This window comes from Vibrio anguillarum, from assembly GCF_003390515.1.
In the GTDB taxonomy this organism is placed as follows: domain Bacteria; phylum Pseudomonadota; class Gammaproteobacteria; order Enterobacterales; family Vibrionaceae; genus Vibrio; species Vibrio anguillarum.
Window position 1 is genome coordinate 537114 of the sequence record NZ_CP031479.1, and the last position, 57671, is coordinate 594784.

The 57671-nt window shown below is 47.0% G+C and carries 50 protein-coding genes and 1 pseudogene (2 of these 51 cut by a window edge); 21 read left to right on the forward strand and 30 right to left on the reverse strand.

The window, feature by feature from the left end; all coding sequences use genetic code 11:
- Nucleotides 1-69 carry the final stretch of a WavE lipopolysaccharide synthesis family protein gene (locus DD616_RS06570; RefSeq protein WP_129532048.1) on the forward strand. Its footprint begins 861 nt before the window's first position, so 69 of the gene's 930 nt are visible here — the last part of the coding sequence; its start codon lies beyond the left edge, outside the window; its stop codon occupies nucleotides 67-69.
- 3 nt (nucleotides 70-72) lie between these two features.
- On the opposite strand, the gene DD616_RS06575 is transcribed toward DD616_RS06570, so the two are convergent.
- Nucleotides 73-1032 (reverse strand): WavE lipopolysaccharide synthesis family protein, encoded by a 960-nt coding sequence (locus DD616_RS06575; protein WP_161437790.1) that lies wholly within the window; start codon nucleotides 1030-1032, stop codon nucleotides 73-75.
- A gap of 16 nt (nucleotides 1033-1048) precedes the next feature.
- The gene (locus tag DD616_RS06580; protein WP_208872095.1) at nucleotides 1049-1741 is read right to left on the reverse strand and encodes a 3-deoxy-D-manno-octulosonic acid kinase; all 693 of its coding nucleotides are present in this window, start codon (nucleotides 1739-1741) and stop codon (nucleotides 1049-1051) included.
- Nucleotides 1742-1856: 115 nt separating this feature from the next.
- Between DD616_RS06580 and DD616_RS06585 the strand changes: the two genes are divergently transcribed.
- Nucleotides 1857-2927: a glycosyltransferase family 9 protein gene (locus DD616_RS06585; protein ID WP_208872096.1), complete on the forward strand. Its 1071-nt coding sequence runs from the start codon at nucleotides 1857-1859 to the stop codon at nucleotides 2925-2927.
- A complete protein-coding gene (locus DD616_RS06590) occupies nucleotides 2924-3709 on the forward strand; it encodes a glycosyltransferase family 2 protein (protein WP_208872097.1) in 786 nt (261 codons plus the stop codon). Before DD616_RS06585 ends, DD616_RS06590 begins: the two co-directional genes overlap by 4 nt.
- On the opposite strand, the gene DD616_RS06595 is transcribed toward DD616_RS06590, so the two are convergent.
- Nucleotides 3678-4712 carry a glycosyltransferase family 9 protein gene (locus tag DD616_RS06595; RefSeq protein ID WP_208872098.1) on the reverse strand — a complete coding sequence of 345 codons (1035 nt, stop codon included), beginning with the start codon at nucleotides 4710-4712 and terminating at the stop codon, nucleotides 3678-3680. The genes DD616_RS06590 and DD616_RS06595 overlap by 32 nt on opposite strands.
- A gap of 123 nt (nucleotides 4713-4835) precedes the next feature.
- On the opposite strand from DD616_RS06595, the gene coaD reads away from it, so the two are divergent.
- Nucleotides 4836-5327 carry a pantetheine-phosphate adenylyltransferase gene (gene coaD / locus DD616_RS06600; RefSeq protein WP_026028196.1) on the forward strand — a complete coding sequence of 164 codons (492 nt, stop codon included), beginning with the start codon at nucleotides 4836-4838 and terminating at the stop codon, nucleotides 5325-5327.
- 15 nt (nucleotides 5328-5342) lie between these two features.
- On the opposite strand, the gene mutM is transcribed toward coaD, so the two are convergent.
- The 5 genes from mutM to radC form a co-directional block, all read right to left on the reverse strand.
- Nucleotides 5343-6152: a bifunctional DNA-formamidopyrimidine glycosylase/DNA-(apurinic or apyrimidinic site) lyase gene (gene mutM / locus DD616_RS06605; protein ID WP_208872099.1), complete on the reverse strand. Its 810-nt coding sequence runs from the start codon at nucleotides 6150-6152 to the stop codon at nucleotides 5343-5345.
- A gap of 105 nt (nucleotides 6153-6257) precedes the next feature.
- A complete protein-coding gene (locus DD616_RS06610; RefSeq protein WP_017045921.1) occupies nucleotides 6258-6725 on the reverse strand; it encodes a hypothetical protein in 468 nt (155 codons plus the stop codon).
- A 135-nt stretch (nucleotides 6726-6860) separates the two neighbouring features.
- Nucleotides 6861-7028, reverse strand: a complete 168-nt coding sequence (rpmG, locus tag DD616_RS06615; protein WP_010318992.1) for a 50S ribosomal protein L33 — start codon at nucleotides 7026-7028, stop codon at nucleotides 6861-6863.
- Nucleotides 7029-7041: 13 nt separating this feature from the next.
- Nucleotides 7042-7278, reverse strand: a complete 237-nt coding sequence (gene rpmB, locus DD616_RS06620; RefSeq protein ID WP_004397476.1) for a 50S ribosomal protein L28 — start codon at nucleotides 7276-7278, stop codon at nucleotides 7042-7044.
- 277 nt (nucleotides 7279-7555) lie between these two features.
- The gene (radC, locus tag DD616_RS06625) at nucleotides 7556-8230 is read right to left on the reverse strand and encodes a RadC family protein (protein WP_208872100.1); all 675 of its coding nucleotides are present in this window, start codon (nucleotides 8228-8230) and stop codon (nucleotides 7556-7558) included.
- Nucleotides 8231-8451: 221 nt separating this feature from the next.
- On the opposite strand from radC, the gene coaBC reads away from it, so the two are divergent.
- The 4 genes from coaBC (at nucleotide 8452) to lpxM (ending at nucleotide 12469) form a co-directional block, all read left to right on the forward strand.
- Entirely contained in the window at nucleotides 8452-9666 is a 1215-nt protein-coding gene (gene coaBC, locus DD616_RS06630; protein ID WP_069573315.1) for a bifunctional phosphopantothenoylcysteine decarboxylase/phosphopantothenate--cysteine ligase CoaBC, read from the forward strand.
- A 208-nt stretch (nucleotides 9667-9874) separates the two neighbouring features.
- Nucleotides 9875-10465 carry a nucleoid occlusion factor SlmA gene (gene slmA / locus DD616_RS06635; protein ID WP_013855724.1) on the forward strand — a complete coding sequence of 197 codons (591 nt, stop codon included), beginning with the start codon at nucleotides 9875-9877 and terminating at the stop codon, nucleotides 10463-10465.
- A gap of 56 nt (nucleotides 10466-10521) precedes the next feature.
- Nucleotides 10522-11469 (forward strand): LpxL/LpxP family Kdo(2)-lipid IV(A) lauroyl/palmitoleoyl acyltransferase, encoded by a 948-nt coding sequence (lpxL, locus tag DD616_RS06640; RefSeq protein WP_105976943.1) that lies wholly within the window; start codon nucleotides 10522-10524, stop codon nucleotides 11467-11469.
- A 22-nt stretch (nucleotides 11470-11491) separates the two neighbouring features.
- Nucleotides 11492-12469: a lauroyl-Kdo(2)-lipid IV(A) myristoyltransferase gene (gene lpxM, locus DD616_RS06645; RefSeq protein ID WP_029189937.1), complete on the forward strand. Its 978-nt coding sequence runs from the start codon at nucleotides 11492-11494 to the stop codon at nucleotides 12467-12469.
- Nucleotides 12470-12570: 101 nt separating this feature from the next.
- Here lpxM and pyrE read toward each other — a convergent pair whose 3' ends face one another.
- Together pyrE and rph are read right to left on the reverse strand one after the other, a co-directional pair.
- Nucleotides 12571-13212: an orotate phosphoribosyltransferase gene (gene pyrE, locus DD616_RS06650; RefSeq protein ID WP_013855722.1), complete on the reverse strand. Its 642-nt coding sequence runs from the start codon at nucleotides 13210-13212 to the stop codon at nucleotides 12571-12573.
- Nucleotides 13213-13458: 246 nt separating this feature from the next.
- The gene (gene rph / locus DD616_RS06655) at nucleotides 13459-14175 is read right to left on the reverse strand and encodes a ribonuclease PH (protein ID WP_017042236.1); all 717 of its coding nucleotides are present in this window, start codon (nucleotides 14173-14175) and stop codon (nucleotides 13459-13461) included.
- 178 nt (nucleotides 14176-14353) lie between these two features.
- Between rph and DD616_RS06660 the strand changes: the two genes are divergently transcribed.
- Nucleotides 14354-15220, forward strand: coding sequence for a YicC/YloC family endoribonuclease (locus DD616_RS06660; protein ID WP_013855720.1), 867 nt, complete (start codon nucleotides 14354-14356; stop codon nucleotides 15218-15220).
- A 239-nt stretch (nucleotides 15221-15459) separates the two neighbouring features.
- On the opposite strand, the gene citG is transcribed toward DD616_RS06660, so the two are convergent.
- From citG to citC, 6 genes are read right to left on the reverse strand one after another with little or no spacing between them, the layout of a single operon-like run.
- The gene (gene citG, locus DD616_RS06665; RefSeq protein WP_017048259.1) at nucleotides 15460-16404 is read right to left on the reverse strand and encodes a triphosphoribosyl-dephospho-CoA synthase CitG; all 945 of its coding nucleotides are present in this window, start codon (nucleotides 16402-16404) and stop codon (nucleotides 15460-15462) included.
- Nucleotides 16382-16918, reverse strand: a complete 537-nt coding sequence (citX, locus tag DD616_RS06670) for a citrate lyase holo-[acyl-carrier protein] synthase (RefSeq protein ID WP_208872101.1) — start codon at nucleotides 16916-16918, stop codon at nucleotides 16382-16384. The genes citG and citX overlap by 23 nt, the downstream gene beginning before the upstream one ends.
- Nucleotides 16915-18444, reverse strand: a complete 1530-nt coding sequence (gene citF / locus DD616_RS06675; RefSeq protein ID WP_208872102.1) for a citrate lyase subunit alpha — start codon at nucleotides 18442-18444, stop codon at nucleotides 16915-16917. The genes citX and citF overlap by 4 nt, the downstream gene beginning before the upstream one ends.
- 10 nt (nucleotides 18445-18454) lie before the next feature.
- Nucleotides 18455-19330 carry a citrate (pro-3S)-lyase subunit beta gene (gene citE, locus DD616_RS06680; protein WP_164996738.1) on the reverse strand — a complete coding sequence of 292 codons (876 nt, stop codon included), beginning with the start codon at nucleotides 19328-19330 and terminating at the stop codon, nucleotides 18455-18457.
- Nucleotides 19327-19623 (reverse strand): citrate lyase acyl carrier protein, encoded by a 297-nt coding sequence (gene citD, locus DD616_RS06685; RefSeq protein WP_000684014.1) that lies wholly within the window; start codon nucleotides 19621-19623, stop codon nucleotides 19327-19329. The genes citE and citD overlap by 4 nt, the downstream gene beginning before the upstream one ends.
- A 51-nt stretch (nucleotides 19624-19674) precedes the next feature.
- Complete coding sequence (gene citC, locus DD616_RS06690; RefSeq protein WP_164996739.1) at nucleotides 19675-20730, reverse strand: [citrate (pro-3S)-lyase] ligase; 1056 nt, start codon at nucleotides 20728-20730, stop codon at nucleotides 19675-19677.
- Nucleotides 20731-21014: 284 nt separating this feature from the next.
- Between citC and citS the strand changes: the two genes are divergently transcribed.
- The 6 genes and pseudogenes from citS to DD616_RS06720 all read left to right on the forward strand — a co-directional run bounded on the left by citS (nucleotide 21015) and on the right by DD616_RS06720 (nucleotide 28329).
- On the forward strand, nucleotides 21015-22355 hold the full coding sequence (gene citS, locus DD616_RS06695; protein WP_017050620.1) for a citrate/sodium symporter CitS: 1341 nt from the start codon (nucleotides 21015-21017) through the stop codon (nucleotides 22353-22355).
- Nucleotides 22348-22717 (forward strand): annotated as a pseudogene (locus DD616_RS06700) (OadG family protein). Before citS ends, DD616_RS06700 begins: the two are co-directional and overlap by 8 nt.
- A 17-nt stretch (nucleotides 22718-22734) precedes the next feature.
- Entirely contained in the window at nucleotides 22735-24549 is a 1815-nt protein-coding gene (gene oadA, locus DD616_RS06705; protein WP_017050619.1) for a sodium-extruding oxaloacetate decarboxylase subunit alpha, read from the forward strand.
- A gap of 15 nt (nucleotides 24550-24564) precedes the next feature.
- Nucleotides 24565-25866, forward strand: coding sequence for a sodium ion-translocating decarboxylase subunit beta (locus DD616_RS06710; protein WP_017048250.1), 1302 nt, complete (start codon nucleotides 24565-24567; stop codon nucleotides 25864-25866).
- A gap of 70 nt (nucleotides 25867-25936) precedes the next feature.
- Nucleotides 25937-27643 (forward strand): ATP-binding protein, encoded by a 1707-nt coding sequence (locus tag DD616_RS06715; protein ID WP_088732984.1) that lies wholly within the window; start codon nucleotides 25937-25939, stop codon nucleotides 27641-27643.
- Between the two features lie 2 nt (nucleotides 27644-27645).
- Nucleotides 27646-28329: a response regulator gene (locus tag DD616_RS06720; protein WP_017048248.1), complete on the forward strand. Its 684-nt coding sequence runs from the start codon at nucleotides 27646-27648 to the stop codon at nucleotides 28327-28329.
- 13 nt (nucleotides 28330-28342) lie between these two features.
- Here DD616_RS06720 and DD616_RS06725 read toward each other — a convergent pair whose 3' ends face one another.
- The 3 genes from DD616_RS06725 to DD616_RS06735 form a co-directional block, all read right to left on the reverse strand.
- Nucleotides 28343-28615, reverse strand: coding sequence for a hypothetical protein (locus DD616_RS06725; RefSeq protein WP_017048247.1), 273 nt, complete (start codon nucleotides 28613-28615; stop codon nucleotides 28343-28345).
- 393 nt (nucleotides 28616-29008) lie between these two features.
- Nucleotides 29009-31897, reverse strand: a complete 2889-nt coding sequence (locus DD616_RS06730) for an Ig-like domain-containing protein (RefSeq protein ID WP_208872104.1) — start codon at nucleotides 31895-31897, stop codon at nucleotides 29009-29011.
- Between the two features lie 331 nt (nucleotides 31898-32228).
- Entirely contained in the window at nucleotides 32229-35027 is a 2799-nt protein-coding gene (locus DD616_RS06735) for a M16 family metallopeptidase (protein WP_208872105.1), read from the reverse strand.
- Nucleotides 35028-35315: 288 nt separating this feature from the next.
- Between DD616_RS06735 and DD616_RS06740 the strand changes: the two genes are divergently transcribed.
- Nucleotides 35316-35804 (forward strand): TIGR00645 family protein, encoded by a 489-nt coding sequence (locus DD616_RS06740; RefSeq protein WP_017045929.1) that lies wholly within the window; start codon nucleotides 35316-35318, stop codon nucleotides 35802-35804.
- Nucleotides 35805-35983: 179 nt separating this feature from the next.
- On the opposite strand, the gene fhuB is transcribed toward DD616_RS06740, so the two are convergent.
- From fhuB to DD616_RS06760, 4 genes are all read right to left on the reverse strand, one after another.
- Nucleotides 35984-37951 (reverse strand): Fe(3+)-hydroxamate ABC transporter permease FhuB, encoded by a 1968-nt coding sequence (gene fhuB, locus DD616_RS06745; RefSeq protein ID WP_208872106.1) that lies wholly within the window; start codon nucleotides 37949-37951, stop codon nucleotides 35984-35986.
- Nucleotides 37948-38874, reverse strand: a complete 927-nt coding sequence (locus DD616_RS06750; protein ID WP_208872107.1) for an iron-siderophore ABC transporter substrate-binding protein — start codon at nucleotides 38872-38874, stop codon at nucleotides 37948-37950. The genes fhuB and DD616_RS06750 overlap by 4 nt, the downstream gene beginning before the upstream one ends.
- Nucleotides 38865-39650 carry an ABC transporter ATP-binding protein gene (locus DD616_RS06755; protein ID WP_026028190.1) on the reverse strand — a complete coding sequence of 262 codons (786 nt, stop codon included), beginning with the start codon at nucleotides 39648-39650 and terminating at the stop codon, nucleotides 38865-38867. The genes DD616_RS06750 and DD616_RS06755 overlap by 10 nt, the downstream gene beginning before the upstream one ends.
- 105 nt (nucleotides 39651-39755) lie before the next feature.
- On the reverse strand, nucleotides 39756-41852 hold the full coding sequence (locus DD616_RS06760; RefSeq protein WP_208872108.1) for a TonB-dependent siderophore receptor: 2097 nt from the start codon (nucleotides 41850-41852) through the stop codon (nucleotides 39756-39758).
- Nucleotides 41853-41995: 143 nt separating this feature from the next.
- Here DD616_RS06760 and DD616_RS06765 point away from each other — a divergent pair, with 143 nt between their 5' ends.
- Nucleotides 41996-43828, forward strand: coding sequence for an ABC transporter ATP-binding protein (locus DD616_RS06765; RefSeq protein ID WP_017045934.1), 1833 nt, complete (start codon nucleotides 41996-41998; stop codon nucleotides 43826-43828).
- A gap of 148 nt (nucleotides 43829-43976) precedes the next feature.
- Here the strand turns inward: DD616_RS06765 and murP are convergent, their stop codons facing one another.
- Entirely contained in the window at nucleotides 43977-45425 is a 1449-nt protein-coding gene (murP, locus tag DD616_RS06770) for a PTS N-acetylmuramic acid transporter subunit IIBC (protein ID WP_208872109.1), read from the reverse strand.
- Between the two features lie 29 nt (nucleotides 45426-45454).
- The gene (murQ, locus tag DD616_RS06775; protein ID WP_017043039.1) at nucleotides 45455-46357 is read right to left on the reverse strand and encodes an N-acetylmuramic acid 6-phosphate etherase; all 903 of its coding nucleotides are present in this window, start codon (nucleotides 46355-46357) and stop codon (nucleotides 45455-45457) included.
- A 241-nt stretch (nucleotides 46358-46598) separates the two neighbouring features.
- Between murQ and DD616_RS06780 the strand changes: the two genes are divergently transcribed.
- On the forward strand, nucleotides 46599-47447 hold the full coding sequence (locus DD616_RS06780; protein WP_170901208.1) for a MurR/RpiR family transcriptional regulator: 849 nt from the start codon (nucleotides 46599-46601) through the stop codon (nucleotides 47445-47447).
- Between the two features lie 5 nt (nucleotides 47448-47452).
- Here the strand turns inward: DD616_RS06780 and DD616_RS06785 are convergent, their stop codons facing one another.
- The 3 genes from DD616_RS06785 to recQ all read right to left on the reverse strand — a co-directional run bounded on the left by DD616_RS06785 (nucleotide 47453) and on the right by recQ (nucleotide 50039).
- Nucleotides 47453-47815 carry a hypothetical protein gene (locus DD616_RS06785; RefSeq protein ID WP_181185529.1) on the reverse strand — a complete coding sequence of 121 codons (363 nt, stop codon included), beginning with the start codon at nucleotides 47813-47815 and terminating at the stop codon, nucleotides 47453-47455.
- A gap of 90 nt (nucleotides 47816-47905) precedes the next feature.
- Nucleotides 47906-48208, reverse strand: a complete 303-nt coding sequence (locus DD616_RS06790) for a DUF3630 family protein (RefSeq protein WP_013855693.1) — start codon at nucleotides 48206-48208, stop codon at nucleotides 47906-47908.
- Nucleotides 48201-50039 carry an ATP-dependent DNA helicase RecQ gene (gene recQ, locus DD616_RS06795; protein WP_064626057.1) on the reverse strand — a complete coding sequence of 613 codons (1839 nt, stop codon included), beginning with the start codon at nucleotides 50037-50039 and terminating at the stop codon, nucleotides 48201-48203. Before recQ ends, DD616_RS06790 begins: the two co-directional genes overlap by 8 nt.
- 251 nt (nucleotides 50040-50290) lie before the next feature.
- Between recQ and rarD the strand changes: the two genes are divergently transcribed.
- The 3 genes from rarD to DD616_RS06810 all read left to right on the forward strand — a co-directional run bounded on the left by rarD (nucleotide 50291) and on the right by DD616_RS06810 (nucleotide 52868).
- Nucleotides 50291-51208: an EamA family transporter RarD gene (rarD, locus tag DD616_RS06800; protein WP_013855691.1), complete on the forward strand. Its 918-nt coding sequence runs from the start codon at nucleotides 50291-50293 to the stop codon at nucleotides 51206-51208.
- A 120-nt stretch (nucleotides 51209-51328) separates the two neighbouring features.
- Nucleotides 51329-52135: an AraC family transcriptional regulator gene (locus DD616_RS06805; RefSeq protein WP_026028188.1), complete on the forward strand. Its 807-nt coding sequence runs from the start codon at nucleotides 51329-51331 to the stop codon at nucleotides 52133-52135.
- 73 nt (nucleotides 52136-52208) lie between these two features.
- Nucleotides 52209-52868 carry a LysE family translocator gene (locus DD616_RS06810; protein ID WP_105976520.1) on the forward strand — a complete coding sequence of 220 codons (660 nt, stop codon included), beginning with the start codon at nucleotides 52209-52211 and terminating at the stop codon, nucleotides 52866-52868.
- A 783-nt stretch (nucleotides 52869-53651) separates the two neighbouring features.
- Here the strand turns inward: DD616_RS06810 and uvrD are convergent.
- Together uvrD and prlC are read right to left on the reverse strand one after the other, a co-directional pair.
- Complete coding sequence (gene uvrD / locus DD616_RS06815; RefSeq protein WP_013855687.1) at nucleotides 53652-55826, reverse strand: DNA helicase II; 2175 nt, start codon at nucleotides 55824-55826, stop codon at nucleotides 53652-53654.
- A gap of 156 nt (nucleotides 55827-55982) precedes the next feature.
- On the reverse strand, nucleotides 55983-57671 hold the 3' portion of the coding sequence (prlC, locus tag DD616_RS06820; protein ID WP_094125857.1) for an oligopeptidase A. The gene runs 354 nt beyond the window's last position; only the last 1689 of its 2043 coding nucleotides appear in the window; its start codon lies beyond the right edge, outside the window; its stop codon occupies nucleotides 55983-55985.

The following is a 57671-nucleotide window of genomic DNA, read 5'->3' on the forward strand; positions in this document are numbered from 1 at the left end:
AAACGTCTGTACCGTTACTATAAAAATCAAGTTGGCCGTATACTTAAAAAGATCCATTCTTTGATTTAAATATCACTCTCTGACTTTAATAACAATAGGGGTTAACATTTTCCTTAATTTGAGTCTAACTCCTTTTTTCAAAGTCTTAATCATGAATGAAAAATACCAAAAAAATTTAAATTTCAATGGAGTACTTTTAGTTTTTAAAAATTCTTTTTCATATAACCACTTCCATCTTTGAAACGTAATAAAATCGTAGGGATAGCCATTTGACTGTTGAAGGCGTTTTGGTACCTCTAATCCAAGTTCATCTCCGTCAACAATGATAAGATTATTGATCATAAAATTATATGACTGTTGCCGCGCAAAATGGTCACCATGTTCATCTGTTAATTCATCAGGATATAGCTTCCTTGCGGCATGGCTCCAAATCTTCTGTTCTACATTGACGCTATCATTTGGATAATGTTTGTGCTGTTTTTTACCACTCAACGCTGATTGGAAATCATAATCACTATACATATGACAATCCCATACTTTAAGTAGATCTTCCACCTCACCAAATTGGAAAAAATCAGAGAAGAAAAAAGGTACATGTAACCCCCTCTCAAACTCCTTCGCAAAATAATTAGAACAAACAAGCCGATTATTCAGTATTGCATAATTATCTCTGCGTAAAGGGAATTGCTCAAACAGTTCTAACATCCTTGTTTTGTTTAATATATTGTCAGCTCTCAATTTCGCAGCAAATTTAGTTTTAACATGACGTAATCCAGAAACAGTTGACACAATTTGCCTATTTATATTGATAGGTATAGGATCGTTTTGTTTGCTATACACAAATACCGTAGAACCTGGATCTTTGTTATAAATAATGAGATCAGCTTCAATATCTTGTGTATTTTCTCCTTCCCAAGTGGATATGATAATTTGGCAGCCGGGGAAAATTGATCGTAAACGTTGAACAGATATTGAGGTAATAGACGGAGCAATAGGTCCTTGAATAACGAATGTAATCTGCTCGAATAGCATATTTTTACTCTTCATTTTAGCACTTAGAAATAATGTGAAAAGCTTCAGGAATCCAATGAATCCCTCGCTTACGGACCTCTTTCTCAAACGATCGCTTCAATCTATCTAAATTTCCTTTCTTCCAGCTCTCGCCTTGTTGCTGGCAACACTTATCAAAATCAATAATCCATACCTTCTCTTGGCCATCAATCAAGATGTTATGGATATTGAGATCGGTGTGATTGACTTGCGCATCATGCATTTTGCGAATTTCTAGGCCTATTTTTTCATACATTTCAGTCGGTAATGGACGTTCTTGTAAAATAGACACCAGATCGCGGGCATTCGGGATTTTCTCGCTGAGTAAATCTGCCTGATAACAAAAAGTGCGCTTTACTGCTCGCGCTGCAATCGGGCGTGGAACATTCACCCCAGCCTCTCTCAGTGTATTGAGTAATTCGAATTCTTGAAAACTGCGAGTTTTCTGCCAACCTGAAAAAAGGTAGTGGTCACTCACTAACTTACCGAATAATCCACCACGCTTATAGTGGCGTAGTGCTGCTTCTATTTTTTCAGCTTTTACAAACCATGTCGTTCCGCGTCCCGTTGCACTACCTGTGACGCTACCAGCCTGCTGCCAAAACTCAGGGTTAAAACAGTGGAGCGGATCTTCAACTAGCAAATGCTCGTCATACCAAATTGTTTGATTCTCTTTTTTCAGCGTTTTCATCGTTTCACTTTTTAATGACGAGATTGAATGTGCTTCATCATGCTTGTTTGGTATTTTACATTTATCGGCGCTATCTGCATAATTCTTACTAACTTTCTCTATACCGATGTCACTTATGGCTCTCTTTTCTTCTGCTCCACGCTCAATTTGTGTGTTGCGTCTGTCGGCGATTGGCGATGTGTGCAATGCAGTGGCCGCCGTGCAAGCAATTCAACACCAATGGCCTGAAACTCATATCACGTGGATCACTGGAAAACTGGAAGCGCAGTTACTCACTGATTTGCCTAATATAAACGTGGTTATATTCGACAAAAAACAGGGATGGAAAGCATATCAAAAACTGTGGGCAGAACTTAAAGGGCAATCCTTCGATGCGCTTTTGCATATGCAGTATGCCTTTCGTGCCAGTATTGCCACTCTGGGTATTAAAGCTAAATATAAACTCGGTTTTGATGCCGCCCGCAGCCAAGATTTCCAGCACCTATTTACTAATGTAAAAGTGGTATCGCCTCAAGCGCCTCATGTATTAGATGGCTTACTCGCGTTTGCTGAATGCCTTGGAGTCAGAGAGCTAGAACCTAAGTGGTCACTCACTTATTCAGATTCCGATCATCAATGGGCCAAGCAGCAACTTGCACATTCAAAGCGTAATTTAGTCGTGGTTCCTGCCGCGAGTAAGGCTTATAAAAATTGGACCGCTGAAGGCTATGTAGAAGTGATAACGCATGCTCAACAACTTGGTTGGCATATCATTTTAGCCGGTAGCCCTGCGCAAATTGAAGTTGATCTAGCAGCCGAAATAGCGAGTAAACTTACTCAGCCGGTACTCAATGTCGTTGGTAAAAGCCAGCTTAAAGAGATGTTGGCACTGCTCGACTTAGCCGATTTAGTGATAGCGCCAGATACAGGCCCAGCGCACATGGCCAATGCAATGAATACTCCCGTTATCGGTTTATACGCTCACCATAATCCGCAGCGCACAGGGCCTTATCAGTATCGTGATTATGTGGTGTCGGCTTATGATGAAGCACTGTTTGCCGAAACAGGAAAAACGAAAGAGCAAGTCAGTTGGCGTACTCGCGTCAAAGATGAACAAGCGATGCAGCGCATTCAAGCAAGCCATATTATCCAAATGTTTGATAAGATAACGGCTGATTTTCAGCTAAACCCAATATCCGAGGAATGAATGTGAGCAAACCTACTTTAGCCGTTGCGCTGATCGTTAAAAATGAAGCGCAACATCTGCAAGCTTGCTTGGAAACCGTTCACCAATGGGTAGATGAAATCGTCGTCTTAGATTCAGGTAGCAGTGATAATACCGAAGAGATTGCACGCCGTTATACTGACAAGTTTTTTGTCAATTCGCAGTGGCCTGGGTTTGGCTCACAGCGCCGCTTAGCGCAGTCGTATATCGAGTCTGATTATGTGTTGTGGCTAGATGCCGATGAACGCGTGACCAAAGAGTTAAAAGATAGCATTCAGCGAGCGGTCACCGCTAATAAAGCCAATACACTGTATCAATTTGCCCGTTTAAGTTGGGTTTTTGGCCGCTATATTCGCCACTGTGGTTGGTATCCTGATCGCGTGTTGCGCCTCTACCCAACTCAATTAACGCAATATAACGAGGCTTTGGTGCATGAAAAAGTCGAAGTCGCAGATGGCATGAAAGTCGAGAATCTTGCAGGTGATGCGATTCACTACACCTATAACGATATTCATCATTATTTAGTTAAATCCGCAGGTTATGCCAAGGCATGGGCAGAGCAACGAGAAAAACGTGGTAAAAAAAGCAGCATTAGCCAAGGTATTTTGCATGCGTTTGGCTGCTTTTTGAAAATGTACGTTTTAAAAGCAGGCTTTTTAGATGGTAAGCAAGGCTTCTTGCTTTCTTTATTATCGGCGCACTCAACCTTTGTTAAATACGCCGATTTATGGGTTAGAACCAGTACTGAGCCGCCCAAGGGTTAAGTTCAGCTAACACCGCATTAATATCAATGCGACTCATATCGGCCTGAGTTTCTTTGTCTTTTGCTTGTGGTGGACAAAAAGCGATATGGCGACCTTGTGAATTCAATGGTCGCCAACGCAGTGGCGTGGCTGAACGTTTGGCGGGGAAAAAGCCAACTGTGGGCACATCAATCGCAGCAGCGATATGCAAAGGCCCGGTTGAACCTGCAATAAAAATATCAGCGCAAGCAATCGATCGTGAGAAATCAACAAGTCCTTCATTTTTATCATACAGTACCGCTCGCCCGCCCTTTTCTTCAATCAAAGCTTTTAACTGCGCGGCTTTCGCCTCTTCTCCCGGCCCGGCAGTAAGGATAATTTCTTGCTTGCCATCAATCCCCATCACTAACTGCGTGTATTGCTCTAGCGACAAATTATTCGCTGAACCGCCGCTTCCGGCATGAACAAACACCCACGGTTTACTTATATCGAGATGAAGTTGCGCAGCCAGTTTGCTTTTTTGTTCAGCAAGCATCGCTTGGTCAAATTGCAAATAAGGTGCGCTCGGCTCGACAACCTCTTTGCCAATATCATGCAAAAAAGCGCGTACCAAATCTAAGTTATACTCATATTCTGGTTTGGCTGATTGAGAGCGTTTTTGCTTAATTCGTTTGTTGTAAAAAATTTGAGCGAATTTAGTCGCCGGCGCTAAACGATAAGGAATACGAGATTTCCAAACTAATAGTGCATTGTAAGTGGTCGAGAAGAGGTTGATCGAGGCATCAAAGTGTTGCTGTTTAATCGCTTGAATACATTGTTTTTTCTGCGCAGAGGACGCGTGTTCCGTTGGGTCGACCATCACCGCATCAATCCACGGGCAAAGCTCGGCCAGCGCGACGGTATAGCTAGGGACTAACGCGGTAATATGGCAATCTGGCAACGAGGCTTTTAGCATCGCAAAACTTGGCCAAGCCAGCATGAAATCACCAATTTTATCGTTACGGATCACCAACAAATTGTTCATCGTCTCTTCTCTCACTCGCTAAGTGTCACAGTTTAATGCGGGCTACATCATACCGAGTTCAATAGGTAATTTTGAGTCTTTTTGTTAATATCAGTGCCAGTTAACCAATATGAGCCTTCCAATGTGAGCCAAAAAAGAATTTCGCGTGTGATTTATCCCGGCACTTTTGACCCCATCACCAATGGTCATTTGGATCTGATCGAACGCGCCGCCAATATGTTTGATGAAGTGATCATCGCCGTCGCCGCCAGCCCAAGCAAAAACACCATGTTTACTCTGCAGGAACGGGTCGCCTTTGCCAGCGCCGTCACTCAACATTTAGAGAATGTCACTGCCAAAGGATTTGCTGGGTTAATGGTCGATTTTGCGCGTGATGAAAAAGCCAATGTGCTGATCCGCGGTTTGCGTACTACGGTTGACTTCGAGTATGAATTTGGTTTGACCAACATGTACCGCCGTTTGATGCCAGGGCTGGAAAGTGTGTTTCTTACGCCATCAGAGGAGCATGCGTTTATCTCCTCCACCATTGTGCGAGAAGTGGCGATTCATGGTGGAGAAGTTGATCAATTTGTTCCTGACATTGTCGCTAACGCCTTGCATGGCAAGAAAATATAGCCTTTAGGACGTACCTTATTTTTGGCAAGCAGAACAGAAAAAGGTGTTACGCTGACCAATTTTCAGCGCTTCAATCGCTTGCCCACACGCTGGGCAAGGCTGCTGCGCTTTGCCATACACATTAAGCTCTTGAGCAAAATAGCCCGGTTTGCCATCCGCTTGTGCAAAATCTTTTAAGGTTGTGCCACCTTGTTGAATCGCCGTTGCTAAGACTGATTTAATTTCTCGCACGAGGCAATTCCACTCAGGCAGTGTCAGCGAATGAGCGGGCCGAGTGGGGAGAATTCGCGCATTAAACAGTGATTCACTCGCGTAGATATTGCCTACGCCAACCACCACTTTATTTTCCATAATAAATTGCTTAACGGCGATACGTTTGTTGTTCGCTTTTTGCGCAATGTAATCTGCATCAAAATCATCGGTTAATGGCTCAGGACCGATATTACTCAACACCGAGTGGCTTGCTCCTTGTTCGCACCATAGCCAAGCGCCAAATCGACGTGGATCGTGGTAGCGCAGTACCTTGCCATTGGTTAATCGCAGATCAACGTGATCATGCTTACCTGCCGGAAAATCACACTCCAATACTCGCAATGAACCTGACATTCCCAAGTGAACAATCGCACTGCCAATATCGGTCTCTATCAGTAAATATTTGGCCCGGCGGGATATATTGCGGATCACTTGCCCTTCTAACTGTTTCAGCTCTTGAGGGATGGCCCAACGTAATTTGGGCGTGCGGAATGTCAGTTGTTGGATCGTTTGTCCAACTAGATGCGGGCTAATCCCCATTTTACTTACTTCAACTTCGGGTAACTCAGGCATGATACATCTCAATTCTTCATTCGTCGTTCGTCGTTCGTCGTTCGTCATTATAGGGTATTGGTTATTCGTTCTTGGTTTGTTCAACGCTCAAAGAGAAATAATGGCTCAGTTCGGAAAAAGAAAAGCTTCTTCTACCGAAAGTGCCACCCATTTCTCTTGCCAATTTTTCAATAACCAAAACTGGGGGGTTTGGTAGTAGGTGATCCTTTGCGGCTCTTCGCGATCCTGATACCACACCTCCACGGTTTGTGGGTTACGTAGTAGAGACGCAAGCGACTCGTAAGTGGCATCATCTACTTCTGTACCAACTAAACTCTGCCAGCGTTGTGCCAATATTTCAGGTGCAACTGAAATTGCTTTGCTTGATCGCCAACGATTTTGATTCAGTTCAAGTGACCAGTCAGTAAAATGCAGTGCTTGCAGCTCTGCATTTGGATTAATCACATAAGGATAAGGGCTAGCAGGCGGTTCAATAAGATAAGTTTTGATGACTGTGGGTAAATTCAAAATGGCAATAAAAGCAATAACAGCCAAGATAAGAATATTATTCCAACGGCGGCGATTGATACGCATAAGTGATCCCTAAGAGTTTATCTTTGAGTAACTTAGCACATTATAGTGAGAGCTGACATTGCAGGGTACAAATTCCAGATAATAAAAAACCCAGCCAAAGCTGGGTCTTTCAATGCTTACAAAGCGTAAAATCAATTACTTGATTTTGCCTTCTTTGTAAAGAACGTGCTGGCGAACTACTGGATCAAATTTCTTGATCTCAAATTTGCCTGGCATGTTGCGTTTGTTCTTGTCAGTTGTGTAGAAGTGACCAGTACCTGCAGAAGATATTAGTCGAATTTTCTCACGAATGCCTTTAGCCATTGCTCAATTCCTCTTAAACGTTTTCGCCACGTGCACGGATATCAACAAGAACAGCATCAATGCCTTTCTTATCGATGATACGCATGCCTTTAGCAGTTAGACGTAGTTTAACAAAACGTTTTTCGCTCTCTACCCAGAAACGATGAGTTTGTAGGTTCGGCAGAAAACGACGCTTAGTAGCATTTCGTGCGTGTGAACGGTTGTTACCCGTTATTGGACGCTTACCAGTTACTTGGCATACTCGGGACATGAATGTCTTCTCCAAATCGTTTCAGCTCGATATCAACCTTGGTGGCCGAACCTCGTTCTCGATGTATTAAGAAGTTTGAGGTTAAAAACCGTTATGGAAAATCCATACAAGGCTATCAAAGGTCGCGTATTATACTAACTTGACATGCATTGCTCAAGACCCGAACAGATCCTTTTTACGGATTTGGCGATCTTTTTTTAAGCAGAGCTGATTTAGGTTGATAATTTAGTGCGCGAATCATACCAGAATAATCTTAAGTCACAACCTAAAATGTGATTCAAATCCACCCTCTTTCTGCAAAAGAAATTACCTCGCCGTCGCCCACCACAAAATGGTCCAAAATACGGATGTCCACTAACGCAAGCGCATCAGTTAATCGACGTGTGATTCTGCGATCGGCTTGGCTAGGCTCAGCAACGCCTGACGGATGATTATGGGCCAATATTAATGCCGCCGCATTATGGTGAAGTGCTCTTTTAACTACCTCTCGAGGGTAAACGCTGGCCGCGTCAATCGTCCCCTCAAACAATACTTCATCGCTGATCACTCGGTGTTGATTATCCAAAAACAGAATATAGAAGGCTTCTCGATGGCGATCGCGTAGCACACTCGATAAATAAAGCTTGGTTTGCTCTGGGCTAGTCAAAGCGCCACCTCGTTTGAGCGTTTCGGCCAAATAGCGCTGCGTCATTTCAAGCACCGCCTGCAATTGAACGTATTTGGCTTCGCCCAACCCTTTATGGCGGCAAAACTCTTGCTGGTTGGCCGAAAAAAGCGCTCGAAGTGATCCAAACTCGCGCAGCAGCAGATCCGAGAGAGCAAGCACATTCATTCCTTGAGTGCCAGTACGAAGGAAAATCGCCAGCAGTTCAGCATCAGATAATGCCTGAGGACCGCGAGCAAGCAATTTTTCGCGTGGCATTGATTCTATGGGCAGTGATTTGAGGCTCATTAAGCACTCCTAGGGCTAAAGGTACTCAGACAACATAGAGAAATAGCCAAGCCTGCAACTTTGCTTCTCTTTATTTAGGCTTGATTCATGGTTTTTTGTAATTGATAAGTGATGAAAGACGCAGAAACACTCGCCCAATATGAAAGGATTGAGCGGATCATAAGGTCACTCGATGCGAGAGTTGTGCTAACATAATGCGCAGAATTTTTGAGGAAAAGACAATGCAAACACTGGCAGGAAAAAAGATTCTGCTCGGCATTAGCGGCGGTATTGCTGCGTATAAATGTGCTGAGCTAACGCGTCGCTTGATTGAACGAGGCGCTCAAGTACAAGTGGTGATGACCCACGCTGCAAAAGAGTTTATAACGCCACTGACCATGCAAGCCGTCTCTGGCAGGCCAGTTTCAGATAGCTTATTAGACCCAGCCGCCGAAGCGTCTATGGGCCATATTGAACTTGCCAAATGGGCAGACTTAGTCCTACTGGCCCCCGCGACAGCGGATCTCATCGCGCGCGTCGCCGCAGGGATGGGTAATGATTTACTCACCACTTTGATTTTAGCCACCAATGCGCCAGTGGCCGTCTCGCCGGCAATGAATCAGCAGATGTATCGCAATATCGCCACACAAGAGAATATTGCCACGCTTAAACGTCGAAGCATGATGATTTGGGGCCCTGCAGCTGGTGAACAGGCGTGTGGCGATGTTGGCCCAGGCCGCATGCTTGAGCCAATGCAATTGGTTGAGCGCTGCGAGTTTTTTTTCCAAACAGAGGTGGCAAACAACACACTGCTCGCCGGTAAGTCACTGTTGATTAGCGCAGGCCCAACCCGTGAAGCACTCGATCCAGTCCGCTATATCAGTAACCACAGTTCAGGCAAAATGGGGTATGCGATTGCGCAGGCCGCCGCTCAATTGGGCGCGAAAGTGACTCTGATCAGTGGCCCGGTCAATTTGCTCACACCGCCACAAGTACAACGTATTGATGTGGAAAGTGCCTGCGATATGCATCAGCAAGTGATGGCGCAAGCGCAATCACATGATGTGTTCATCAGTTGCGCCGCCGTAGCCGACTATCGCCCTGAGATCGTCGCCGATCAAAAGATCAAAAAAACCGATGCGAGCGATCACATGCTCATCACCATGGTCAAAAATCCCGACATCGTCGCCAGCGTAGCTGCACTGAAAGAAAACCGCCCGTTCACGGTAGGCTTTGCGGCTGAAACGCAGCAAGTTGAAAAATATGCCCGCGCTAAACTGCTCAACAAAAAACTGGATATGATCTGCGCCAATGATGTTTCTGTTGCGGGCCAAGGCTTTAATAGTAACGACAATGCGCTGACCGTTTATTGGCAAGGCGGAGAGCAAGCATTACCTTTGAGTTCAAAATCTGCATTAGCTCACGCGCTGATGCAACTGATCGCGAGTCAACTGTAGGCTACAAACAGACGTTCTAAGCTTCTTTTAGGGTTCATAGCGTTTATTGGGTGGTAAAATCACCACCCAGTTCAATCATTTTCATTTTTACGCTACGCAGTCCGAAAACTGTCCGTTAAACTACTGCGCTTAATGGACAATACCCAAACCATCTGAAGGGTATAAATATTTGCTCACAAGCATGTGGTAACTAAAAGGAAATCGGGTCATGGCCGTCAATAAGAAAATCAATCGTCGTGAAGAGATTCTACAAGCACTCGCTGAAATGCTGGAATCTAACGATGGTGCATCACGCATCACCACAGCAAAGCTAGCCAAACAAGTGGGCGTTTCTGAAGCGGCTTTGTACCGTCATTTTCCGAGTAAAGCACGGATGTTTGAAGGCTTGATTGAGTTTATTGAAGAGTCTTTAATGTCGCGGATTAATCGCATTTTGGATGAAGAGAAAGATACACTCAACCGCATCCGCTTAGTGCTACAGCTTATCTTGGCTTTTTCGGAACGTAACCCGGGCTTGACACGAATTTTATCCGGCCATGCTCTAATGTTTGAAAATGAGCGACTGCGTGAACGGATCAACCAACTGTTCGAACGCATAGAAACGTCACTACGTCAGATCCTTCGCGAACGTAAACTGCGTGAAGGTAAATCCTTCCCCGTCGACGAAAGCATTTTAGCAGCGCAACTGCTTGGCCAAGTGGAAGGAAGCCTAAATCGCTTTGTGCGATCTGACTTTAAATACCAACCGACGGCAAATTTTGAAGAGTATTGGGCATTATTAAGCGCTCAGATTCAGTAAAAACAAACCACCACCGTCGTGACAAAGAATCATCATCAGTGAAAGAATCAAGAGTAATGAGCAAAGAAAAATACGGTAAACCTGAGTTTTCCCTCTCGCTACTGCACCCTAAATATTGGGGCGTGTGGCTTAGCTTTGGGCTACTCGCTTTAGTGGTCAACCTGCTTCCTTATTCTGCGTTACTAAAAATAGGACGCAGCATGGGCGCGTTTGGAATGCGCTTTGCTAACAAGCGAGTACACATTGCCACGCGTAATCTACAGCTATCTTTTCCAGAGAAAAGTGCAGGTGAGATTGAGCATATTGTTAACGAAAACTTTAAAAACACCGGCATGGCACTGATAGAAACCGGAATTACTTGGTTTTGGCCGACTTGGCGTTTTGCTCGCCTACTTGATGTGAAAGATGTCAGCGCCCTTTTGCAACTCAAACAAGAAAAACGTGGCGCACTGCTGTGTTGCGTACATGCGTTAAATTTAGAAATTACGGCACGTGCTTTTGGTGTAATAGGCCTTGAAGGCTATGGCGTTTACCGCCCACACAGCAACCCTGCGTATGAATTTATCCAATACCGTGGTCGCACACGCAATGGCAATAAACTTATCTACCGCACCGACATTAAACAGATGATCCGCGTACTCAAAAAGGGCGAACGCCTATTTTATCTACCCGATCAAGATTACGGCCATAACAAATCGGTGTTTGTTCCCTTCTTTGCGGTCAAAGAAGCGTGTACCACCACAGGCACCAGTATTCTGGCTTATACTAGCCAATGTGCGATTGTCCCTGGTTCAGGGTTTCGAAACGCCAACGGAAAATATGAAATCATCGCCGATAAAACCATTGATGGCGACTATCCAAAAGATGACATGACCGCCGCCGCCGCTTACATGAATAAATACGTTGAAGAAGTGATTCTACGCGCACCAGAACAGTGGATGTGGCTGCATAAGCGTTTTAAATCTTTGCCAGATGAAACGTTAACTAACTCTCGCTATTTATAACTAGAAAAAGGTTTTGCTTTCAATGAGCAACAACGAAAACAGCACAGACAAACACTTGCACAACCCCACATTCCAATGGTCTTTTTTACACCCAAAACATTGGGGAACTTGGATTGGGATCTTCTTCGCCGCTCTGTTCGCCTTTATGCCACCCGTATGGCGAGATAGGCTAGCACGCAAATTATCCACCTTTGCGGTACGTAAAAACGGCCGTGTTGTACGCCGCACGCGAGTGAATCTGGAAAAATGCTTTCCTGAAAAATCCCCGCAAGAACGCCAGGCTATTTTGGAAGAAACCTTTGTCAAAGCAGCACAATACATGCTCGGTTATTCGGAGTTTTTGGTTCGTTCCACAAAACACAATCAGCAACGCGGCATCATGATTGGTGAAGAGAACTTATTGCCATTGTTAGATGCTGGCGAGAACGTGATCATCCTCGCCCCTCACGCTTGGGCGGTCGATTACCCTGCGGTAATGCTTGCTGCAAAAGGCTATAAAGTAACCACCATCATGAAGCCACAGCGCAATCCTATCGGTGATTGGTTAATGCACGTCCAACGCATGCAATATGGCGGGCGTATTTTTGCACGTGATGCTGGGGTAAAACCGTTTGTACGTTCAATTAAAGATGGATACTTAGGCTACTGGCTGCCCGATGAAGACTTTGGCCCGGCCAACTCGGTCTTTGTTCCATTCTTTGGCACTGAAAAAGCCACGTTAAAAGGTTTTGGTAAAATGGCGCGCCTATCAAAGGCGAAAGTCGTGCCAATTTTGCCTGCTTATAACGATAAAACCTGTAAGTACGAAGTGCATATTTTGCCTGCATTAGAAAACTTTCCAACGGGCGATGAAGAGCAAGATGCACGCGCTATGAATAAGGCGATTGAAGATTTAGTCACACCACGCCCAGAACAATACATGTGGAATTTATCACTGTTGAAAACGCAGCGTGATGGCTCGGAAATTTACGATAACTCGCACCATGGCGATCAAAGTTAATCGCTAGAATGACTAAACTCATAACAAACAAGCCCCGAGCGACAAACTCGGGGCTTTTACTTTTCAGTAAGTGGCTCTACGATTCGCAAATAAGTTGATGCTTAAATTCCGTACTGCGCACGATACGCTTTTACCGCCTCAAGGTGCTTAGCATCTGCCCCTTTCTCTTCAAGGTAAGTAACCAGATCGGTCAGGCTAACAATTGAGATGATCGCGCAACCAAAATCACGCTCGACTTCTTGAATTGCAGAAAGCTCTCCTTTGCCTTTTTCTTGGCGGTCAATTGCCACCAAGACACCAGCAAGATCCGCACCGTTAGCTTGAATGATTTCCATCGACTCACGAATGGCAGTACCAGCTGTAATGACATCATCCACCAGCATAATGCGCCCTTCTAATGCGCTACCGACCAAGTTACCGCCTTCACCGTGGTCTTTCGCTTCTTTACGGTTAAAGCAATACGGCGTATCAACATCATGATGATCAGCCAACGCTACTGCAGTTGTAGTCGCAATTGGGATCCCTTTGTACGCCGGTCCAAATAGCACATCAAACTCAATCCCAGAATCGACCAAAGCAGCGGCATAAAAACGCCCTAAGCGCGCTAAATCACGGCCAGTATTAAACAAGCCAGCGTTAAAGAAATAAGGGCTTTTTCGGCCAGACTTCAAAGTAAACTCGCCAAACTTCAAGACTTCTTTTTCTAGTGCAAATTCAATAAATTCACGCTGGTATGCTTTCATGATTTTCTCTCTCTTAACTCATACACTTTGGTTTATTTCGCTTTCTCAACAAGAACAACCCCCTCCTAGCCTCCCCCTAAAAGGGGGAGGTACTAAGATGATGAATTCCCTCCACTCAAGGGCGATATTAGGAACACTTCCTTCATTCCCTCTCCTTATAGGGGAGGGTTAGGGTGGGGTCATCACGTACAACAATACAATGAATAAAACGGGCAAAAAAATAGCCCCCAACTGGGAGCTACTTGATCAATCTAATAACGATGCTTTCTGCGCTTCAACAATATCAGCGATGCCTTTCTTGGCAACGGCCAGTAAATCCATCAGCTCTTCATGGCTAAACGGTTCACCCTCTGCGGTGCCTTGAATTTCAATCATCTTACCGTTTTCAGTCATCACCACATTCATATCAGTGTCGGCGGCAGAATCTTCCACGTATTCCAAATCACATAAAATGTTTTCACCCAAGATGCCAACTGAGACAGCAGCAACATGGCCTTTCATTGGATTCTTCTTCAATTTACCGCTAGCAACCAGATGAGCAAACGCATCCGCTAGTGCCACACTTGCGCCCGTAATTGATGCAGTGCGAGTACCGCCGTCCGCTTGAATAACGTCACAGTCAACCGTGATCATCACCTCTGGCATTGCCTCTAAATCCACCACAGCACGTAAGCTGCGAGCGATGAGACGTTGGATCTCCATGGTGCGGCCACCTTGCTTACCGTTGGTCGCTTCACGACGAGTCCGTGAATGGGTTGCACGTGGCAGCATGCCGTATTCGGCAGTAACCCAACCTTTACCCTGACCTTTCAACCAGCGAGGAACACCCTCTTCGACAGTGGCATTACACAATACTTTGGTATTACCAAATTCCACCAATACTGACCCTTCAGCATAAGCAGTGTAGTTGCGAGTGATTTTAATTGGGCGAATTTGATCGGCCGCGCGGTCATTTGGACGCATAGTGCATCTACCTTTTATCGGGTGAGACGGAATCGATTGGGGCGAGATTATAGCGGATTAGCCGCCTTGACGCTAGGTTGGTCACCCTTTGCATTGGCGTGAACCTAGTACACGCGTGAAGCTAGTGCTAACATATCTCTCGTTTGATATTTCATCTTCGTGAGCAAAGGACAAATCAATGATTTACAGCATGACCGCGTACGCGCGTAAAGAAGTTAAAGGTGATTGGGGTACCGCGGTATGGGAAATTCGCTCGGTAAACCAACGTTATCTTGAAACCTACTTCCGCCTGCCGGAACAATTTCGTGGTCTTGAGCCTGTACTGCGTGAACGCTTTCGCCAACGTTTAGCGCGCGGCAAAGTAGAATGTCACTTACGTTATGAAGCAAACCCTGCGGCTAAAAGTGAGCTGAATATCAATGAAGCACTCGCCAATCAAGTGATTAAAGCCGCCAACCAAGTAATGCACATGACGGGCGAGCTAAGCCGCATTAATCCGTTTCAAATAATGCAGTGGCCCGGCGTAATGGAAACGCCAGAACAAGACATGGACAGCATTAATAAAGCCTTATTAGCAGGCTTTGATGACGCAATCATTGAATTCATTGACGCACGTGGCCGTGAAGGTGACAACATGAAGGCGTTAATCGAACAACGCCTGACGGCGATCAGTGAAGAAGTGGTAAAAGTGCGCGCACGCATGCCAGAAATCCTGCAATGGCAACGTGAACGTCTATTAACTAAGTTTGAAGAAGCAAAGATTGAGCTTGATGCGACACGCGTCGAGCAAGAGCTGATTTTACTTGCACAAAAATCAGACGTTGCCGAAGAGTTAGACCGCCTCGATTCTCACGTCAAAGAAGCACGTAATGTGCTCAAAAAAGGCGGTTCATGCGGCCGTAAGCTCGATTTCATGATGCAAGAATTTAACCGCGAATCGAACACGTTAGCCTCGAAATCAATCAGCACCGACATCACGGCCTCTGGCGTAGAACTTAAGGTTCTGATTGAGCAAATGAGAGAGCAGATCCAAAACATCGAATAAGGGTTTTTGAGTCTCTCTAAGCTTACCAAGCCCCTGTAAATAGGGGCTTTTTTTCAGGAAATTACAGGTCTTTGCCTCTGTTTTCAACCAACTGGTGAGTAACTTTCCAGCACGAGAGAGAATACTATGACGAATTGTGCTTTACCCCAAAAGTCTCTTGATTTCAAATATCGATTCAACATTGCGTCCAGTTATGGCTGCTTTTTAAGAATTTCCGATCTTAAAGTTAACAATCAAAATTACTCGTGACGGACTTGAAACAATTGCGCTAACTCATTAATTAACCAAGTAGCGGCTAATAGATCTGCACTGCCGCCGGGGCTTAAGTGTTTTTCAATCATCGCGCTATCGAGCGCCGTAAGAGCTTGTTCAATTTCTTGATATAAAAAGCCGCCTTTGGCGAGCAGTTGCTGCGCTTGCGCTTGCACAAAATGCAGCCCTTCTAATCCACCGCGAGCAGCGAGGTTGCTGTCGTTATTGTTGGCCATCAACACCAATAAGGTATGCCACAAGGCTTGCTCGGTGCTGGCTCCTTTGGTTAAACAGGCTTGGTAGGCTGGCAGCGCATGTTGCATCACCATCGCAAGGCCAGAAGCGGCTTCACCGCGTGCGCCGGTTAAACCGTACCGACGATAAATTCGCTCGCCTGCCGTTTTGGGAGCCGATTCACGCTTCGCTTTTAGCTCATCAATAATCAAAAACTGGCAAGCTTGGCGAATGGTTTCGCCAATATGCTGCGCATCAATTTTGAGTTGATTGGCTTTGAGCCACCCCACAGAGCCGCAAATAAGCCCCAAGATAAAAATCATCCCTTTATGGGTGTTCACCCCTTGAGTGGCAGCAAACATGGCTTGCTCAGCTTCTATGCCAATCGGGCGCAAGGCGGTCAGCAACTGAGCGGCCGGATTTCCCGCGCTCTCCCAACCTGCACTGACAAAAGATTGCAGATAAGGCGCAATCGCCTCGGCACTGGCGATAAAAGTGTTGAGATCCATATCGCGGTGCGCGCCATTATTAGCAGTATCCACCAAACCCGGTTTAGGGGTGAGATGCACCTCTAACATCATGGCATGATAAGCCAGATGCCCCACTAAGCGAGGCAAGCTGAACGTTTTCGCGCCACTTGTGCCAGAGGCTTGGCTAGGCAGTTCAAGCAGAAGATCAAGCGCAGCAGGAATAGTCATGAACCATCTCCTCTATTTTAGCCAACAAAGCCTCAACAACGTGCTGCCGCGAGCGAGCACAGATCACCGCATCGCGTTCACACAGCAAGCAGCGCCGTCTTGGCAACTGCGCACCTTGGCGCGAAATAATATGTCCATCGACATCAATCACATCCAGATCCATCAGTCGCCCCAGCGGATGCTCGCGTTCAATCTTCATCATGGCTTTTTTCAACATGCTGGCTGAAGGAGCCTGAATCACCACAAAGGCTTCCGGCCCCGTTTTTTCCACCAACAGCTGACAAGCCACTTGCCGCCAGCCCGTTTGCTGACACAGTTCTTGAATGGCACGCATACCTGCATCCATCACGGTTTGGCTGGCAGCGTTGAGCTTAACCGCGCCCGGCATGTTAACCGTGAAAGAAACCAGAGGCAGTGAATAGCGTTTTAGCCACTCACCTTGTTGCCGAACCCGCACTTCTTTACGCAGAAGTAGCTGGTCCAGACTGACTGAAAGATCCGGATGGTGACTCATAGGCTTTTTACCTGCTTGATAACATCAATGATCGAACCGTCACGGTAGTGAACAAAGGCAACGGTTTTGTCTTCAAATTGCAACGGCTGGGGTTTACCCGTCAGCAACTCCGCACGCTGTTGCAACGCTTCAATCTCGACAACGGGCAGTTGCGCCGCGATGAAACGCGCTTTCAGTTCGGGACGATTCGGGTTTACCGCGATACCTTGATCCGTCACCAACACATCGATGGTGGCTCCTGGGGTGATGACGTTAGTGACCTTCTCGACCACGGTCGGAATGCGGCCACGCACCAAAGGCGCCACAATAATCGATAAGTTTGCCGCCGCCGCCGTGTCACAATGACCGCCGGATGCGCCGCGAATTACCCCATCAGAGCCGGTGATCACGTTAACGTTAAACTGGGTATCAATTTCCAGCGCACTCAAGATAACCACATCCAGCCTATCCACCGCCGCCCCCTTCGAGCTTGGGTTGGCGTATTCGTTAGCAGAGATTTCGAGATGATGTGGATTGCGCGCTAACGAGCCCGCCGCCACCGAATCGAAACACTGCACATCGAGCAAGTAATCAATCAGTCCCTGTTCATGCATTTCCACCATAGTCGCAGTGATACCACCGAGAGCGAAAGAAGCGCGAATGTTTTGGCGCAACATCTTCTCTTTCAAAAAGCGCGCAACCGCGAGCGATGCACCGCCCGAACCGGTCTGCATTGAAAAACCATCATAGAAATAGCCTGAATGCTCGATGACTTCTGCAGCGCGTTTGGCAATCAGAAGCTCGCGTGGGTTGGTGGTCATGCGCGTGGCATCCCCACCGATTTTGCTTGGGTCGCCCACTTCCGCCACCTGCACAACCGCATCGACGCGGTCTTGAGTAATCGATGCAGGGAAATTCGGGAAACCGACGATGGCTTCAGTCAGCATCACCACTTTTTCAGCGTGTTCGGCATCGACTTTGGCATAGCCGAGTGAGCCGCAATTGGATTTGCCTTTAAAACCGTTGGCGTTGCCAAACTCATCGCAACAAGGTACGCCAATAAACGCCATGTCGATGTAGATCTCACCGCTTTGGATCAAATGCACACGACCACCGTGCGAGTGAATATGCACGGGCTCATCAAGCAAGCCATTAGAAATACTATCAGCCAGCGCACCACGAATCCCTGAGGTGTAAATCTTGCTCACTACGCCGTTTTTGATGTGTTCAATCAAAGGCGAATGACAAGAGGTGAGCGAGCTTGAGGCAAGCGTGAGGTTTTTAATCCCCAATTCGGCAATCACGTCCATCACTAGATTGACGGTTTTATCGCCGCCACGAAACGCATGATGGAAAGAGATGGTCATGCCATCTTTTAAGCCAAGATCGACAATCGCTTCGCGGATCGAGCTTTTCACTTTGCGGCTTTTTTTCGCTGACTCATCCAGTAAATGCGGCGTGATCGCATGCGCTTGGGTGTAAGGCGTCAACGCGTAGCGTTCCACTTCCAGCACAGACAGAGGGTTATTTAATGTATTGATACTCATGAGGTGACCTTTAGTGTTTGATGCCGGATTCAGCACGTTGCAGTGTCCAACGTGCGCGTTCGATGATGGGTCCATCGACCATTTTGCCGTTAAGGGAAACCACGCCCAGCCCTTTTGCTGCTGCTTCTTCAGCGGCTTCGATGACTGCAATGGCGTGATCGACCTCTTTTTGTGTTGGGGCAAACACGTTGTGCAGCAGGTCAATCTGGCGCGGATTAATCAGTGATTTGCCATCAAAGCCGAGCTGCTTGATATGCTCCGCTTCACGCAAAAATCCCTCTTCGTTATTGGCATCCGAATAGACCGTATCAAACGCCATGATCCCGGCAGCACGTGCCGCTTGCAGAATGGAGCAGCGCGCAAACAACAGCTCAATCCCTTCTGCTGAACGCTGCGTGCGCAGATCGCGTACATAGTCTTCCGCACCAAGCGCAATCCCAATCAGGCGGCGTGAGCTAAAGGCAATCTCGACTGCGTTGTTAATGCCCTGCGCGCTTTCAATCGCGGCCAGCATACGCGTGCTACCCACTTCACGTCCGCATTCACGCTCGATCTGTTCGATGACTTTTTCCATCTCAATCACATCGTTGGCGTTATCGGTTTTCGGCAGACGCACCACTTTGGCTCCGCCACGCACCACGGCATTAAGGTCTTTGATGCCGAATTCAGAATCGAGCGGATTGACCCGCACCACGGTTTCCATCTCTTGATACATAGAGTGTTGCAGCGCATGGAACACCAACATCCGCGCGGTGTCTTTTTCACGCAGCGCGACCGAGTCTTCCAGATCGAACATGATGGAGTCGGGTTGATAGATAAAGGTATTGCTGAGCATGGCGGCATTCGCGCCCGGCACAAATAACATACTGCGACGAAGTTTGGTCATGATAGTTGGCTCCACTCAATGTTCTGAACATCACAAGCGCGCATCACCGCCGCCTGTACGCGCGCGCGGATCACACAATCCAGCGCGCCTTTGTCTTCGATGGTGACCAACGCATCGTGCACTTGCATCGCGTCGAGGGTGTGCAGCACGACCTGACGAATCGCATGACCAAATTGCTGCTCGACGGTACTGTCTAACACCAGTTCAATACCGCCATCGTTATTGGGTTCAATCCGAACCTGAAGATCACTGGACTCCAGTGTTCCCGCAAAGGCGGGATGGGCAATTTTCATGGGTACAACCTTGTTAATGAGTTATTGGATAAAACAGTGTCAGCACTGCGCTCATACCGCTAACAGTTGCGGTGCGGCCTGTAGCGAATGTTCCGCATAATTCTGACAAAGGTAGGAATAAGTCGTTTTCGGCACGAGATCGACAATCGCGGCAACGCCAAATTGTTTGAGCAAGTAACGCACGCGCGATGCGGAGATCGGCTGCGAGGCTTGCTGACTGCGCTCAATTTCCACTACTTGGATCGGCGCACTGACATCGTGCGCTTCTTTTAGCCAGCGGCGCATGGCTTGGTTGTAGTTACGCGTCACCGTACAAATCGGCTCACTGCCGACAAAGCGGTGCGTAATGCCAAGGGCAGGTGCTATTGAATGGCGGAAAATACTTAAATCCAGCGCAGTATGGGATTGATTGACCACTTGCTGATCTTTAATAAAATAACTAGGGAAGGTCGCGCGCGAAATAATATAATCCGAGCCAGAATGAATAGTTAAATTCAATAAGTGTTTACTGCCTGCCTTAATCATGGCCATACGGTCAGCGTAAGAGAAATCTTTATTCTCTGCTTTTACCACAAATAAATGCACCCAATCACATTGTTCACAGGCTTGTTCAATTAAATATTGATGACCTAAGGTAAATGGATTGGCATTCATCACAATACTGCCAATTTTACGCCCAGACATTTTTAATAAATGCAACTGTTTGCAATAAACCGCAAGACGATTTGGGCTATTTTCTAATAAAGCAATATGCGGTTCGACTTTATCGACTAAGAAAAAACCGCACTGTCGGAATAAATCTATATTGGTCGGCTTAGTGAATAGAAATAGTGAAAAACACCCTATTTCATAAGCGAAGTTGGTTAATTCGGTCATCAATTTGAGCGCAAAACCGGTCCCTTGCAGCGCAGGAGAAACCGCGATGGACTTCAACACATGCCCCGCAATTCCACCGCAAGCGATGATTTGGTTTGTACCGTAAGCCACCACAAAATGCTCAACATCCTCATCAACCGTGAGCTGATGCTGGCAGAGAAACTCTTTGATCTGCAAGAGCTTGGTTTTATTCTTGCTTGAAACTCGCGAGAAGGTGTAAATATCTACCATGGTCGGCTTCCTCACCTATTTTTTCTGACTTTATTATCTAAATTAAGCCGCAAAGGTTTAATGAGGGTAATCACTTTATTTCCCGTGGTTAACGCTCTTTATGGTTTTAATGAATTTAATTTTTATATCTTTAATTTTAAATTCTATTTATCTATCTAAAATTTAAATCATAAAAACCATTGAGATTTTTAAAGCCACTGGTTTGAATGACTATTTTCACAATTATCACTGACTATTTTATTTAATGTAGTAAAGGTCTTAATAACCTCATTGGACATAAAAACATGAACGAAAAAACCCTATATTTAGATAAAAAGTCCGCAGGTGGATTGAATCTAAGCCAGATAAAAATATTTGGCACTCCACTCCCTTTATTTTTATTTTTACTGATCACTGTATTAGCCGCCCATATTACTGACACTTTACCTAGCGGTCTGGTCGGTGGTTTTTCTTTTATGTTTGTCATCGGCGCGATATTTGGCGAAGTTGGCAAACGCCTACCTATTTTTAATAAATACATCGGCGGTGCACCGGTAATGATTTTCTTGGTTGCTGCTTGGTTCGTCCACATGGGCTGGCTCAGCGACCGTGAAATAAAAACCGTGACCGAAGTGATGGATAAGAGCAAGTTCTTGGATCTGTTCATCGCAGTACTCATTACTGGCTCCATTTTGGCGGTCAACCGTAAACTACTGATCCGCTCTCTAGCCGGTTACATTCCAACCATTCTGGCTGCGGTTGCCGGTGCGGCGATATTTGGTATCGCTATCGGCCTCGTATTTGGTATCACCCCTGATCGCATCATGATGCTGTATGTGCTGCCGATTATGGGCGGTGGTAATGGCGCAGGTGCAATTCCACTTTCCGAGATATATGAATCGGTCACTGGTGGTTCAAAAGAACAATACTACTCAGTAGCGGTCGCCATTTTAACTATCGCTAATATAGTGGCTATCATCGTAGCTGCTGCTCTGAACATTATTGGTGAAAAGATCCCATTATTAACTGGCAATGGCGAGCTAGTACGCAGATCAAAACTAGACGTCAATGAAGAAGCCCAAAATCTTAATATCACTCACCGTGAAATTGCGATTGGTTTAATGCTGGCCGCATGTGTGTACACCTTCTCTTACGCTTTATCGAAAGAAATTCTGCCCGGTTTTGGCTCGATTCAGATTCACACTTTTGCTTACATGGTGGTGATCATCGCCATCCTTAACGCGGCGGGTTTGTGCAGTGATGAAATCAAAGAGGGCGCGAAACGCCTGTCGAATTTCTTCTCAAAACAGATGCTGTGGCTATTGATGGTCGGCGTTGGTATTGCTTACACCGATCTGGCGGAAATCATCAATGCCTTAACCTTTACTAACGTGATTATTGCCACTGTTATTGTACTTGGGGCGACTTTGGGTGCTGCTTTAGGTGGTTGGGCGATGGGCTTCTATCCTATTGAATCCTCTATCACCGCAGGTCTGTGTATGGCTAATCGCGGCGGTTCTGGTGACCTTGAAGTGCTCGCGGCCTCTAACCGTATGAATTTGCTCTCTTACGCACAAATCTCTTCACGTCTGGGTGGCGGCATTGTGCTCGTTATCGCCAGCGTGGTGTTCGGTATGTTTGTTTAACTCTTTAACCCTTGCTCCTTGGGATTATTTGGCGCGCCTAGCGCGCCTCTTTTTTCTCCCTATTTTCAACCCTGTTTTTATCACTGGAAGTGACTATGCAATCAACCTCACTATTCCTCGAAGGGATTAATTTGCTGACCCTGGGGATGGGCTTTGTGTTCATCTTTTTGATTTTCTTAGTATTTTCAACTCGCACCATGTCGTACTTGATTGTACGTTTTGCCCCGCCTCAAGTACCAACCAAAACGGGCAATAAAAAAACACCAGCCAATAAGGCTAAATCCAAACAAAACCAAGGTGAGTTGCTCGCGGTGCTCACTGCAGCTATCCATCACCATAAAGCACAACAAAAATTATCTTAGTGAAGGAGAAATAACAGATGACTCAGGCGATTAAACGCGTAGGTGTAACAGATGTCGTATTACGCGACGCTCACCAATCTCTTTTTGCCACTCGCTTACGGATTGACGACATGCTGCCGATTGCGCAGCAATTAGATCAGATCGGCTATTGGTCTTTGGAATGTTGGGGAGGCGCGACTTTTGACAGTTGCATCCGCTTTTTAGGCGAAGACCCATGGCAACGCCTACGCTTGCTCAAACAAGCCATGCCCAATACGCCACTGCAAATGCTACTGCGCGGACAAAACCTACTCGGCTATCGTCACTATGCTGATGATGTAGTGGATACCTTTGTCGAGCGCGCAGTGAAAAATGGCATGGATGTGTTTCGCGTATTCGATGCGATGAATGATGTGCGTAACATGCAACAAGCTCTACAAGCGGTGAAAAAGATGGGCGCACATGCGCAAGGCACGCTCTGTTACACCACAAGCCCAGTGCACAATTTACAAACTTGGGTCGACATAGCGCAGCAACTGTCGGAGCTGGGTGTCGATTCTATTGCCCTTAAAGATATGGCCGGCATTTTAACCCCGTATTCTGCCGAAGAGTTAATCTCAACCCTGAAAAGACAAGTGGATGTCGAATTACATCTGCACTGCCACTCTACTGCTGGCCTTGCCGATATGACCTTACTCAAAGCGATTGAAGCGGGCGTTGATCGGGTCGATACCGCGATTTCCAGCATGAGTGGCACTTATGGTCATCCAGCGACGGAATCTCTGGTCGCCACCTTGCAAGGCACGGGCTACGACACCGGGTTGGATATCGCTAAGCTCGAAAATATTGCGACCTATTTCCGCGATGTACGCAAAAAATACCACGCCTTTGAAGGCATGATGAAAGGCAGTGATGCACGTATTTTGGTGGCGCAAGTCCCGGGCGGTATGCTGACCAACATGGAAAGCCAACTCAAACAGCAAAACGCACTGGATAAACTCGATTTAGTGCTCGAAGAGATCCCGCGTGTACGTGAAGAGCTTGGCTTTTTGCCACTAGTGACTCCGACGTCACAAATCGTGGGTACACAAGCGGTGATCAACGTCGTAATGGGTGAGCGTTACAAAACCATCACCAAAGAAACCAGCGGAGTACTGAAAGGTGAATACGGTAAAACACCTGCGCCGGTCAACGTGCAGTTGCAAGCTCGAGTATTAGCAGGTGCTGAGCCCATAACCTGCCGCCCCGCTGATTTGATTACTGCTGAAATGCCAACCTTGCAAGACCGCGTATTGCAGCAAGCTAAAGAGCAACACATCACTCTCGCCAAGAATGCGATTGATGATGTGCTGACCATTGCGCTGTTCGATCAAGTGGGTTGGAAGTTCCTCGCGAATCGCCATAACCCAGAAGCATTTGAACCCGCACCACAAGCAGCAAAAACTGGTGACGCCTCTCAAATGCCTGCGGCAAAAGCCAAAGCCGCGTCAGTGGAAAGTCAGTCCGTCGCAAGTAACGGTGTCTACACCATTACCGTCAACAACCAAAGCTATGTGGTGAAGGTAGATGAAGGCGGCGAGCTGACACATGTCGCGCCAGCAGCATCGGCCAATAACGCACCAGTACCGAGTGCAGCAGAAGGTGAAAACCTCGCAGCACCCCTTTCTGGCAATATCTGGAAAATTCATGCGGCAGCAGGTGATGAAGTGGCTGAAGGCGATGTCTTGCTGATCTTAGAAGCGATGAAGATGGAAACTGAAATCCGCGCACCACGTGCCGGAGTGATCAGTGTCATTGAAGTCAATGAAGGCGATGCAGTACAAGTCGGCGACGCCTTGCTAGTACTAGCATAATCAGGGACAAAAATAATGGAAAACGTTTTAGCTATGGTGCGTGATTTTGGCCTATTCCACCTCCAGTGGGGGCAAGCCATCATGATCCTTGTCGGTTTAACGCTGCTCTATCTGGCTATTTTTAAACGCTTTGAGCCTTTGCTACTAGTGCCTATTGGGTTTGGTGGCATTCTCTCTAATCTGCCTGATGCAGGGCTTGCCATGTCGGCGATAGAAAATGCCTTGTATGCCGCCAAACCGGAAGTGATGACGGCCTTTTCAAAAGTACTACAACTTAGCTCGTACATGCCTTTGGACATTAAGCAAGCATTGAGTAGCGCAACGCCACTACAAATGACCACCTTGCACTTGCTGGCCGAGCAGTATCAGTACAGCGATGGTATGCTTTATCTGTTCTATAGTCTGGCTATCGCTTCCGGAGTTGGGCCTCTACTCATTTTTATGGGCGTAGGGGCAATGACGGATTTTGGTCCACTGCTGGCTAACCCCAAAACCCTGCTGCTCGGTGCGGCGGCTCAGTTTGGTATTTTCACTACCGTACTGGGTGCATTGGCATTAAGCAGTTTAGGGGTAATGGATTTTAGCGTGGCGCAAGCTGCGGCGATTGGCATCATAGGTGGTGCGGATGGCCCTACGGCAATTTACGTCTCGAGCATGCTCGCACCTGAATTGTTGGGGGCAATTGCGGTCGCAGCCTACTCTTACATGGCGTTAGTGCCTATGATTCAGCCGCCGATAATGCGTGCGCTGACCACGCAAGAAGAACGCAAAATTCAGATGCATCAACTGCGCCAGGTACACAAGCTAGAAAAAATTGGCTTTCCACTGCTGTTACTGATTTTGATTGCGCTCTTACTGCCTTCTGCAACGCCACTGCTCGGTATGTTCTGCTTTGGCAACTTGATGCGTGAGTGTGGTGTGGTGGAGCGTTTATCCGACACAGCGCAAAACGCACTGATTAACATAGTGACTATTTTCCTTGGCCTATCAGTCGGTTCGAAACTGATGGCGGATAAATTCCTCCAGCCACAAACTATCGGCATTTTGGTGCTCGGTATTGTTGCGTTTTGTGTCGGTACTGCCGCAGGGGTTTTGATGGCTAAACTGATGAACCGTTTCTCCACCACCAAACTCAACCCACTGATTGGTTCAGCCGGAGTTTCTGCCGTGCCGATGGCGGCACGCGTCTCCAACAAGGTCGGGCTAGAAGCCAACGCGCAGAATTTTTTGCTGATGCATGCCATGGGACCAAACGTCGCTGGGGTCATTGGCTCTGCAGTAGCGGCAGGTGTTATGATCAAATATGTGATGGGATAGACATTATTGATTGGTGTTTCTTAGACTCCAATCAATAAGCCTCACTTATAGCAAGGATAGACTCGCCGGCATGAAAATATCACTAGCCCACTTTTTACACACCAAAGTCTGCCAGACTCTTTCGTTTCAGCAAAGGGTCGGTGCACTACTGGTTGCTATGGTAGTGATCCAGCTTTTGCTGGTAGCCGGCTTTTTCCATCAAACTCTTAGTGAAACCCTACAAGATCAGATCAGCACTAAGGCTCTGATTCAAGCGCGTGAGATTGCGACTGACCCCAATTTAATTGCCCTAATCCAACAAAATCGTCTCACCGAAGTACAGACTAAAATCGATCGCCTACAACGCATTTCAGATGCCAACTTTATTGTGATTGGCGATGCCAATGGTATTCGCATTGCCCATCCAGATGAGCGAAAAATTGGTTTACCCATGCAAGGCGGTGACAGCAGTAGAGCGTTAAAAGAGGGCGAATATTACACCTCAACCCAAAAAGGCAGCCTAGGCTGGGCAATTCGCGGTAAGGCTGCTGTTGTCTCACCTTCCGGACAGGTTCTGGGTGTGGTTTCTGTGGGCTATTTACTCGATCATATCAGTGATTGGCTACGCATTTACTCCTATCCAATGCTCAGTACTGTGGCCCTACTCATGCTGCTTTCTGGATTGAGCGCTTGGCTGTTTACCCGCCATATCAAGCAACAGATGTTCAATATGGAGCCGGAAGAGATCGCCATGAACCTCAACCTGCAGCAATCCATTCTACAAAGTGTGTATGAAGGAATAGTTGCGATTAGCTTGAAGGGTGAAATCCTTTCTGTGAACGCTAAGGCACTTAATATTCTTGGCATTGCCCACCAACCGAATCATCTGATTGGACGTAATGTTCAAGAGTTCATCACTCCGACTTACTTTTTCATGGGTGCTAGTCCGTTTGGTCAGTTAGCACAGCAAAACAGCACCAGCCAGCAAGATGAACTGATTAGCTGTAATGGTGAAACCTTGGTGGCGAACCGTGTGCCAATCAATTCAGGGCAACAGCAAATTGGTTGGGTGGTGAGTTTTCGTCGCCGCAACGACTTCAATACGCTGACTTCCCAGCTTAGCCAGATCCGTCAGCACAACGATAACCTACGCGTAATGAGTCACGAGTTTGCTAACCGACTATCCACCATCGGCGGCTTAATTCAAATCGGCGCATACGATGAAGCCGTCAAAACCATTCGCCGCGAAACCGCCGAGCAGCAGCAACTGATCGATTTCATCTCCCAGACCTTTCATCCCAAAGTGATCGCAGGATTACTGCTCGGTAAATACAGCCGTGCTAAAGAGCTAGGGCTGTGCTTGGAGTTCGACCCGATGTCACATCTACATCAAGAGCCGCAATGCATGACGTCAGATGAGCTGGCGGCAGTGCTCGGTAACCTACTGGATAACGCATTTGAAGCGACGCTAAAAAACCCAAACAACAATAAAACCATATCCCTGCTGCTGACCGATAACGGTGAAGAGTTGGTGATTGAAGTGGCAGATAATGGCAATGGCATTCCTGCCGACATTGCCCAAACCTTGTTTCTCAAGGGAGTGAGTAGCAAAAACCAGCAAGGACACGGTATTGGACTTTACCTTGTTCATCAATTTGTCACTCAGGCTCATGGTTCGATACTTATCGACAGTGCAGAGCCGCAAGGGACTATTTTTTCTATTTTTATTCCCAATCGACCCAAAACACTTGTGGCGGAAAACCACTTACCACTAGCTGAAGGGCATAATAAGAGCTGATTATGATGGAATTAATCGACGTATTGATCGTAGAGGATGAAACGAGCATTGCTGATGTGCACAGCTTTTATCTCAAACAAACTACCCGCTTTCGCCCTGTTGGCGTGGCACAAAGTATTAATGAAGCACGTAACATGGTGCGCATTCTCAAGCCTAAACTGATTTTTTTAGACAACTACCTACCAGATGGTCGTGGCATAGAGTTTTTAAAGGAGCTAACTCATCAACCGCAAGCACCAGATGTGATTTTTATCACTGCCGCTTCCGATATGGAGACAGTACGCGAAGCTGTTCGCTGCGGAGTATTTGATTACCTGTTAAAACCAATTGCCTATGATCGAGTGCAAAACTCGCTGGAGCGTTATCTAAAATACACTAGCTCGCTGCGCGCTAATGACAGCGTCAATCAGCGCCACGTTGATGAACTGTTTAATTTTCAGGCTAAAACTGAGCAACTCGATAGTTTACCCAAAGGGATAGATGAACTTACTTTGATCAAAATCCAAGAGATTTATCACCATGAACCACAAACCGCGTACACCGCAGAGTTGTTAGGACAAGCGATTGGGATCAGCAAAACCACCGCCAGACGTTATCTTGAATATTGTGTGGCTAGTGGTTTTCTGGAAGCTTGTATCCAGCATGGTCGGGTAGGTCGTCCTGAGCGGCTTTACCAAAAACGCTAACTACCGCTTTGATTTATAACGTGTAATGGAAGGGGAGCACTTCGGTACTCTCCCCTATTTCCAGCACCCCTTCTAAGTTGTCGCTATGACACTGACAAAGTGGGATCACAAACACCCCTTCTTCATCTTTATCGCATTTTACCAACATCGCCTGAGAAGACGGTGCTAAACAGTTAATCTCGGAACAAAACGCCTGACTTTCACGGCTAAAATGTTGCCAATACGCCAACCAATTTTCTCGCGCTTGAGCAGAAGCCAAATCTCTAGAAACCTTTCTAACTAACATCGCATCACCACTGTGGCTATTGAGTCGCTCTATTACAATGGATTTCGACTCGCCTGAGCATGAAGTAATTCAAAGTTCGCCGTAACGGAAAAAATCTTATTGGTTTTTATGTATTTATATAGCGATGAACGTTGAAGTACTCGCATTGTAATGGCGTGGAGGGTAACTGGTTGCCTGGCCGAAAAATAGGAGCTGGGAACGACCAAATTTTAATTAAGAAAAATTAAATATTGTTATGTTTAATGCCGACATTCATGGAAATGATCAAAAATGTCGAATACGGTTCTCTATTTCAGCTTCGGCGATTAAGATTAAGTTGATGACGATGGATAAAAACACGGAAGGCACCATGGCCTTCCGTTATCTAGTTAACTCACAAAGTAACCATGCAGGCTACTTACTGACACTGATCATTTCGTTGAAGTACTCGACTTGCTGTTCCATGCTCAGACTTTGATTATTTGAACCCAACGCCCAGATAAAGAAACCACCGTAACCATTCTCTTTTTGCCACTTGGCACGATTGAGGTTGTTTTCACGGCTCTCCACAAAATTGCCGTTTGGCCCCCACTGGCTATTGATCGTATTGCCCAAAACAATTTTCGACTTGTCTCCAATGTATTGAGCGTAATTGGCCATCGCGACATCGTAGAGGAAGTTTTGGCCGGCGTCATAGGTCATGACGTTGAAGAAATCGAAATCGTTCTTGGTTGCTTGTAACAGATCGATCACTTCACCATGGTGAGACGAGCGACCTGATGGCTCAACGTAAGAACAATTTTCAAACACACTTGAATCCATGCATGCCACAGGATCAGCACCGACATGGTATGTGGTCAGCGACAACACTTTATTGTCTCCCACTTTTTGGCGTATCAGTTTAATCAATGCGGTTAGGTCTTGGTTCTCTTTATCGGTAATGCGCGCTGCTTTCTCGAAGTCGAAGTCAAGACCATCGATTTGCACATAACCCGCTAATTGGTACTTGCTGTAATCACATTGGCCATCACCACCCGTCGCAAGGCAGTCACCCACCACCTCTTCTGGTTTTAGGTTCTTCTTATAGACAGGGAAGGGTTTGTTGACCAATTCAACGAGGCCATTGGCCACCGCCTCCCGATTTGCATCGCTACCAATCGCAGACCAAATACTTTCATAAGTTTGACCACCAAACGCGACCATCATGGTGACATTGCTATTATCGTGTTTTAAGGTTGACCACGCTAAGTACTGAGATGGCATCCAATCTGGGTTGTAACTTGGTGGGGTTACCATGTCATCAGAAATCGTAATGTTACCGCTAGCATCCCATTTACCAAACGATAATAAATAACCGTCACCTTCAGAATTAAACAGTTTTTCATAATCGTTTAATCCCCAAGAAGTGAGATAACTAATGGCACGGTCTGGGTTATCGGCAAGGCCACCACCACCGGTACTCTCTTTCACTGTAATATTGGATGGGGCCGACATTTGCTCTTGATTGGCACTGTTGAGCGCCTTTGCGTAAATAGCGTAGTTACCTGCTTGCGCTCCAATCCACTCATATTCATAAGGTGCTTCGGTGTCTTGATTCAGTACCTTGCCGTTGGCAATAAACGTCACGGACGTCACCTCGCCTTCATAGCTCTTAGCATCCGCTTTGATTGAGATCGCTCGGCCTTCAAAGAAACTTGAACCGTCTACAGGGGCAGAGAGTGACACCAGCAGATCTTTATCAGTAATGGCAATCGAAATCGGTGCAGTTTGAGCACTTGCACCTTGATCGTCATACGCGGCAACCGTGAGTGTGTATTGTCCTTCAACTTGAGCAGGTACAGTGATGGTATAGAGATCGCCCGAAGAAGAGGTGGATGTTGCAACGACTTCGCCATTCAATTGAACATCGACACGCGCCACTTGGGTATCGTCGGTCGCCTCAACGACCACCTCAAATGGCTGATTGGGTGCTATTTTTTGTCCATTTTCTGGCGATTGAACATGCACTTCAGGAACAGGGTTAGGATCGCACTCACCAACGTCATTCCATGCATCTTTCCATGCATCTGGATAATTTGGATGCCCAGTACCCGGTGTCCATACTGGGTTACCACACCAACCTGCGATTTTACATGCGTAGATATGGCCAATATTGGTTACCTCATCTCCCACTTGATAGCTCACGCCATCTTGGTACTGAGCAACGTCACCGCAACTACCACTCACATCAGTAACCGTAATCGTCAGATTTTTTTGTGTTACATGCCGTTCATCATCTTGCGCTTCAACACGTAATGCAGCGCTTCCGGCCGTTTGAGGGGTCCAGTCACAAGAGAACACTTGCTCTGTTTTGGCATCGATACTGCAAACTTCGGTGTCATTAGCAAAAAATTTAACGGTAGCCAGATCATTATCAGCATCGGTCACTTCAGCAGAGATCGTCAAACTTGTACCTTGTGGGTGGGATGATCCCGCTTCTGGGGAAATGAACTCAACGACCGGAGGATTAGGCGCCGTCGATTCTGACTCGACAGAAACAGGCACGCTTTGCTCAGAGAGCTTATCGCCTTCCTCATTGAACGCGATAACTGAAATGGAAGCGGCTCCTATTTCTTTCGGTTGCCACACTTGCTGATACTCGGTGACACCTTGCTTCAATGGTTGTTGAGCAATTTTGTCTTGGTTAGCCCAAAACTCAAGCTTACCGGCACTCTCACCATCAACACGAGCCATAATGCTAACGTCTGTGCCCGTGTATACCACTGAATTTGGCGCTGGAGAAAGAATATCTAGTGAAAAATCGGGCGGTGGTGTGATGCCCCCTTCCATTTTCACAATAACAGAATCTTCAAAAGCACTCAGGTTTTCCAATGAACCAGCAAAAGCGATCGTCAAGGAGAGTGATTCTGAGGAATTCAGAACGCTGTCAACCCAAGCACCTTCAGGGAATTTAAGCGCCACTGAATGGAGAATACCGCCCGCTTGAGCGGTATGAGATAGACTCCACGTAGGATGGGATAGCGCCGATGATTGCCAACCTATATCGTTAATCGCAACGGGTAATACAAATTCGATTACCGCATCGCGCATATCCGCTGACTCTGCTCCTGTATTTTTAATCGCTAAGGTGTAAGTGCTCCACCACTGCCCCTCTGACTCAGCTACCGCATCCGCGCTAAACTCAACAGCAATAGCCTGAGATATTGGGTTTAGCAATAGACCCGAAAAAAGCATGGTTAGGCCTAAGACCCGGTAATAGTTTTTGTCGGCCATTGAGACTGGCGTGTTTTTTTGATTAAACATTATTTTATACCCTCATATTAAATTTATAATATTCAGTATATTTATTAGCACCACCGTTAATAATTAACATCAACAATTTTCGCTTAAAATAATTTTTGGAATGACAATCAATATTTATTTAAAATCTAAATAATCAGCATGAATGCATTAAATTATATTGATTACATTTTAAGATAAATTAAAAACATGAAAAAACCTGATTTTTTATTCTAATTAAATGTAAAAATAAATATTATATTATCCATATTTAAATAAGTGACATTAGTCCAAGAAAAATATAACAAAGTGATAAGTTTCATCATAAAAATGAGCCCCCAATAGGAGGCTCATTTTATTTTGAGATTGCAGAGGTAGTGCTGGGTAATATTTTAACACTCAGTCGTTTGTCTGCTTGTAAATATTGATTAGCAACATGACGCAGATCATTCGTACTCACCTGATTGATGGCGTGACGAACCTCCTGCCAACGACTATAGCGATGCGGATAAGTTTGAGTTAACGATGCGACATCAAGCCAAAATACATTCTTTTCTGGCAGGCTATCTAACCATTGTAGAAGCGGTTGTTTCGCTCGTTGCAACATATCAGCATCAATGCCATGATCAGCTTTCACTCGAGACAATACCGCATCGAAACTCTCTTCCACTAATTTAAGTTGCGTTGTGTCTGTCACACTGAACAGCCCCAAATAACCAAATCCTGTGGGAAGAAAATCATTGCTGCTAAATGGGTAAGGTGAGTAACTCGCGCCAGCCTTTTCTCTCACTTCTTCCGTCAACAAAATACTGAGAACCTCTTCAAGCAGCATCAGTTTTGCGTAGTGTTCGGCATTCACCTTATCAGTCGTTGGCCACAGCCAAGCCAATGCCGCGGCATTGGCTGAACCTTGATGCTCAACAATATGTGATGCAGGCACTGGTGGAAACTCAACGCGCTCAACTTGCAGCTCTTTTTCTGGATGACGCGGCAAAGCGCCCAGCGTTTTAGCAACCGATTGAATCGTTTTCTCTTCGTCAAGATCACCCACAATGGCAATTTCTAAAAGGCCTTTATCTACCGCCGAGGCAAACACTGGAACTAATTCTGAAAAATGACGCTTTAACAGTTCCTCGTCATGGCTACGAAATCGTGGGTCGTCAGGGTGCAATAATTCAGGTAACACCGTCCAAAATGCCTCTTCTGGCGTCGTGTTCTGGCTGTTACTCGCTGCCTGTACTCGTTGACGAAATTGGTTCATCCCCTCTTCTCGCCAGCCCGGGCTCGTTAAAAATGCCGTTTGCAGTGCTAACTGTTGGTCAAGCGACGCTTGATTGGTGAAATCCTGACTCGCAAAACCAAGCGTTCCGACATTGAACCCCGTCGTCACATTGGCAGCAGAAAAGAGATGAATTAACTGCTGAAACGAATGCTGCTCTAACCCACCAGCAACAAAGCCATCATTAAACAGTGCCTGAATGCCCTCTTTTCTAGGTAACGGATATTCGCCAAAACCTAATGCAAGATTGAGGTAGATGACGTTTTTCTCTAACTCAGTTGGCTTGATGTTGAGCTTAACGCCATTGGCAAATTTCAACATCCGAATCCCCGTTTCGGGATCTCGCTTGTCGTGAACGAGCGTGCCCGCCTCACCAAATTCACGGTAGGCAAATGCCTCGACCGATGATATTTGATAAGGCTCTACTGGCTGTTTTTGGCTTTGTTCATATACATCGAGTAGCGTTTGATTGATTTTCTCAACCTTGTATGGCCCAGAAAGATAAATCCACGGCTTACCTTGCCAACGTTCTGTAAGCAGGTCGTGCAATCGAGCGGCGGTGATTTGAGGTTGATAAGCTTCAAAAAGAGCAAGCGCGAACGTCGGTTCAATCGGGACAAATTGCTGAGCATCACTTGTCACTAGACCTTGCGCAATCGAAAAACTATGCAAGGTATCGCTACTTGCTGCTCTTTGCTGATAATCAGCATGTATTGCCTTGATCGCTTGATCAATTTCGCTCTGATTAAAGCCATATCGAATCGCTTGTCGCACTGTCTGTTCAAGTAATGTTAGCCCATGCCGCCACTGCTCGGGCAAGGTTACCAGTGACAATTCCATCCGTGATGCGATACCGAAATCTTGTTCAATATTAACAAAAGCATTCGTTATCCCCTCTTGGTCTATCAGATGGGGAAGTAACCGTTGGTAGAGTAAGTTCGACAATATTGATTCAAGGATCATTTCATGGCGACTTTCAACGCTATCTGCTTGTCGCTCTTGTGGTGCAATCACACCAAGCGAAATTTGGGTCGGCAAGCGAGCATCAAAGAAAACATCGGCTTGCAAGTGTGTCCTTACTGCAGGCAACATCAAATGGTCAGCCCGTAGCGGTACCGCATCCCGGTGAGGTACCCAGTTAGAAAAAAGTCGTTTGATCTGCTCTTCGGCCTGAGCAACATCAAGGTCTCCCACCACAATGATCGTGGTACGTTCTGGCGTATAAAAACGTTGATAGAGTGAACGTAACTGCTCTGAGCTAGCATGTTTTACTACATCGAGATCACCAATTGGCAAACGTTTTGACAAAGGGATCCTAGGATATAAGAAGCTCAGCTGTTGACGATAATTCTCAACATCAGCGGAATTTCTCTCTTTCCATTCCGCCACAACAACCGGTTTTTCTTGCTCCAACGCCTTTGGTTCAAGCTTAAGGCGATCCGCAATCTCTCTCATAAGCCACAAACCAGTTGCTACTTTTTGTGAGTCTCCTTGAGCAATATTGAACTCATACACGGTTTGATTGAATTGAGTCACCGCATTGGTATCGGATCCAAAACTTAATCCTAAGCGTTCAAGTTGGCGAATCATCTCCCCTTCGGCTACAGAGTCCGAACCTTTAAACGCCATGTGTTCTAAAAGATGCATCAAGCCTTGTTCTTGATCTGACTCGACTAAAGAACCACCCGCAATGCGCATACGCATAATGACAGCATGAGCAGGTGTCGTGTTATGGACTAATTGGTACCTTAAGCCGTTTTCAAGCTGACCTTCGTGAATGCGATGACTTTTAGGTAACTCCGTCGATAGTGAACTGGCCGATATGACAAGCAGCAATAATAAGCTCAATGGGTGAAAAAATAGAATATTACGCAAATTAAGATTCTCAGTATGTATGGAACGACACTCATTCGAATTGAGCGCTTATTATCACCCATTTATTGAATTTATAAATACATCAAGACAATTCCATACAAAACAGTACAATATTTTCAACATCATGCCATGGTGATCAAACGCGTATCACACCCCCTTGAATATCAGCTTAGCTGGCTTATATTGCTCTACAAAAACTTTGTGCAATAACGTAGCCAAATCACAAGAAAACACAGTATTATCACCCCTTATTCCACATACTTCGTGGAGATCATAAACGGAATAATTATGGAAAATATCGTCGAAAAACTACTCTATTCAGCGCGCTGGATTATGGCTCCTATCTATTTGGGGTTAAGTTTAGTGCTGCTGGCATTAGGCATTAAATTTTTCCAAGAAGTGTTTCATCTGCTACCTAACATCTTGAGCACCGATGAAGTCAGCCTGATTTTAGTGACACTTTCTTTGATTGATATTTCATTGGTTGGTGGGTTGATTGTGATGGTAATGTTTTCAGGCTATGAGAATTTTGTCTCTAAAATTGATATCGCCGAAGAGGATGATAAGCTTGGCTGGCTCGGAAAATTAGACACAGGATCGTTGAAAAATAAGGTTTCGGCATCGATTGTCGCCATCTCCTCAATTCATTTGCTGAAAGTCTTCATGAACACTGAAAATATCGACAGTGAAAAAATCAAGTGGTACTTACTGCTGCACATTACCTTTGTCTTATCGGCCTTTGCGATGGGTTATTTAGATAAAATCACCAAAAAATAGCCGCAAGCCCTGTATACACAGGGCTATTCGTTCACACTATCGATCATGTGGGTTACATATCGTTGCTATGCCAATGCACTACCATCATTTTATTAATAAGAAAAACGACTTATCTGGCACAGTGAGCAGCTTTGTTACGATGCTAAATACCATCGATGCCAATGGTAAATAGACTGAGCTTATTTTGAACGATTGACCAACAGTAACAGCAAGAAATAGCTCCCACCGAGAATCGCCACGAGCGTGCCAGCCGCAATTTGCATCGGATAAACGATCACCTGTCCGAGCCAATCTGCCCACAACATTAATGATGCACCGACTAAACTTGCCACCAGCAGTTGGGTTTTACTTTGCTGTGCGCCTAGCATCATCGCCATGTGCGGCGCGATCAAACCCACAAACGACACTGGCCCCATCGTCGCCGTCACCAGCGCACATAACAGCGCCACAATGGTCAATAAAATCAAACTGGTGCTTTGCGCATTAACGCCGCGCGCACTGGCAAAACGACGACCAATGGAGATTAAAGTCAGCCAACGCGACAGTGCGATGGTGGCCGCGGCCAGCAACAGCACCAAAACGGCCAGCAACAGCGCTTGATCAGGCGTAACGCGATAGGTTGAGCCTGCCAACCACTGTAAAATTCGATAACTGTCTTCTGACCCTTTAGCCAAGCAAAATTGCACTAAGGATTCAAGCAGTGCCGTGATGGCTATCCCGGTTAAAATCAAACTCGACGCGGCGTATTGATGGCGCTTACCCAGTACAACTAATGCCGCCAACACCAGCAAACTACCCAACAACGCTGTCACCCAATGGGCGGCTAACAAGCTTTGACCTAAAAAGAGATTGGCAAACACCAACGCAAACGTCGCCCCTGACGAGACCCCTAAAATATCTGGGCTGGCTAACGGGTTGTATATCAAACGTTGCAAAATGCTACCTGCTAGGGCAAGACCAATACCGGCACACAATGCGGTGAGCATGCGCGGCCAGCGTAATGACCACTGATAGCTGCTTGGCAGCGCCAATTGCCAACTGAGTTCGTTCATTTGAAACAACGTATGCAACCCAAGTGCTGCCAGCATCATTAACAACACCCCCAATAGTGCGACACGGCTTAATGATGCGCGCGACTGAGGCAGTGAGATAGTCAAGGTATCTTGCGCCTTGAGCTGACGGCGACTAAACCAGATCAATGCGGGCGCGCCAATCGCCGCGGCTGTGATACCGCTGGCGATGACTTGCGTAGTCCATAGGCTCAAGCACATTGCGAGCATATCGGTTAATAAAAGCAGTAACGCGCCAAGCAGTAAGCTCGAATAGAGCTCTTGTTTGGGCGTTCTTGCCCCCATAGCACGGGCGATGTTTGGTGTGAGTAGCCCGATAAAACTGATGACGCCCACCGCTGTAATCGAGGCTGAAACCAACCAAATCCCGAGCACCATTAAGATTAAAAATGCAGGAATGACAGGCAGACCACGAGCTGCAGCACCTTGATGACCTAAACGCAATAACGTCAGAACCCTTGGCGCAAACAGTAAAATCAATAAGGAGACCGATAACCGCGGCAGCAACCACTGCACCCAATCCCAGCCATTTTGCGCCAGATCGCCCGCGCCCCACATGAAGACGTTTTTGGCGTATTGTTCATTGAGTAGAATCAGTGCCGTCGCAATCGCGCCAAGTAGCAGGTTCACCACCATGCCTGCCACAATTAACGGTAAGCCAGTCATATTACGCACGCCCGCAATCACCACGATCAACGCAAATGCGAGCAAAGCACCACTCATTGCCGCCAACGCGCTGTAACTGGCAACTAGGCTTGGAAAACCAATGTTGAGAATAATCAGCGCCAGCCAAGCTCCAGATGAGGTGCCTAGAGTCAATGGTGAAGTGAGGTTATTCTGCGTCAGTTGTTGCATCACACTGCCGACCAAACCCAACATCGCGCCCACCAGCAACGTCATCACCAAACGGGGCAATTGACCATATAGGAAATTGAACTCAGCAAAAGAGCTCGCTTCACGTTGCGTCCACAACAGTTGCCATTGCGTGACTAGATCAACGCCATTGCCAATTTGCACACTGAGCATTGCCACAAGCAGCAGCGCACTACTCAGTGCGAGAAACTCTTTTCCGTTCATGACTTAGGCGCAACCTCAAGCAAACTGCGTGTCAGCGCTTCTGCAATGTATTGTAGTGACATCGCGCCGCCGTAGTTCCAGACACTCTCAACCGAGTTCACTCGCGCTTGACGCACAAACGGCATCGCTTGCCAAAGCATTGATTTTTCTAGCTGTGCTTGCTGGGCAAATGGCAAGAAATAGAGCACATAACCTTGCTCAACATACTGCAAATCCGTTAACCGATGTTGCACAATCCCCCACTCTTTGGCGGGCTGAGGCAGCGCTTCATGCAAGCCCAATTGCTTCAGCACATAATGAGTGGTGGAGTTTTCACCGTAAAGGAACACCGAGGTTGGATTAGCAAAACGCATCGCCACCACCGCGGGTGTTTGATGAGAAAATGCGATGTCAATTTGTGCTTTTAACTGCGCAAAACGTTCCGTCATTGTGGTCAGTTTTTGCTCGGCGAGCGTTTGCTTGTCAAAGAGCTGCGCTAATTGGTGAAAATGGTCAATCGCGACTGCGCCACTGTCATCACTGGCTTGAAAATTAGAGAAATAGAGCACCGGAGCAATGCGCTCTAACGGTGTGATTAAATCTTGCTGCGGCGCAGCAGCGAGAATGAGATCTGGTTTCAGTGCAGCAATTTTTTCCAAATTGGGTTCAACGCGCGTGCCGATATCTTCTACCCCTTGCGGCACTTGCGGTTTGACAACCCACTCTTGATAACTGGCAAGCTCTGGCGCGCCAACGGGTGTGATACCCAGTTCAATCACTTGCTCAAGTAAATCCCAATTGAGCACCACCACACGTTGTGGCCGCTGCTGTAGAGTTTGCTCTCCGCGGCTGTCGTGTACGGTCAATGGCGCGCTAAAAGCGACACTCGAAAAAACAGAGAGTAAGCCAGCAACCAGCCAGCGCTTTACAAGGTTTAAGCACATACAATCGCGACCTTATGCGTGTGAGAATCTGAATTGGACATTGGGTGATCCAACAGTTGAATCGGCGTTTGATAAAGCGCCGATAAACGTGCTTCATCGGCCAATAAAGAGGCATCGCCTTCAAAAGCAACCTTGCCCTGCTTGAGCGCAACAATATGGGTCGCGTAACGTAGCGCAAGGTTCAGATCATGCAAAATGACGATAATTCCGCAGCCTTGTGTTTGGTTTAATTGCGCAAGCAGAGCCATTAACTGATATTGGTGCTGCACATCTAACGCCGAGGTTGGCTCATCTAAAATCAGCACCGGAGACTGCTGCGCCAACAGCATCGCCACCCAAGCGCGTTGCCTTTCACCGCCAGACAATTCATCTGCCAAGGTATAGGCAAATTCAGTGACGCCGGTTTGGGCGATCGCTTGATCGATGATCACTTCATCCTGATTTTGCCAGCGACCAAAAGGACCACGCCACGGAAAACGCCCAAGGCGCACTAACTCTCGTACCGTTAACCCCGCTGAAGTTGGCAATTTTTGTGGCAAAAACGCCACCGCTTTAGCCAGCGCTCTGGCGCTGAGCTCGGCAATCGGCTGCTGGTTAAGTAACACGTCGCCACGGTCAGGTGCTTGCTGACCAGAAATCAAACTCACCAGCGTGGATTTACCAGAGCCATTATGGCCGAGTACCACAGTTAACTCTGTGGTGGGAATATTCAGTGATTCAATGGATAAAATGCTTCGTCCACCGCGCACCACTTGAACATTTGATAAGGTAAACATCACTCTCCCCCAAAAATCGAACCACCTAAAACACACATCCCCGCCGGCGCGGGAATGTTCAAAAACCGTCAAACTCACCTTCAGCGAAGGTGAGTTCATGCTGGCTTACCAGCGGTAATTCACGCTTGCCACCATACGACGTGATTCGCCGTAATAGCAGGTTCCGAAATCACAACCAGCGAGGGACTCGTCATCCAAAATATTATTGAGGTTAACCTGCACATCCCACTGTGTATTGATGGCGTAGCTTGCCATTGCATCCCACAGCATATAAGCAGGCACCTTTTTATCGAGCGAGGCATCCACAGACGTTCCGGTATAACGCACGCCAGAGCCCAACGTCAGCCCCTCAATCCCAAGGCCTGCAAAATCATAGCTCGCCCAACCTGTCGCTAAGTGGCGCGGAATCATCGACTTGCGCTTCTGGCTCGTTCCTTCACCCGTATGAGCATCGAGATAGGTGTAGCTGGCATTCAGCATCAGATTCTCTGTCACAGCCATGCGAGCTTCCACTTCGAACCCTTGCGTATTGGTTTTTGTGCCCGATTGACTGGTGGTTAACGCGCCATTGCTGCCGACGGTAGAGGCGGTTGCGTTTTTCTGGTCGATATCAAACCACGCCAGATTGACATAGCCATCGAGCCAGCTTGGCATGTATTTCACACCCACCTCGGTTTGGTTGCTCTCAACGGGTTTGTAGAGTTTGTTGGTGGTAAAATCTAAGCTGCTGATCACATAGAAAGATTCCGAGTAGCTCACATAAGGTGACAAACCATTATCGGCTAAATAGATCAAACCGCTGTTTAATGACAGTTGGCCATCATCAAGCTCATCTTTATTCAAACCTTTGCTTTCAACATCAATTTTGTCGTAGCGGCCACCTAAATTCAGCACCCATTTCTGTTGCCACTTCGTTTGATATTGCGCGTACACTCCCAGTTGCTGTTTGACAATCTCATTGTCATACAAGCTGCTTGAGAGATCAGGCACATTGCCGTAGGTCGGATTAAGGCTGTTGATCACGCCCACCTGTGAACCAGTGCCATTACCCAGCCATTTATTTTGGTGATACTGAATGTCAAACCCGGTCAGTAAGCGGTGCTCAAATTGGCTACTTTGCCACTGTGCTTGGGCGTTGTTATCTAAGGTTACGCTGTGTGCATCACCATCATTGATCAAGGTATAACGTGCCAATGTGTATGGGTCGCTGTCTTGCCAAGCATTTTGATAGGCCGAAGAACTTCGTAGGTACAGATCAACATAGGCGTAGTTGAAGTTTTGCTTGAGGCTCCAAGTGTCGTTCAGTTGATGAGAGAGTTGGTAGCCGAACGACAGTTGTGTTTTATCGAAATCATCGTGATCCGGCTCGCCAAAGTTGCGGTTAGGCGCAATCGTCTCGCCATTGGGCAGCGCCACTAATGTGCCATCGCTTGGGAAGAAACCGTTTTGTGGCACGCCGTTATCTTTCAAGAAAGTGGCCATCAGCGTTAGCGTGGTTTGATCTGATAAATCGATAGCGTAGCTTGGCGCAACATAAACGCGCTGGCTCTCAATGCCATCCAATTCACCCTCTTTTTGATTAACCATCGCCACCAAGCGGTAGCGCTGGCTGCCATCTTGGTTGGCCCAATCGGCAATATCGACACCCAACTGCTGGTAATTTTTATTCCCCACCGACAGAGATACGGAATGCTGCGCCCCATCGGTCGGCTTTTTCTGCACCACGTTGGCAATACCGCCCGGCATGGACTCACCATACAGCACCGAAGACGGGCCTTTCACCAATTCAACTCGCTCTAAACCAAAGGGTTCAACCGTCCAAGCAAAGAAACCTTCTTTATAAAGACGGTTACCATCGAGATAGACACTCGGTTCAAAACCACGCACAAACATCCACTCGGCGTCGTTATCCGCGCCATAAGGTGAGGTGTACCCCGGCGTATAGCGCAATGCTTCATCCAGTTTTTGTACGTTATGCTGGTCGAGTTCATCACGTTCAATGACAGTGACCGACTTTGCGGTTTCTTGTGTCGGGGTATCGACTTTCAATGCCGATGCCGTTACCACGATCGTGTCTAAAACTTGTGGTGGTGTTTGCTCAGCTTGTGCCGTAGCCGAAACCATGAACAGACAAGGTAATGCGCTGATTTTTAATATGTTGTGAATTGCTGTCCCCAGCAAGCTTGGGCGAATGAGATCCATTAAAGGATACCTCCTGCTTTAATTAGTTTGAGAAACGTTTTTATTATCATTATTATTGCCCGTCATTTTACTGATAAATTCAATATTTAACAGATAAAAATAAGAATGAATCTCACTCGCACATCACCATAAGTTGATCACCTATGTTTCAATGGTTTGAAAATCTCACGACGGCGTTTCCTAAAGAAGAGCCGCAACAACCGCCTAACTCCTTATTAGCCTTCTGCCGTCATTACACGCGGGGTTTTGAAGTACCGTTATTGGTCATGTCACTGCTCAGTGCTTGTGTGGCGATTGCCGAAGTCACCCTCATTCGCTATATGGGTGAATTGGTTGATATGCTTGGCAGCCAACAACGTGCCACATTCTGGGCTGATCAAAGTGACCGCTTGTGGGTAATGGCCGCGCTGGTGGTGGTCATTATGCCGCTGCTGGCTTTCTTCCACTCCATGATCATGCACCAAACGCTACTGGGTAATTACCCGATGTCGATACGTTGGATGATCCACCGCTACTTACTCAAACAGAGCGTCAGTTTTTTCCAACGCGATTTCGCGGGGCGGATCGCCACCAAAGTGATGCAAAGTTCACTCGCCGTGCGAGAAACAGTGATGAAACTGGTCGATGTACTGGTTTACATCGCGGTCTACTTCGTCTCGATGATTTGGATGATGGGCGAATCTGACCGCATCTTGATGATCCCGATTCTGATTTGGCTCGTGGCCTACATCATCATTCAATTGTATTTCATTCCCAAGATGAAAAAAGTGGCGACCGATCAAGCCGATGCTCGCTCAACTATGACGGGCAGCATAGTCGACAGTTACACCAACATTGCCACCGTGAAACTGTTTTCTCATTCACAGCGAGAAATGCAGTACGCCAAAAGCAGCATGAAACGGTTTTTGAACACTGTATACCAACAGATGCGCATGGTGACGTGCCTGTTATGGAGTGTTGACGCCATCAACTATTTACTGCTGTTTTCTATCGCCGCTTTATCAATCAATTTGTGGCTCGATGCCTCAGTGACTGTCGGTGTCATTGCGATTGCGATTAGCATTGCGCTGCGCGTACAAGGCATGTCGAAATGGATCATGTGGGAAGTGAGCGCACTATTTGAAAATATCGGTACTGTGGTGGATGGAATGAATACCTTGTCGCAACCAGTGACCATAACGGATGTAGCCAATGCGCCGCCGCTGCAAGTAACGCAAGGGCAAATCAGCTTCCATAACGTTCACTTTCACTATGGACAAGAGAACACTGTGTTTGAGGCGCTTAACTTTGAGTTAAAAGCGGGCGAAAAAGTGGGGTTAGTGGGTCGTTCAGGCGCGGGTAAATCCACACTGGTTAACTTGCTGCTGCGATTTTACGATTTGAATGGCGGCAAAATCTGCATTGATGGGCAAGATATTTCGCAGGTCAGCCAAGATTCACTGCGCCAACACATTGGTATGATCACACAAGATACTTCTCTGTTGCACCGCTCAATCCGCGACAACATTCTCTATGGCAACCCAGATGCCGGGGAAGAAGCGCTGATAGAAGCAAGCCGTCAAGCGCATGCTCATGATTTTATCGCGCAGTTGCAGGATGAGAATGGCAACCTTGGCTACGATGTTCAAGTGGGAGAACGCGGTGTCAAACTCTCTGGCGGCCAACGCCAACGCATTGCGATTGCCAGAGTGCTATTAAAAAATGCGCCGATTCTGATCATGGATGAAGCCACCTCGGCCCTAGATTCAGAAGTGGAAGCGGCTATTCAAGAAAATTTTGAAACGCTGATGGAAAACAAAACCGTGATCGCCATTGCGCACCGTTTATCAACCATTGCCGCCATGGATCGCTTAATCGTGCTGGATGAAGGACGAATCATTGAACAAGGCTCACACCAAGAGTTGCTGCAACAACAAGGCGTTTATGCTCAGCTATGGGCACATCAAACGGGTGGGTTTATAGGCGAACTTGCGTAGTGGATGCTCTTTAGGCCAAATAAAAGGCCTTTAGACACATCCAACAGAGAAAGAAGATGTGCTAAAGGCCGCGCTATTTCACCCCATACCCTCACTTCCGAGTTTAGGTATTTTGCATACTATTTTGCATACATAGGGGGGTGGTGAATTAGCTTAAATCGACATCTTTGCAGCCAAAAAAGTAGGTCGCGAGAAAGCCAACAGTGTAGGAGATTAAAAGACCGCCAACAAACACCATCATCCCAGCAAAAATTCCTTGCTCGGAAGTCATCAATGGAATGGCGACAATGCCTGACGGGCCAAACACCGTATTTAATCCTACTGGCAAACCAAGGTAAGAAACTAAGCCGACAAAGAAACCGCCCGCCGCCCCACCAATGCAAGCGGTGACAAACGGTTTAACCCGCGGCAAGGTCACGCCATAAATCAGTGGTTCGCCAATTCCCAAAATACCGGGAATGATCGCCCCTTTCACTTGCGTGCGCAGCAACGCATCCTTATTCGCTTTAAAATAGAGTGCCAGTGACGCTCCCACTTGGCCGCCGCCCGCCATCGCCAAAATAGGAAACAGAGAGTTAAACCCTTGTACATCCATCAGCGCAAAATAGACTGGCACAAATCCTTGGTGAATACCAAACACCACCGAAATTAAGAACAAACCCGACAGTAACGCCGCGCCCAACGGGTTATCATTGAGGTTCAAAAACAACCATGACATGCCTTTAAACAGCTCACCGCCAATCGGCATGATCACCAAGAAAGTCACCGCGCCCATGATGAGTAACGTCACCACAGAGGTTAAGATCATATCCAAATCATCAGGCATGTATTGGCGCACTTTACGTTCTACTTGCGCGCCCAAAATAGAGGCCAATAGTACCCCGATGATGTTGCCGCGTGGGTCAATGGCGAAGCCAAAGAATTCACTCATACCTGAGTAGATACCCGTTGTCGCCTCTGGGTTATACCCCAGCACAAACAGCGAAGCTAAAATGGCACCATTAACACCCGAGCCACCGAAAGCTTGCTGCGCGTTATAACCAATTAAAATACTCAAGAAAGCAAATAGCCCTTTACCAAACACTTTCATATAAGTAATGAGATCGAGCATAAACTGGCTAGGCGATTGATCGATAACGAACATTTGCTCCAGCAAAGTGGCAAAACCAAGCAACAAACCCGCAGCAATGAAACCCGGGATCAGCGGCGTAAAAATGGTCGCAAATTTGCTTAAAAAACGTTGTACGCCGCTGGTCTGCTTGCTCTTCATCTGCTTTTTCTGCTCAGCAGCAATCGCGGATAGATCGGCAGTTATGGCCATATCCGTCTCAGCACCGTCACCGTTGGCGATCATCTCATTCATCATATCGGCCGCCGTTTGCGCTTTGCCTGGGCCTAAAATGATCTGCAGTTGTTGGTCACTCTCCACCACGCCCATTACGCCGGGAAGGGTTTTCAGCAGAGCCTGATCGGCCAATGCCGTATTATTTAATGTTAAACGTAAGCGCGTCATGCAGTTGCCACACTTACCGATATTGCCACTACCACCGACTGCACTAAGCAGCTTGGCGATCATATTTGAGGTTATTTTTGCCATTGGGACATCCTTGGATAGATCCAGTCGGGTTATTGATCATTCAGTGCCGCGCGAATAAAACCATTATGCTTGGCCAGTTTTTGCGTCGCTTGCTCGGCGCTTAGCCCCGCAAGAATCATTACAATGGCGGTTTTACAGTGACGATGGCAGGCGCTCAGTGCTTGTTCTGCTTCCTCTTTACTGCAACCTGTCGCTTCGACCACAATGTTATTTTGGCGCTGAATCAACTTAGCGTTGGTCGCCTCGACATCGACCATAAGGTTGCCAAACACTTTACCGCAACGAATCATCGCGCCGCTGGTTAACATGTTAAGCACCAGTTTTTGCGCCGTGCCCGCTTTCATACGTGAAGAGCCCGTGACCACTTCCGCGCCCACCACAGGCACAATGGCAATGTCAGCCGCGTGCTGCATCGCGCAATCTGGGTTGCACACTACTGCCACAACCGTTGCACCCAGTGATTTAGCGTAAGCCATACCGCCTAGCGCATAGGGTGTGCGACCACTGGCGGCGATACCCACCACCACATCGTTGCGGGTCAAATTAATATTTTTCAGATCGCTTTGCCCAAGCTCAACATTGTCTTCGGCATTTTCAACCGCTTTAAGAATCGCTGGGTGTCCGCCCGCAATAAGCCCAACCACTTGTTTAGGATCAGAGCCGTAGGTGGGTGGACACTCGCTAGCATCTAAAATCCCCAAGCGACCGGAAGTTCCCGCTCCCATGTAGATCAAACGTCCACCCGCTTGAAATGCCAAGGTAATGGCATCCACCGCTTGCGCTATCTGCGGTAAGGTTTTTTCAACCGCTAACGCGACCAATTGATCTTCACGGTTAATGACTTGCAACATCTCTAAGGTGGAAAGGGTGTCAATGTCAGCACTGGCAGGGTTGCGGCTTTCGGTAACCAACTGGGTTAAGTCTAGGTTCATCGTCTATTTCTCGGTTTGAATTCGGAACTGAGGGCGATTCTATGGAATAAAATATTCCATTTTAGTGACAAAAATCACAACAAAGGTTATTCTTTGACCAGTCATTACATGGAATAATGGCCTACAATGCACCGATATCTTTTAAGTCTCTGAACAAAAGGCTAGTTAATACAAACCACTACACTAATGTTCGTTATTTTAAATTTGGAATAATTTATTCTAAATAATACAAGGATCGCGCATGTCTGTGATGCATAAAATCGTCAGCCGCCGCACTCAACTCTCTCGTAGTGAATTACAAATCGCCGATTGGATCATCGCTCATCCAGAAAAAGCCGCGCTCGCCACCAGCCAAGCATTGGCCGAACACGCAAAAGTCAGCCAATCAAGCATTGTCAAATTTACCCAGAAAATTGGCTTTAGGGGCTACAGTGAGTTTAAGTTAGCGCTGGCCGAAGAGCTTGGCCGTAAATTGGCGTTTCAGACCACGCCACTGCACAGCAATATTCTGGCTAACGACCCACTGGCGGTGATCGCACAAAAATTGGTGCAAGCGAAAACAGAGGCGATGTTTCACACCACCAACGCACTTTCATTTCCCCATTTCAACCAAGCAGTACAGTGGATAAACCTCGCCAACCGCGTGCAAATTATCGGCATCGGCGGCTCGGCGCTCACCGCAAAAGATTTGGCTTTTAAGCTCCTGAAATTAGGCATCACAGCGCTCACAGAACAAGATAGCCACGTACAAATCGCCACTGCACGCACGCTAGGTGCGCAAGATGTCCAAATTGTGATTTCATTTTCAGGAGAGAGAAAAGAGATTTTGATTGCCGCCGAAGCGGCCAAGCAGCAAGGAGCAAGCGTTATCGCGCTCACCTCTCCGAAGAAAAATCGATTACGTGAATTAGCCGATCTCTCTTTTGATACGATTGCCGATGAAAATGAACATCGCAGCTCATCCATCGCCTCTCGCACCGCGCAGAACGTTCTAACCGACCTGTTGTTTATTACTCTTGTACAGCAAAGAGACGAGTCGGCGCGTCAATTGATCCAAGACATTTCATCTGATATTCGTCAAATCTTTTAACGGAACTAATCGCTCTCTTCAATGCAGTGCATGCGATGAAAAACGCGATGAATGATCGGTGCAAATAGGGTAGCCAATGAAACGAAAAAGACAGTTTCGATAAATAAGCTGTAAAAGGCTAAAAAGAGATGCAAGCTCGGCGCAAGATGCAGATTGATTATCGGGTAGGGAAGCTCGAGACCACTGACCATCGAAAGCGCATTCAACCACGCTTGCGCCGCCGGGAGATCAGCTAGGTAGACAAAACCCACCACTCCGGGAATGAGGCCAGCCAACAGCAGTAACGCAGCGATCGCTGCATAGCGTAAGCAGCGCCATGTAAAACGCTCAACGGAGATAACTTCTTGATGAATCGATTCAAATTTCACGCCAGCCTCCTTGATGTTTGCCTCATCATAAGCAATGGCGGCTTAATAATGAAGGACCAAAAGGCGGATATGCAGAGTTGATCTACACGCTTAGAAACCTCGCGCTAATAATTGTGCGAGAAACGCCAACTCTTCTTGGCTCTCTTTGATGGCAAGTGCTTCAAGCCAAACCGACTCGCTGTAATGCTCGGCTTTGAGAAAAAGTAAGCAACCTTCAAAATCAATCAACCATGAGTGAATGTCCGCATCCCACTGTTTTTCTATCACTGTAGCCGAAAGCTGCTTGACCAAACGCTCGCCTAGTGCAGGAAAAGTATCGACATCAAAACGCGGTGTACTCAGGACGAGTCGCCCTTCATCTTGTAAATTGTGAGCTAAACCGAACTCAGCCATGGTGGGTTAAGTGCTCCTGAATCAGGTCTAAAAATGGGTCGGCGTATTTTTCAAGCTTGCGTTGCCCAACGCCGTTAACGGCCAACATTTCTCCGTACGAAGTGGGCAATATTTCCGCCATATCAATTAAGGTCGCATCACTAAAGACCACGTAAGGCGGTAGGCCATCTTCATCAGCAATCGATTTACGCAATTTACGCAATTTGGCAAACAGTGGTTTGTCGTAGTTTTTGTTGGATAACTTATCTGATTTCGCCGCACGAGCGGCTGTGTCTAAGCGTGGAATAGCTAACTCTAATGGCATTTCTCCACGCAGCAGCGGTCGCGCCTCTTCCGTCAACTGCAAGGTCGAATTGCGAGTAATGTTTTGCTGCAACAACCCTTTATGGATCAACTGACGGAAAATACTCACCCAATAATCATGGCTATGATCGCGACCAATGCCGTAAGTAGTGAGCTTGTCGTGGCCATTTTCACGAATACGGATATTTTGCATACCGCGCATCACTTCCACCACATAACCAATACCGAAACTTTGGTTGACGCGATAAACGCACGATAATGCTTTTTGCGCCTCTTGCGTGGCATCGAAATGCTTGGGGGGATCAAGGCAGATATCGCAGTTGCCGCAAGGTTTATCTCGATATTCACCAAAATAATTGAGCAACACTTGGCGGCGACAAGTTTGTGCTTCAGCAAAAGCGCTCATCGCGCCCAACTTATGGCTTTCCACCTGCTTTTGTGGCCCTTCCGGCTTCTCATCTAACATTCGACGCAGCCAACTGATGTCGGCCGGATCATAGAGCATCATCGCTTCGGCTGGCAAACCGTCTCGCCCGGCGCGCCCGGTCTCTTGATAGTAAGATTCGATGTTGCGCGGAATATCAAAATGCACCACAAAACGCACGTTGGGTTTATTAATCCCCATTCCAAATGCGACGGTAGCGACCACTATCTGAATGTCATCACGCTGAAATGCTTCTTGCACATAAGCGCGCTCATCGGCGTCCATACCCGCATGGTAACTGGCTGCTCGTAAATGGTTGTTGCACAGTTTCTCTGTCAGCATTTCTACTTTTTTGCGACTGCCACAGTAAATGATACCGCAATGTCCTCTTTGCGTATCAAGATAGCGGATCACCTGTGAAACCGGTTTGTGCTTTTCGACCAAGGTATAGCGGATATTAGGGCGATCAAAGCTGCCCAGATAGACATGCGGTTCTTGCAACTGCAAACGGTGCAAAATATCCACGCGCGTGGCGTCATCGGCCGTTGCCGTCAGTGCCATAAAAGGCACGTGTGAAAAATGCTGTTTAAGTTGGCCTAACGCCGCATACTCAGGGCGAAAATCGTGCCCCCATTGAGAAATACAGTGTGCTTCATCCACAGCAATCATCGCCAATGGCAACTGCTGCAAGCGTTCGATGAAATCGGGCATCAAAACGCGCTCAGGCGACGCGTAAATCAGCTTCAGTTGCCCCGCGTTCATTCGGTTATACACCGACATCAGCATCTCACGTGACATACTTGAATTAATACACTCAGCCGCGACACCGTTGGCTTTGAGCTGATCCACTTGGTCTTTCATCAACGAAATGAGCGGCGAGATGACTAAAGTGATGCCCTCTTTGACTAACGCAGGGATCTGATAACAGAGCGATTTCCCCCCACCCGTTGGCATGATAACTAAGCTATCTTGCCCCGCTAACGAAGCGTCAATCACCTCTTGCTGGCCGACACGAAACGACTGATAACCGAACACAGTCTGTAAAATACTGTGCGGTGTCTCAGGTTGAGGATCGGTTTGTTGAGCCATTAACGTTGCGGTCATGAAATTTCCAAGGGTGAACAAAAGGGGTAGAGCAACCGCTATACCGCAAAGCGTCTTATTGTAGTGGGGTTCGATGGTGAATAAAACCGCAAAATGTAGCGGTAAAGCGAATCACCTGATTCTCGGCCATTATTCGCCACTCAAACTCCCGAGTAGGCGGTCGATTAACAAAGCTGCAACTTACTTGAGGAACAGTATATACTGTCGAATCGTTTCGCTGGCTCAGCACTTCACTCCTTTGAGAATTCATCATGACCGCAGAAGAACAACAACGCTCCAGACAAGGCGTTTTACTCGCTATTGGTGCTTACACTATGTGGGGCATCGCACCGATCTATTTTAAAGCAATCAACAATGTTCCTGCACTTGAGATCCTCACTCACCGTGTAGTGTGGTCGTTTTTCTTGTTAGCAGCACTACTTCATTTTGGCCGCAACTGGCGTAGTGTACGCAGTGTGATTACTCATAAATCAAAGATGATCTATCTAATGACCACCGCTTGTCTGGTTGCGGTGAACTGGTTAATTTTCATCTGGGCGATCAATGCTAATCATATGTTAGATGCCAGTTTAGGCTATTACATTAACCCACTGCTCAATGTGGTGCTCGGCATGCTTTTTCTTGGTGAGCGATTACGCAAACTGCAGTGGGTCGCGGTAGCGCTAGCCACCATTGGTGTGGCCATTCAGTTAATTGTGTTTGGTTCGATTCCTGTGGTCGCCATCGCTTTGGCTACCACTTTTGGCTTGTATGGCTTACTGCGTAAAAAAGTGGCGGTTGATGCCCAAACAGGTTTGTTTATCGAAACCTTGGTAATGTTGCCCGCGGCGTTGATTTATCTGTTGTTTATCGCCAGCTCGCCAACTTCAGATATGGCGCTCAATCCGCTTAACCTCAACCTACTGCTGATCGCAGCTGGCGTCATCACGACCTTGCCTTTGCTTTGTTTCACAGGAGCAGCAACGCGTTTAAAACTTTCAACGCTGGGTTTCTTCCAATACATCGGCCCAAGCTTGATGTTTTTGCTCGCTGTCTTGGTTTACGGTGAAGCCTTCTCTAGTGATAAAGCCATTACTTTTGCCTTTATTTGGGCTGCATTGTTGCTGTTCAGTTTTGATGGTTTAAAAACAGGCCGAACCGCGCGACGCGCTCAACGGGCATCCGTTTAATTAGGATTGTTTATTCCCCTCGTTCGTCAAAGCGATCGAGGGCACTGTGATCATTTTTTACAAGACAGTGGCGACATGGCTGGCTAAGCTTGCATTATTCAACCCTAAATTTTGGTCTCTATGGATAAAGTGAGCTACAGCCAAACGGCCTATCCTGCGATCGGTCTGATTGATGCAGACTATCGTCAGTTTGCGTTTGATCGCCACTACCATCTTGATATTCATATTGGCCTTATCACTCAAGGAACGCAGCGCTTCTACCACCAAGGCGCTTGGCATCAGGTACAACGGGGCGGCGTAGTTCTTATGTCGCCAGATGAACTGCACGATGGGCAAGCGCACAATGGCTCTGGCTACCAAGTGCAAGTGTTTGCTATTGAACCTACTTGGCTACAGCAAACCTTAGAAGCCAAGCAGATTGAACAAGTGCTGGGTTTTGAGCAGTTAATAGTCGATGACGCGCCACTTTTTTGCTCACTGCTGCAACTTCATCACACCATGAAGCAGGATAAGCTCAGTCAACTCGCTAAAGATTGCTTACCCTACCAAGGGTTCACACCTTTACTTGAACGCTATAGCCACTTGAAACTGCCGGAGGTTAAACCGCTTGGCCAGCGCAACCTCGCCACGCTGAAAGAGTGGGTACTCAGTCAACTCGACCAACCAATCCGCCTTGAACAACTCGCTCAGCTTTGCCAGCTTTCACCCACTCAGTTTCAGCGCCATTTCAAGGCGCAAACGGGCATCACACCTTATGCGTGGTTATTGCGTTTACGTTTAGAGCAAGCGATGAAATTGTTGAAAACCGGCACCTCTAGCACTGAAGTCGCCTATCAAGTCGGTTTTTATGATCAAGCCCATTTCAGTAAGGCGTTCAAAGCAACCTTTGGCCTGCCACCCTCCGCCATCAATCGCACACTTTACTAACCAAACTGTCAGAAATTTACAAGGCAAGCACGTTTTCTCCACGCATACTCACCGTAAAACATGAGGAGAATACATGAACGAACTTTCCATATTGGCCACATTGGCTGGCGTACATTTTATGGCATTATTAAGCCCCGGCCCAGATGTGGCACTGGTGGTACAAAATTCCACCCGTTACGGTCGCAGAACCGGAGTTTTTATTGCGCTAGGGTTATCATGTGGCATTGTCATTCACTCATTGCTTAGCCTCACAGGGATAAGCTATTTGGTGCATCAACAACCCGCACTGTTTGCGATGGTGCAACTGGCCGGCGGGGGGTATTTATTCTATTTAGGCTTGGGCGCACTCAAATCCATCTACACCACCTGGCGATCGCCACAAGCTGTCGGAGTCAACAATGAGCGCTACAAGCTGATCGAAAATCAACGCCAAGCCTTTTCCCGCGGTTTTATCACCAATATTTTTAATCCAAAAGCTTTGGTCTTTTTTATCAGCTTAATGTCGAGTTTAGTGCCTGTGGGGATGTCCTTTTCAGGTAAAGGTATCGCCTTGCTGATTCTTTGGGGGCTCTCTTTTATGTGGTTCTCAAGCTTGGCGTGGATGCTCTCCACCGCCCGCCTACAAAAACGTTTGCAATCACTCACTGTGTATATTGATGCGGTATGTGGCATCATTTTTACGCTCATCGGTGGACTTATTTTATTGCAAGCGCTGCTTAGCCTTAGCCATTGATGCAGCGATTCGCGCCCATTTTTGTGCGAGATCTCTTACAAACGAGTGAGCAAATATCGCTTTTTGAGTAGGAAAATCAACACTAAAAAACTTAACTAATTGATTTTAAATAAAATAACAACCAACTAGAGAAACCCTTTGCGAAAAAAGCGTTTCTCTAGCATTGCCGATAAATTAGAGATGGGTAATATGAACCTTGTCGGAAGGATTCTGACACGGAACAGGAAAGCACCACGGATTGGTCATCTTCAGGATGAAGAGACGACTGCTCAGGATGAATGGTCGGCACGGAAAGCAAATTGGACATTGAATGGACGCAATAGTAGCTAGGATGGTTACTACTAAGGAAAGACAATGGACACCTCTGGACGAGGCAAGGACTGAACATCAGGATGATGTAAAGGACACCGCTCAAGGAACAAGTGAAGCGCGCTAACGTGGATGGTTAGCAGACTAGGAAGTCACCAAGGACACCGCTAGGAAGGCGAAGAACGGATTAAGCTGACGGAATTCAGCCACTATCATGGATTTGATGCATGGAGCACTTTCGTAGCTGGATTGCTGCAAGTAAGACTATAACCCCGCAGGGCGCAAGCCCTCGGGGTTTTTCTTTTGGATCGGATAAGCATATGAGTTATCCAGCTTTCATATCTTGAACGGCTAGGTTAGGTATTTGGTTTAAACAACGCCATAAACACCCCTCCCGGCCTCCCCCTCAAAGAGGGAGGAGAACAATCCAACCATCTCAGCAAAGAAAAGTACCTTTTCTTTGTACAAGGAAGATCATAGTTTCTCTAGCTTGGCATAAGCAGTCACTAGCCATTTAATGCCTTCACCGTTAAAAGCGACTTGCACTCGACTTTGCGGACCACTACCTTCGAAATTAATGATGGTGCCTTCACCAAAAATAGGGTGTTTCACGCGTGCGCCCAAGCTAAAGCCCGTCTCGTTAAAGTTCTCTTTGACCGCTGTTTGACTAAAACGCCCGGCACTGCTTGGTCGGCTCACTTGCGCTTTCATACGCACTTCATCAAGGCAGTTTTCTGGCAGCTCACGGATAAAGCGTGACGGCTTATGGTATTTATCCTGACCGTATAAACGGCGAATTTCAGCGTAAGTAATGTAGAGCTTTTGCATGGCGCGCGTCATTCCGACGTAACACAAACGGCGCTCCTCTTCCAATCGCCCCGCTTCTTCGGCCGACATTTGGCTAGGGAACATGCCCTCTTCAACGCCAACCATAAACACCAACGGGAACTCTAACCCTTTCGCGCTGTGCAGTGTCATTAACTGTACGGCATCATCAAATTCGTCAGCCTGCCCTTCGCCCGCTTCCAGCGCTGCGTGGGTTAAAAAGGCCGTCAACATGCTCATCTCATCCGCTTCTTCTGGCTTTTCAAATTGGCGTGTTGCGGTGACTAGTTCTTCCAAGTTTTCAATTCTGGCTTTGGACTTTTCACCCTTTTCAAGCTGATACATCTCAAACAAGCCAGAGGTTTTGATTACATGGTCGGTTTGACTGTGTAACGGCATCTCAGCGCTATCATCTTCAAGGGCATTGACCAGTTCAATAAACCGGCTTAATGCGCTTGCCGCACGTCCTGTGAGCACTTTTTCTTCCAACAGCACAAGGCTCGCTTGCCACAAGGTACAGCCGCGATCTCGCGCCGCAAAACGAATGGTTTCCAGCGTTTTATCACCTAAGCCACGCGGTGGCGTATTTACGACTCGCTCAAAGGCCGAATCATCATTGCGGTTAGACATCAAACGCAAGTAACTTAACGCATCTTTGATCTCTTGGCGCTCGAAGAAGCGCATGCCGCCGTAGATGCGATAGGGCAAGCCTGCTTGAATCAAGGCTTCTTCCAAAACACGAGATTGGGCGTTGTTGCGATAAAGCATCGCACAATCCTCTAATGCGCCACCTTTATCTCGCCACTCTTTGATTTTATTGACGGTAAAACGCGCCTCATCAAGATCGTTGTAGGCCGAATAGATAGAAATTGGCTCGCCTTCGCTGCCATCTGTCCAGAGCTCTTTACCCATTCGCTCGGTGTTGTTCGCGATCAGTGCGTTCGAGGCTTGCAAAATGGTTTTGGTTGAACGGTAGTTTTGCTCTAAACGAATGGTATTAACGCTCGGAAATTCCTGCGTGAATTTTTCGAGGTTTTCAATTTTGGCACCACGCCAGCCATAAATGGACTGATCATCATCACCGACGATCATCACGTGGCAATCGCGCCCAGCCATCATGCGCAGCCACGCGTATTGGATGTTATTGGTGTCTTGAAATTCGTCGACCAAGATGTGTTTAAAGCGCGCTTGATAATGTTCACGAATGTGCTGCTTATCACGCAACATCTCGTGGCAACGCAGCAAAATTTCGGCAAAATCAACCAAACCAGCGCGATCGCACGCCTCTTGGTACGCGGAATAAAGCTGCAAATAGGTTTGAGTCACGGGATCGCGGTACGCATCGATGTGCTTCGGACGAAGACCTTCATCTTTTTTACCGTTAATCCACCAGCACACCTGGCGCGTAGGCCACTGCTTCTCATCTAGGTTTTGTGCTTTGATTAAGCGACGCAGCAAACGCAGTTGATCTTCAGAATCGAGGATCTGAAAATCCTCAGGCAGGCGAGCGTCAAGATAGTGAGCGCGTAAAATACGGTGGCAAATACCGTGGAAGGTACCATTCCACATGCCCGATGCACTGCCCATCATCAACTCTTCAATTCGGCCACGCATTTCCGCCGCCGCTTTGTTGGTAAAAGTCACCGACATGACTGAAAAAGGCGAGGCGTTTTCAACCGAGATAAGCCAAGCAATGCGATGCACCAATACTCGGGTTTTACCACTCCCCGCTCCGGCAAGCACCAGCAAGTTTTCTAAAGGCGCGGCAACCGCTTCGCGCTGTTTATCGTTGAGACCATCGAGTAAGAGAGAAGGATCCATCATGGCTAAGCTACTGGTTATTTATACATAATTGCCCAGATTATAACCTCAAATCGCGGCAAGATGCTCGTCTCTATCACATTTTTCTGGGTATTCAAAAATGAAAAGCCCACCGCAAAGGTGGGCTAATTCGAGCTTCATCGCCTTTCAAGCGCGTGACTACGCGGCGATCCCCGCATGACGCAGCAACGCATCAATTTGCGGCTCGCGGCCTCTAAAGCGTTTAAATAGCTCCATCGGCTCTTCACTACCACCCATTTCAAGGATGTTGTTCAAGAAACTTTGCCCAGTCTGTGGGTTAAAAATTCCCTCTTCCTCAAAGCGAGAAAACGCATCCGCCGAAAGCACTTCTGCCCATAAGTAGCTGTAGTAACCTGCGCTGTAACCGCCAGCAAAGATGTGGCTAAAGCTGTGTGAGAAACGGTTCCATTCAAGGCTTGGTAACACGGCCACTTTCTTTTTCACTTGGGCGAGAGTTTCCAACACTTGCGGGCCTACTTCGGGATCGTAAGTGGTGTGCAAGGTGAAATCGAACAAACCAAATTCAAGTTGACGCAAAATAAACATCGCTGACTGGAAGTTTTTCGCCGCGAGCATTTTATCGAGCATTTCTTTCGGTAGCGGTTCACCCGTTTCGTAATGACCTGAAATAAACGCTAACGCCTCTTCTTCCCAGCACCAGTTTTCAAGGAACTGACTTGGCAGTTCAACCGCATCCCACGGCACACCGTTGATGCCAGATACCGCACCCACTTCAACTTGAGTCAACATGTGGTGGATCCCGTGTCCAAACTCATGGAACAAAGTGACCACTTCATCATGAGTAAATAACGCAGGTTTATCACCGATTGGGCGATTAAAGTTACAGGTCAAATAAGCCACTGGTGTTTGTAGCTCGCCATTTTGAGTGATACGGCGGCCACGGCAATCATCCATCCACGCGCCACCACGCTTATGTTCGCGTGCATACAGGTCGAGATAGAAGCTGCCACGCAGTGATCCTTTCGCATCAAAAATATCGAAAAAACGCACCGATGGATGCCAAATATCAACCCCAGAGCGCTCTTTGACGCTCATGCCAAATACGCGGTTGAGTACTTCAAATAGGCCGCTCACCACTTTCGACTCTGGGAAATAAGGGCGCAGCTCTTCATCTGAAATATCAAACAAGTGCTGTTTCTGTTTTTCGCTGTAGTAAGCGATATCCCACAACTCTAGCGTGGTCACGCCAAACTCTTGCTGCGCAAATTGACGCAACTCTTCGACTTCACGCTCACCTTGCGGTTTCACTTTGGTGGCTAAATCATTTAAAAAACCTAACACTTGATCGGGCGTTTGCGCCATTTTGGTCGCCAGTGATTTTTCACTGTAGGTATTAAAACCGAGCATACGGGCTATTTCATGACGCAGTTTGAGCTTCTCAGCGATGATTTCGCTGTTATCCCACTTGCCCGCATTTGGCCCGCGATCCGAGGCACGCGTAACATACGCTTCATAAAGCTCTTTGCGCAGAGCTTGGTTATCACAATAAGTCATCACTGGCAGATAAGAAGGAATGTCGAGCGTTAATAAATAACCATCGAGCTCTTTGGCTTGCGCCGCCGCTTGTGCAGCTGCTAACGCCGATTCTGGCATGCCCGCTAATTGATTGGCGTCGGTAATGTGCTTGGTCCAGCCCATCGTGGCATCCAGTACGTTATTAGAGAACTTAGAACCCAACTCAGATTGACGTTTACTGATCTCGCCGTACCGTTTTTGCTCTGCCAATGGCAAGCCGATACCCGATAGCTCAAAATCACGCAGTGCATCATTGATGGTTTTTTGCTGCGCTTGAGAGAGCGAGGAAAA

Coding starts and splice junctions, on each gene's coding strand:
- DD616_RS06760 (WP_208872108.1), bottom strand. CDS start 41,852: ATGGATCTCATTCGCCCAAGCTTGCTGGGGACAGCAATTCACAACATA.
- DD616_RS06595 (WP_208872098.1), bottom strand. CDS start 4,712: ATGAACAATTTGTTGGTGATCCGTAACGATAAAATTGGTGATTTCATG.
- DD616_RS06715 (WP_088732984.1), top strand. CDS start 25,937: ATGAAAATATCACTAGCCCACTTTTTACACACCAAAGTCTGCCAGACT.
- slmA (WP_013855724.1), top strand. CDS start 9,875: ATGGCCGTCAATAAGAAAATCAATCGTCGTGAAGAGATTCTACAAGCA.
- DD616_RS06755 (WP_026028190.1), bottom strand. CDS start 39,650: ATGTTTACCTTATCAAATGTTCAAGTGGTGCGCGGTGGACGAAGCATT.
- coaBC (WP_069573315.1), top strand. CDS start 8,452: ATGCAAACACTGGCAGGAAAAAAGATTCTGCTCGGCATTAGCGGCGGT.
- DD616_RS06610 (WP_017045921.1), bottom strand. CDS start 6,725: ATGCGTATCAATCGCCGCCGTTGGAATAATATTCTTATCTTGGCTGTT.
- DD616_RS06575 (WP_161437790.1), bottom strand. CDS start 1,032: ATGCTATTCGAGCAGATTACATTCGTTATTCAAGGACCTATTGCTCCG.
- DD616_RS06730 (WP_208872104.1), bottom strand. CDS start 31,897: ATGTTTAATCAAAAAAACACGCCAGTCTCAATGGCCGACAAAAACTAT.
- rarD (WP_013855691.1), top strand. CDS start 50,291: ATGACCGCAGAAGAACAACAACGCTCCAGACAAGGCGTTTTACTCGCT.
- DD616_RS06725 (WP_017048247.1), bottom strand. CDS start 28,615: ATGTTAGTTAGAAAGGTTTCTAGAGATTTGGCTTCTGCTCAAGCGCGA.
- citX (WP_208872101.1), bottom strand. CDS start 16,918: ATGAGTCACCATCCGGATCTTTCAGTCAGTCTGGACCAGCTACTTCTG.
- DD616_RS06720 (WP_017048248.1), top strand. CDS start 27,646: ATGATGGAATTAATCGACGTATTGATCGTAGAGGATGAAACGAGCATT.
- DD616_RS06580 (WP_208872095.1), bottom strand. CDS start 1,741: ATGAAAACGCTGAAAAAAGAGAATCAAACAATTTGGTATGACGAGCAT.
- DD616_RS06780 (WP_170901208.1), top strand. CDS start 46,599: ATGTCTGTGATGCATAAAATCGTCAGCCGCCGCACTCAACTCTCTCGT.
- citS (WP_017050620.1), top strand. CDS start 21,015: ATGAACGAAAAAACCCTATATTTAGATAAAAAGTCCGCAGGTGGATTG.
- DD616_RS06810 (WP_105976520.1), top strand. CDS start 52,209: ATGAACGAACTTTCCATATTGGCCACATTGGCTGGCGTACATTTTATG.
- DD616_RS06765 (WP_017045934.1), top strand. CDS start 41,996: ATGTTTCAATGGTTTGAAAATCTCACGACGGCGTTTCCTAAAGAAGAG.
- radC (WP_208872100.1), bottom strand. CDS start 8,230: ATGAGCCTCAAATCACTGCCCATAGAATCAATGCCACGCGAAAAATTG.
- lpxM (WP_029189937.1), top strand. CDS start 11,492: ATGAGCAACAACGAAAACAGCACAGACAAACACTTGCACAACCCCACA.
- rph (WP_017042236.1), bottom strand. CDS start 14,175: ATGCGTCCAAATGACCGCGCGGCCGATCAAATTCGCCCAATTAAAATC.
- mutM (WP_208872099.1), bottom strand. CDS start 6,152: ATGCCTGAGTTACCCGAAGTTGAAGTAAGTAAAATGGGGATTAGCCCG.
- recQ (WP_064626057.1), bottom strand. CDS start 50,039: ATGACCGCAACGTTAATGGCTCAACAAACCGATCCTCAACCTGAGACA.
- DD616_RS06590 (WP_208872097.1), top strand. CDS start 2,924: ATGAATGTGAGCAAACCTACTTTAGCCGTTGCGCTGATCGTTAAAAAT.
- citF (WP_208872102.1), bottom strand. CDS start 18,444: ATGAGTATCAATACATTAAATAACCCTCTGTCTGTGCTGGAAGTGGAA.
- citD (WP_000684014.1), bottom strand. CDS start 19,623: ATGAAAATTGCCCATCCCGCCTTTGCGGGAACACTGGAGTCCAGTGAT.
- murP (WP_208872109.1), bottom strand. CDS start 45,425: ATGGCAAAAATAACCTCAAATATGATCGCCAAGCTGCTTAGTGCAGTC.
- lpxL (WP_105976943.1), top strand. CDS start 10,522: ATGAGCAAAGAAAAATACGGTAAACCTGAGTTTTCCCTCTCGCTACTG.
- DD616_RS06790 (WP_013855693.1), bottom strand. CDS start 48,208: ATGGCTGAGTTCGGTTTAGCTCACAATTTACAAGATGAAGGGCGACTC.
- citC (WP_164996739.1), bottom strand. CDS start 20,730: ATGGTAGATATTTACACCTTCTCGCGAGTTTCAAGCAAGAATAAAACC.
- DD616_RS06740 (WP_017045929.1), top strand. CDS start 35,316: ATGGAAAATATCGTCGAAAAACTACTCTATTCAGCGCGCTGGATTATG.
- oadA (WP_017050619.1), top strand. CDS start 22,735: ATGACTCAGGCGATTAAACGCGTAGGTGTAACAGATGTCGTATTACGC.
- DD616_RS06660 (WP_013855720.1), top strand. CDS start 14,354: ATGATTTACAGCATGACCGCGTACGCGCGTAAAGAAGTTAAAGGTGAT.
- pyrE (WP_013855722.1), bottom strand. CDS start 13,212: ATGAAAGCATACCAGCGTGAATTTATTGAATTTGCACTAGAAAAAGAA.
- DD616_RS06805 (WP_026028188.1), top strand. CDS start 51,329: ATGGATAAAGTGAGCTACAGCCAAACGGCCTATCCTGCGATCGGTCTG.
- DD616_RS06585 (WP_208872096.1), top strand. CDS start 1,857: ATGGCTCTCTTTTCTTCTGCTCCACGCTCAATTTGTGTGTTGCGTCTG.
- rpmB (WP_004397476.1), bottom strand. CDS start 7,278: ATGTCCCGAGTATGCCAAGTAACTGGTAAGCGTCCAATAACGGGTAAC.
- citE (WP_164996738.1), bottom strand. CDS start 19,330: ATGACCAAACTTCGTCGCAGTATGTTATTTGTGCCGGGCGCGAATGCC.
- uvrD (WP_013855687.1), bottom strand. CDS start 55,826: ATGATGGATCCTTCTCTCTTACTCGATGGTCTCAACGATAAACAGCGC.
- DD616_RS06710 (WP_017048250.1), top strand. CDS start 24,565: ATGGAAAACGTTTTAGCTATGGTGCGTGATTTTGGCCTATTCCACCTC.
- fhuB (WP_208872106.1), bottom strand. CDS start 37,951: ATGAACGGAAAAGAGTTTCTCGCACTGAGTAGTGCGCTGCTGCTTGTG.
- citG (WP_017048259.1), bottom strand. CDS start 16,404: ATGACTATTCCTGCTGCGCTTGATCTTCTGCTTGAACTGCCTAGCCAA.
- murQ (WP_017043039.1), bottom strand. CDS start 46,357: ATGAACCTAGACTTAACCCAGTTGGTTACCGAAAGCCGCAACCCTGCC.
- DD616_RS06750 (WP_208872107.1), bottom strand. CDS start 38,874: ATGTGCTTAAACCTTGTAAAGCGCTGGCTGGTTGCTGGCTTACTCTCT.
- rpmG (WP_010318992.1), bottom strand. CDS start 7,028: ATGGCTAAAGGCATTCGTGAGAAAATTCGACTAATATCTTCTGCAGGT.